Source organism: Vogesella mureinivorans (assembly GCF_007644035.1).
Lineage (GTDB): Bacteria > Pseudomonadota > Gammaproteobacteria > Burkholderiales > Chromobacteriaceae > Vogesella > Vogesella mureinivorans.
Genome location: NZ_VMTV02000471.1, coordinates 173,015 through 229,624, shown reverse-complemented (window position 1 = coordinate 229,624; position 56,610 = coordinate 173,015). Strand labels below are relative to the sequence as shown.

The window sequence follows — 56,610 nt, the reverse complement described above, 5'->3', positions numbered from 1 at the left end:
ACGAGCTGGAGGCCACGGTAAAAGAGGTGTTCGGCTACGCCCACACCATGCCCACCCACCAGGGCCGCGGTGCCGAGCAGATCCTGTTCCCCGAGCTGGTAAAGCGCTGTGGCAGCCAGCAGCCGGTGTTTTTGTCCAACTACCACTTTGACACCACCAAGGCGCACGTAGAGATTGCCGGCGCACGCGCCATCAACGTGCTGACGCCGCAGGCGCTGGACACCACCACCGCCTACGACTGGAAAGGCGACTTTGACCTGCCGCGCTTGGCCGCGCTGATCGAAGAGCACGGTGCGGCCAACGTAGCCGGCCTGATCATCACCGTGACCTGCAATAGCGCCGGTGGCCAGCCGGTCAGCATGGCCAGCATCCGCGAGTCGGCCGCGCTGGCGCGCCGCCATGGTATTCCGGTGATCATCGACGCGGCGCGTTTTGCCGAAAACGCCTGGTTCATCCAGCAGCGCGACCCGGACTACGCCAGCAAGTCGGTGCCGGCCATCGTGTACGAGATGTTCAGCCACGGCGATATGTTCACCATGTCGGCCAAAAAGGACGCGCTGGTGAATATCGGCGGCCTGTGCTGCTTCAAGCATGACGAAGACCTGTTCCGCAGCGTGCAGGTGCGCTGCGTGGCGATGGAAGGCTTTGTTACCTACGGCGGCCTGGCCGGGCGCGACATGGCGGCGCTGGCCGTGGGCCTGAAAGAGGGTATGGACGAGGGCTATCTGGCCTACCGTATCGGCCAGGTGGCTTACCTGGGCGACAGGTTGGCCGCAGGCGGTATCCCGATCCAGACGCCCACTGGCGGCCACGCTGTGTTTGTGGACGCCAAAAAGCTGCTGCCGCACATCCCGGCCGGGCAGTTCCCCGCGCACGCGCTGGCTTGCGAGCTGTACCTAGAAGGCGGCATTCGCGGCGTGGAAATCGGCTCGTTGCTGCTGGGGCGCAACCCGGCTACTGGCGAGCAGGAGCCGTCGCCGTTCGAGCTGCTGCGCCTGACCATCCCGCGCCGCGTGTACACCAACGACCATATGGACTACATCGCCGACTGCCTGATCGACATCCAGCAGCGCGCCAGCAGCATTGGTGGCCTGGGCTTTGACTACGAGCCGCCCATCCTGCGCCACTTCACCGCGCGGCTACACCCGCTGTAAGCTGTTTTATTGCCAGCCTTGCCCGCCCCGCTGCTCTGCAGCGGGGCGGGCAATTGATGACAAACCCTGTTTGCCACGCAAACAGGGTTTGTCTTGTTAACAGGAAGGCTGTGGACTCAAGTGCTGATGTGGTGCGGCCCGGCTTTGCCGGGTCCGGTAAAACCGTGGCCTGTACTTTGTCAGCAGCCTGTCCGCCCCGCTGCCATGCAGCGGGGTTTTTTGTGGCCTTGTATAGTGCAGGCAGGAGGAGCAGGCATGGCCATCAAGATCATCATGGTGCTGGGCGCCACGCTGCTGGCCGGCGCGGCCCGCGGCGAAACCAGCGTGACGATTTCCTACACTGGCGAGGCGCTGGTGTACGACGGCGAGCTGTCGGCTGCGGCCAACCAGCGCCTGTTTGCGCTGTACGACGCCGCCGCGGTCAAGCCGCATACGCTGGTGATCAGCAGCAGCGGTGGCGCGTTCAACCTGGGGCTGGCGCTGGGCGAGTGGGTGGCGCAGCACCGGCTGCGCGTGCATGTGCCGCGTTATTGCAACTCGGCCTGCGCCAACTACGTGTTTACCGCCGCCAGCCACCGCGAGCTGGGCTATCACGCGCTGCTGGCATTTCACGGCGGCATGGACGAGGCGCATCGCCAGCGCGCTGCCTATCTGGCGCGTTTTCCTGCCCAGCGCCAGGCCGAAGCGCGGCAGCGCTTTGCCGCCGAGGTAAAAGAAGCGCGCCAGCGCGAGCTGGCTTTTTTTGCCCGCATCGGCGTGGACCCGCAGATTACCAGCTACGGCTACCGGCACTTTCCCCGCATCATGCAGCGCTATAAGGCCTGGAGTTACGCACTGCCCATGCTGAGCCGCTTTGGCGTGGGGGCCATCACCATCAGCCAGGGCGAGCGCTGGCTGCCGCGCCCGGCCAACGACAGCCTGCTGATGATCGTGTCGCCGCAGCGCTACGGCTGCCTGCCCGCCGGGCGTGTCACCGACCTGCTGTACGACTGCGCGACCGACCAGCCTCTGCCGTTGTCTGTGTTGGGTGATTGATAGTTATTCTTATCTAGGGTAGGGTGGCGCTTTGCTCGCTGCCTTACCGTCATGAGCCCGCATCTGGACCACATTCCCGCCGACCTGGTATCCGCCGCCGACTACCAGCGCTACGCCCAGCGCATGATGTCGGCCAACGCCCGCGCCTATATCGACAGCGCCGCCGCCGACGAACTGAGCCATGCGGCCAACCTGCAAGCCTTTGCCCGCCATCGCCTGCACACCCGCGTACTGGCCGACGTACAGGGCGGCCACAGCCGCTGCCGCCTGTCGGGGCTGGATCTGGCCATGCCGATACTGCTGGCGCCGGTGGCGTACCAGAAGCTGGTGCACCCCGACGCCGAACGCAGCGCCGCCTACGCCGCCAGCGTGATGGGCAGCAGCATGCTGGTCAGCACCCTGGCCAGCACGCCGCTGGAAGACATTGCCGCCGCCGCGCAGGCACCGCTATGGTTTCAGCTGTACTGGCAGCACGACCGCGCCGTGGTGGCGCAGCTGGTACAGCGCGCCGAAGCCGCCGGTTACCGCGCGCTGGTGTTGACGGTGGATGCGCCACTGGCCGGCGTGCGCAACGCCGAACAGCGCGCAGGCTTTGCCCTGCCCGACGGCGTGGCCGCGGTGAACCTGGCTGCCATGGCACCTTATCAGCCTGTGTTGGCCGCAGGGCAGAGCGCGGTGTTCGACGGCATGATGGCCATCGCCCCGCGCTGGGCCGATATCGCCTGGCTGCGCAGCCAGACCCGCCTGCCCATTGTGCTGAAAGGCATCCTGTCGCCGCACGACGCCGAGCTGGCGCTACAGCACGGCGTGGATGGCCTGATCGTGTCCAACCATGGCGGCCGCGTGCTGGACACCCTACCGGCGGCGCTGGACGCGCTGCCCGCCATCGCTGCCGTGGTACAGGGCTGCGTGCCGCTGCTGCTGGACGGCGGCGTGCGCCGCGGCAGCGACGTATTCAAGGCGCTGGCGCTGGGGGCCAGCGCCGTGCTGATTGGCCGCCCGTTCATTCACGCGCTGGCGGTGGCCGGCGCGCTGGGCGTGGCCCACCTGCTACGTACGCTGCACGAAGAGCTGGAAGTGACCATGGCACTGACCGGCTGCCGCACGCTGGCCGACATCGGCCCGCACTGCCTGTGGCCCGCGCAGCCAGCCGCGTAGCGCGGGTGGCCAGTGGCCAAGGTTGGCCGCATGGATGACAGCAAGGGCAAGCCGCAGGCTTGCCCTTGTGCTTTTGGGCTGCTGGCAGGTTTGCATCACATCAACCACCAGCCTGCGGCCAACCTGCGGCCAGCCTGGCGGCCCTACGCTGCGCTGTCGAACCACAGCTGGCGGAAGTCCATCCAGCCGCACTGCGATAGCGCGATGCCGCGCAGCTGCGGGTCGAACTCCAGCCGCATGGTGCTGTGCTGCAGCGGGATCAGCGCGTGCTCGCGCACCAGCAGGCGGGCGGCGGCGGCGTAGTGCTGCCAGCGCGTGGCGCTGTCCGGCTCGGCCTGGCTGCGGCTTACCCACGTCTGCAGCGCGTGGCGGGTGGGCTCGGGTAGCCAGGGGTGGAAGCCGGATTCACCTGCCAGCCACTGGTGGCAGCTGTAGTCCAGGTCATCGTTTAGCACCTCGCCAGTCAGCATCAGGTCGGCGCTGTGGCGCCAGTGGTTGGCCGCAAACTCGGGGAAATCCAGCACCCGTTGCTCCACCTGACAGCCTGCGGCGGCCAGGCGGGCGCACACTTGCTCGGCCAGCCGAATGTGGGTGGCCAGTTTGTAGGTGACCAGCCGCAAGCGTGGCGGCAGCGCCGGGCGCGGTGTGGCGGTGGAGGCAGGCCAGTGCTGCCACTGCGCCAGCATGCCCAATGCACGTTGGCCGCCCAGCTCGGCCGGCCAATGCGCCGGGTGCAGCCAGGCGGCGAGGGCGGCGCGCTGGCTGATGTCCAGCGTAGCCGGGTTGGCGCATAGATAGCTGCAGCCGGGCTCGGCCTGCAGCGTGTACTGCCCCTGCGGCGGGGTATGGCCGTGGTAGCCCAGCCGCACGTCGAGCCGGGCGCGGGTGGCATCGTCGTTCACCACCCAGATGTCTACTTCGTCCAGCAGCGGTCGCGCCTGCCAGTAGCGCTCGAAGGCGCGCAGCGTGGCGCGGTGGGCGTTGTTGACACTGAGGCGGAACGGGCCGGTGCCGCTGGGCAGGCGGCCAAAGTCGGCTTGCGGCCAACGTTCGCGCGGCAGGATCACCGCGCAATGGTCGGCCAGCCGGTGCGGCAACAGCGCGTCGGCTTGCGACAGCGTGATGTGTACTTCATGCGGTGCCGGCAGCTGCACCGACTGCAGATGGGCGAACAGGCGCTGGAACGGGCCGGGCTCGTCGCGCAGGCGGTACAGCGTCTGGCGTACGTCTTCGCCTTCCAGTGGCCGGCCGTGGTGGAACAGTACGCCGGGGCGCAGCACGAAGCGCCATTGCTGCAGGCTGGCGTCGTGCTGCCAGTGGTGGGCCAGCGCTGGCGCGATACGGCCGCTGTCGCGCTGGTAGCAGGTCAGGCCGTCGAACAGCTGGCGTATCAGATGGCATTCGGTACGGCGGTTGATCTGCACCGGGTCCAGGCTGTGCAGCGGCCGGTAAAACGGGATGCGCAGCCGTTGCTCGCTGCCGGGCTGCACGCCCAGATAGGCTGGCAGCAGCTCGCCCAGGCGCTGGCGGCTGGCTGGGGTGAGCTGCTGCATGGCGCTTTCGATGTCGCCGCGCGCCAGGTGCTGCTGCAGCGCGTCGGCTTCCAGCGTGGCGGGGTGGGTGTGGAACTGCAGCTGCGACAGTTGGCCGCGTCCTCGCCCGGCCTGCCATTGCAGCCAACCGTGGCTGGCCAGCGTGGCCAGTACGGCGCGGGCGTGGCGCGGGCTGCAGCACAGCTGCTCGGCGACTTGCTCTAGCCGGGCGGGGCCGCTCTGGCCGTGACGAGCGTGGTACAGACGCTGGTAGTACTGACGGGCCTTTTGCATAAAAGCGGAACGCCTGTTGAATTTTTCTCCTGTTTAGCTTCCGCTTTTTGCGGGCATGCTGTCCAGCCATATCGAGTTGGAAAGGAACAGGACATGCAGCAAGCAGGGCAGGGCGGGGGGCTGTGGCAGCAGCCGGTGTTTTTGGGGCTATTTGCCAGCACGCTGTTTCTGGCGCTTGGTAGCCAGATTTATCAGCTGGCTTTGCCGCTGATCCTGTACGAGCTGACGCATTCGCTGAACGCCATGAGCCAGCTGCGGGCGGTGGAGTTTCTGCCCAACTTGCTGCTGGCCGTGTTCATTGGCGTGTGGGTAGACCGCGTGTGCCGCCGGCGCTGGGCGCAGCGCAGCCTGCTGGCGATGGCGCTGCTGCTGGGCGTGGCGGGCGGCTTGCTGGCGCAAGGCTGGCTGCCGGTATGGTGCTTTTACCCGCTGGCTTTCGTGATGATGCTGTGCAACTACATTACCGCCATCTGCCGCTTTGGCCTGGTAAAGCACAGCGTGCCGCAGGCCTTGCTGATGCCGGCTACCAGCTACCTGAATACGCTGTTCAACCTGTTTGCCGTGACCGGGCCGATGCTGTCCGGCCTGCTGATTGCCTTTGCCTCGCTGGCGTGGGGCATGTGGCTGCCGGCGCTGCTGTTTGTGCTGTCGTCGCTGGCCTTGCTGCGGGTACCGGCCATGCCACCGCTGGCTGCCGGTGAGCGCCATTTCCCTACCGAGTTGGCCGCAGGCTGGGCCGCGCTGCGCGCCAACCGCCCGCTGTGGCAGCTGGCGTGGGCGGTGGTGCTGGCCAACGGTGCCAGTGGTGTGGCCGAGGTGCTGCAGCTGTTCCGCCTGCGCGACAGCCTGGGGCTGAGCCCGGCACAGCTGGGTGTGCTGTACGGCGTGGCGGGCGTGGGCGGTATTGCTGCTGGCCTGAGCGTAACGTGGCTACGGCAGCGCTTGGGTTTGGGGCGGGTAGTGATGCTGGTCTTTGCGCTGGAAGGGCTGGGCATGGTGGCGCTGGCCACGCTGCAGCAGGTATGGCTGCTGGGGCTGGTGATGCTGGCCAGTAGCTTTGTGGTGGTGTGCGGTAATGTTTGCGTGTGGAGCTACCGTCAGGAAAGCACGCCGCTGGCGTTGATTGGCCGGGTGTCCGGTATCACCGGCTCGTTGTTCAAGCTGCTAATGCCGCTGGGGCTGTGGCTATCGGGTGCGCTGGCCGGCAGCTGGCCGCTGTCGCAGCTGATGTTGGCCGCAGCGGTGCTGTCTTTGCTGGCGGCGCTGTGTTGCCGGCTGGGGGCGGTGTACCGGGTGGCGTGAGGCTGGCATGCGGCTTGCGGCCAACCTGGTAGCCGTAGCAATGAAAAAGGCAGCCATATGGCTAATGCTAGTTAGTTAGTCGAATGTATTTGGCCATCAATTGGTAGGGCATGAGTGAAGCGCCCCATCCCGTTGGCGCGAGCCGGTCAAAATGGTTCGCCCCAGGGTTGTGCTGAGCGAATCTAAAGATTCGCACGCGCAAGACGCCGATTTGTTTGAGCCCCGAGCCGTTAGCGAGGGGCGAGTTCGGCGGCGCCTGGGGCGTGCCATTTTGAACGGGGTTTCGAGCAGCCCCGGGTTGCGGGGGAATGAAAAGGGGGCGGCAATCCGCCCCCTTTCCCGTTCTATTCCCTCGCGACGCTGCGCTTGCCTCGCTCGGTCACGGGCGGAACCGGCATGTAAACATCGTCCGCATCGCGGACACAATAGCACTCTTCAAACACAACAACCTTCTAGCCAAAAAAAACGCCAGTCAGCGTTAACTGACTGGCATTAAGCCATGCGGCTGCCTTTGGGCGACGCGTGGCGGGTTTACTGACCGACCATCACCAGCCGCAGGTCCAGCTTGTTGGCCAGGTTGGCTACCGGCTCGGCGGCTTGCATGCGCAGCTCGCCGTCGACAAACAGGCGGGCGTCTACCGCGTACTGGCGGCCGGTCTTGACCGCGGCGTAGTCGTAGCACAGCGAGAAGGCGATAGGCGTGCCGACTTTTTCCAGCGTCTGTTCGGCCAGCACGGCGGGGGCGCCGCTGGTGACGTCCAGCAGGCGCACGCGCAGCAGGGTTTTGTCACGCGGGTAGGCGATGCGCTCCAGATAGAAGGCACTGCCGTTGACATAGCCCATGCCGGGGCGGGTGGCGCAGGCTGCCAGGGTGCTGGCGGCCAGGCCCAGTAGCAGGTGGCGGCGGTCGAGGTGGCGCATTATTGTTCTACCGGTTCCAGTTTGGGGTTGCCCAGCTGCACCATGGCGCTTTCGCCCGGGCGCCATTCGCCCTGCAGGCGCCAGCTACCGGCTTTGTCTTCCAGGCGCAGGTACCAGTGTTTGGCATTACCCGGGGTGATGCGTGCCTGGTAGATGTTGTCTGCCTGGCGGGTAAGGGTGATGCGCTGGTCGTCTTGCTGGCGGGTCGGGTGCAGCATGGCCAGGGTGAGCTCGCCTTGCAGCGGGGTCTGGCTGGTGGTGACGATGCGTACCGATTGATGGTCATCGCTAAACATGGCTTGGGCGCTGATACCCAGGCTGATGGCGGCTTTGTCGCGTGTCAGCTCCAGGTTGATGTCTTTGCCACGTTTGTAGTAGTCGTCATTGACCATGTCGTCGGCGGTAACGACCGCAATGCGAAAGGTGATGATGCCGGCTACGACGGCCAGAAAAGGGCCGGCCATGAGTATCCATGGCCAGCGGTCTTTGTACCAGGGGCGCGGGGCCCCGGTTTGGTTTTGCATGCCTTATTCCCCGATAAAGCTGGATTTCTCTTCAACGCTGGCCTGGTTGGTCAGCGACTCGACGGTGAAATGAATCTCGTGGCTGCCTTTGGTGGCAATTTCCGGTGCAACCTGGGCGCGTACCGACACCAGCTCGTTGCTCATGCCTTCTACGCGGATTTCCGGGCGTTCGCTTACCAGCTTGATTCCTTCCAGACCTTCTACTTTGATGCGGAATGTCTGCACTTGTTCCGATACGTTCATGATGCGGATGCTGTAGGTGTTTTCCAGCAGGCCGTCATTGGTTTCGCGTACCAGGGATGCGCGATCCCGAATGATATCCACCTTGAACGGTTTGCGCATGGTGAGCGAGGCGATGGCGGCGATGAAAATGACCGACAGCACCAGCATGTACATGATGACGCGTGGCCGCTTCAGGCGGGAGGCAATGGCGCTTTCGGGGTATTTGCCTTCCAGTGCGGCTTCGGTGGTGTAGCGGATCAGGCCTTTGGGGCTGCCGATCTTCACCATGACTTCGTCGCAGGCGTCGATACAGGCGGCGCAGCCGATGCACTCGTATTGCAGGCCGTTACGGATGTCGATGCCGGTAGGGCAGACCTGTACGCAGATGCCACAGTTGATGCAGTCGCCCAGGTTGGCTTGTTCCTGGCCTTTTTTGCGGGCGCCGCGTGGCTCGCCGCGTTTTTCGTCGTAGGAGATGATCAGGGTGTCTTCATCGAACATGGCGCTCTGGAAGCGGGCATAGGGGCACATGTACATGCACACCTGTTCGCGCATATGGGCGGCCAGCAGGTAGGTAAAGCCGGCGTAGAAGAACATCCAGAAGGTTTCCCACGTGCCGTAGTTAAACGTAGGCATGGCCTGCAGCAGGTCGTGCATGGGGGTGAAATAGCCTACCAGCGTAAAGCCGGTCCACAGCGAGAACAGGATCATGATGCCGTGCGAGGTGCCTTTGATGCGCAGCTTGCGCAGGCTCCAGGGCTCTTTGTCCAGCTTGATGCGCTTGTTGCGGTCGCCTTCGATTTTCTCTTCGATCCACAGCATGATTTCGGTGTACACCGTTTGCGGACAGGAATACCCGCACCACAGGCGGCCGGCAATGGTGGTCCAGGTAAACAGGCCGAAGGCACTGCACATCAGCAGGGCGGCCAGGTAGACGAAGTCCTGCGGCATGATGGTAAGGCCGAACAGGTAGAACTTGCGGTTAACCAGGTCGAACAGCACGGCCTGGCGGCCATTCCACTGTAGCCAGGGCAGGCCGAAGTACACCAGCTGGGTAGCGATGACAAACAGGATGCGCCAGTTGGCAAACACGCCTTTTGCGCTGCGCGGGTAGATTTTCTTTTGCGCTGCATACAGCGAAACGGTTTCACCCTGGGGTTTTTCTACCTTGACCCCGATATCTTTCAGTTTGTCGCTCATCTGGCTTTCCTTGGAGAACGCTTCATAAAGCACCCAGCGTATTCTAGGGTCTTTATGAAGCATGCTTGATGCTAAAACAATTCACAAACAAATAAAATGTTAGCACAAAAGATACTGCCCGCTTGCGCGGGCAGTATTGAGCAGGGTCAATTACTGGGCTTTGGCGTTATTGGACAGGCCATAAACGTAAGCGGTCAGCAGGTGAACCTTGCCATCGCCCAGGAAGTCTTTCCAGGCTGGCATCTGGTTGTTGCGGCCGTTGGTAACGGTTTCGATGATGGTTTTTTCGGTACCACCATACAGCCATACATTGTCGGTCAGGTTCGGGGCACCCATTGCCTGGTTACCTTTACCATCCGGGCCGTGGCAGGCTGCACATACGGCGGTGAAGGTTTCCTTGCCGCGCGCTGCGCGGTCGGCATCGTGTTTCTTGCCGGACAGCGACATGGCGTAGTTGGCAACGTCTTTTACCTTGTCTTCACCGAAAGCTGCGCCAAAGGCAGGCATCTGGCCGATGCGGCCGGCAGCGATAGTGGTGTGGATGGTTTTTTCGTCGCCACCATACAGCCAGTCGTTGTCGGTCAGGTTCGGGAAGCCTTTGGCACCGCGTGCATCAGAGCCGTGGCACTGTACACAGTAGGTCTGGAACAGGCGTTTACCCATGGCTTGCGCTTCCGGGTCGGCAGCTACGGCCTTGATGTCCTGTTTCAGGTACTTGTCGTACAGCGGCTGGTACTTGGCTTCTGCAACGGCTTTCTCTTCCTTGTACTGGCCAACCGACGTCCAGCCGCGAATACCTTTCCAGGTACCCAGGCCCGGGTACAGTACCAGGTACACTGCAGCAAAGATCAGGGTCAGATAGAACATCAACATCCACCAGCGTGGCAGCGGGTTGTTGTATTCAGCCAGGTCATCGTCCCAGATATGGCCGGTGATCTGAACTTCTTCACCTTTCTTGACCGTGGTTTTCGATTGCGAGAACAGCAGGTAGGTCAAACCTACCAGACCCACAATCACCACTACAGCGATATATACGCCCCAGAAATCACTCACAAAATCACTCATTGCTTCGCTCCGTTGGAAGCGTTATCCGCAGCTGGCGTGTCGTCCTCGTCCATCACGAGGTTGGCCGCTTCGTCATAACGCTTCTTGGCTTTTTTACCGAAGGCACCCAATGCAATCACGATAAACACGGTGAAGCAGAATACCGTGAACAGGATGCGCCCCAGATTAGTCCAGTCCATAGCTTAACGCGCGTTCTTCAGTGCAAGGCCCAGGCCTTGCAGGTAGGCGACCAGCGCATCCATCTCGGACTTGCCTTCAACCTGGGCTTTCGCCTCTGCAATTTCCTTGGCGGTGTACGGCACACCTACCTTGGTCAGTGCAGTCATTTTGGCGGCTACGCCGTCAGCGTCGGCCAGGTTGCGTGCCAGCCATGGGAAGGCAGGCATGTTGGACTCCGGTACCACGTCACGCGGGTTGACCAGGTGAACACGGTGCCATTCGTCGGAATAACGGCCACCTACGCGAGCCAGATCCGGGCCGGTACGCTTGGAGCCCCACTGGAACGGGTGGTCGTAGACCGATTCGCCGGCTACGGAGTAGTGGCCATAGCGCTCGGTTTCCGCACGGAACGGACGAATCATCTGCGAGTGGCAGGTGTAGCAGCCTTCGCGGATGTAGATGTCACGGCCAGTCAGCTGCAGCGCGGTGTAAGGCTTTACACCGGCTACCGGCTGGGTGGTGGACTTCTGGAACATCAACGGTACGATTTCTATCAGGGCGGCCACGCTGATAACCAGCAGGGTCAGCACGATCAGATACGCTACGTTTTCTTCAATCAGTTTCTGGATCTTTTCCATGATGTTTCCTTGGCAACCTTAGTGAGCGTGCGCGGTAACTGCCGAGATCTTGGCATCTACCGGACGACCTGCTGCTACGGTACGGAAGGTGTTGTAAGCCATCAGCAACATACCGGACAAGAACAGGAAACCACCCAGGAAGCGGACAAACAGGTACGGGTAGGACGCTTTAACGGCTTCTACAAACGAGTAGGTCAGGGTGCCGTCGGCGTTCAGGGCACGCCACATCAGGCCTTGCATCACACCGGCAATCCACAGCGAGGCGATGTACAGCACCACGCCAACGGTAGCCAGCCAGAAGTGCGCTTCGATCAGTTTCACGCTGTGCATGCTGTCGCGGCCGAACAGGCGTGGCAGCAGGTAGTACATGGAACCGATAGAGATGAAGGCAACCCAGCCCAGGGCACCGGAGTGCACGTGGCCAACGGTCCAGTCGGTGTAGTGCGACAGGGCGTTAACGGTTTTGATGGACATCATCGGGCCTTCGAAGGTGGACATACCGTAGAAGGACAGGGATACCACCAGGAACTTCAGTACCGGGTCGGTACGCAGTTTGTGCCATGCGCCGGACAGGGTCATGATGCCGTTGATCATGCCGCCCCAGCTTGGTGCCAGCAGTACCAGCGAGAACGCCATACCCAGCGACTGGGTCCAGTCAGGCAGCGCGGTGTAGTGCAGGTGGTGAGGGCCGGCCCACATGTAGGTGAAGATCAGCGCCCAGAAGTGCACCACGGACAGACGGTAGGAGTACACCGGACGGCCAGCCTGCTTCGGTACGAAGTAGTACATCATGCCCAGGAAGGCAGCGGTCAGGAAGAAGCCTACGGCGTTGTGGCCGTACCACCACTGCACCATGGCGTCTACTGCGCCGGCGTAGATGGAGTAGGACTTGGTCAGCGATACCGGGATCGCCAGGCTGTTCACCACGTGCAGCAGGGCGACGGCCAGGATGAAGGCACCGTAGAACCAGTTGGCCACGTAGATGTGTTTAACCTTGCGGATCGCCAGGGTACCGAAGAACACGATGGCGTACACCACCCAGATCACGGTGATCAGGATGTCGATAGGCCATTCCAGCTCGGCGTATTCCTTACCGGCGGTAATGCCCAGCGGCAGGGTGATGGCGGCCAGCACGATAACCAGTTGCCAACCCCAGAAGGTAAACGCGGCCAGCTTGTCGGAAAACAGGCGAACGTTACAGGTACGCTGCACCACGTAGTAAGACGTGGCAAACAGCGCGCAGCCGCCGAATGCAAAGATCACGGCGTTGGTGTGCAGGGGGCGCAGACGGCCGTAGTGGAACCAGGGCCCAAAGTTGAGCTCCGGCCACACCAGCTGGGCCGCAATAATGACGCCAACCAGCATCCCGACAATGCCCCAAACCACGGTCATTATCGAGAACTGGCGCACCACCTTATAGTTATAAGTGGATTGCGTATCCATTTAGGGTTTTCTCCAAGGTTGCGAACTAGAACGTGTAAAACTGGTGACTTGAATTTTGTGTACCCGCCCCAAGCTGGGGAGGTGTATCAAGTTCTTGGGTGTTGATCAAAACCCCTGTAGCTGGTGCGCCCCGCTTTGCACCACTGCCTTGCCAGGCAAGAACAAGTGCTTTAATTCACCCGCGTATTCAACAGGCTATTCTAATCAATTCAGGCATCAGCCACCAGTCAAGAACGCGGGGCGATGTGCTGTTTCCCCTGCCTATGCTGGCTTTTTGGCCTTTTTAGCCTTTTGACAGACATGGATTATATTGTCATCGGTAGTACTGCTATTGATGAAGATCAAGCCGGAAGGTCAGGGGTGGTTTTGTACAGCCGGTGCTAGAATCCAGCATCTTTCTGCCACAGAACGGTTCTGCACCATGTCTTTCCCCGTTAGCTACCGCCTTGCCGTACTCGATCCGCACGCCCACCTTTTCGATGTGACCGTCACCATTGCCCAGCCTGCAGCTGCCGGCCAGGTACTGCGCCTGCCTGCCTGGATACCGGGCAGCTATATGGTGCGCGAATTTGCCCGCCATATCGTGCAGATCAGCGCCAGCAGCGGCAAAAAGGCGGTAGCACTGACCAAGCTGGACAAACACAGCTGGCAGGCCGCCCCGGTAAAAGGCGAGCTGACCGTGCGCTACCAGGTATACGCCTACGACCTGTCGGTGCGTGGGGCGTATCTGGACGCCAACCGTGGTTTCTATAACGGCACCAGCGTGTTCCTGTCGGCTGATGGCTTCGAGAATGACCCTTGCACTGTAGATATTGAAACGCCGGCCAATAAAGCCTTGGCCGACTGGCAAGTGGCCACCAGCCTGCCTGCGCTGGATGTGCACAAGAAAACCGGCTTTGGCCGCTACCGTGCGGCCAACTACGACGAGCTGATCGACCACCCGGTAGAGCTGGGCCGCTTCCAGCGCATCCGTTTCAAGGCCTGCGGCGTGCCGCACGAGTTTGTGGTGTCCGGTGTCTGCCAGGCCGACCTCAAACGTCTGGCTGCCGATACCAAACGCATTTGCGAGTGGCAGATCCGTTTCTTTGGCGAGCCTGCCCCGTTCGACCGCTACGTATTCATGCTGTTTGTCGGCGCCGATATCTACGGCGGGCTGGAGCACCGCGCCTCCACCGCGCTGGTGGCCAACCGTGACGACCTGCCGGCCCCCGGCCTGGCCGAGGGCGAGATCGGCGACGGCTACCTGCGCCTGTTGGGCCTGATCAGCCACGAGTACTTCCACAGCTGGAACGTGAAGCGCATGAAGCCGGCGGTATTCGCCCCCTACGACCTGAATCGCGAAGGCCACACCACCTTGCTGTGGGCGTTCGAGGGCATTACCTCCTACTACGACGACCTGGCGCTGGTACGCAGCGGCCTGATCGACGAAAAACGCTACCTGGGCCTGCTGGCCAAAACCATTACCGGCGTGATGCGCGGCAACGGCCGCACCAAGCAGACCCTGGCCGATTCCAGCTTTGATGCCTGGACCAAGTACTACCGCCAGGACGAAAACAGCCCCAATAGCATCGTGAGCTACTACACCAAGGGCTCGCTGGCTGCGCTGGCGCTCGATTTACACATCCGCCGCGAAACCGCCGGCGCCAAGAGCCTGGACACCGTGATGCTGGCGCTGTGGCAAAAATGGCTGGCCGACGGCCAGGGCCTGGCCGAGGGCGAGTGGGAACAGGTGGCCGAGCAGGCTACCGGCCTGCAGCTGGGCCAGTTCTTCGACCATGCTATCCGCAGCACGCAAGATCTGCCGCTGGCTGAACTGCTGGCCACGCAAGGTGTCAGTCTGCAGATGGTGCCAGCCGATAGCCCGGCCGATAGCGGCAGCGTGGTAGACAGCATCCAGCCAGCCGCTGTGCGGCCAACCTTTGGCGTCAAGGCGGCGCCGGACAGCCAGGGCGTGCGCCTGCTGCAGGTGCTGGACGGTGGCGCGGCGCAGGCTGCCGGCTTGTCGGGTGGTGATGTCATCGTGGCGGTAAACGGGCTGAAAGCCAGCGATCTTGATAAAGCCATCGCTCGCCACAAGGTAGGCGATACCGTCAAAGTACACGCCTTCCGCCGCGACGAGCTGGCTACTTACAAAGTCACACTGCGCGCCACGCAAGCCGATACCTGCCGCCTGAGCCTGGCACCCGGTGCTGCCGCGTGGATCAAACCATAACCAGGGACGCTTTGCGTTGATAAAAACAAGCGGGCGGCAGCGCCGACCCGCCTTGCAAGCCTATTTAGGATGCCCGTTCATGAGCCAACAACAGCCACAGATCAAATACCGCCAGGACTACCTGCCGCCCGCCTACCTGGTGGACAAGGTCGACCTGACGTTCGATATCCTGGAAGACACACAAACCCGTGTACGCGCCCGCATGGTGATTCACCGCAACCCCGAGTCCACTGCGGCCAACGTATTGCAGCTGGACGGCAGCGCCACCTTGCTGTCGGTAGTGCTGGATGGCGACCAGCTGCAGCCTGGTGCCTACCATCAGCACGCCGAAGGCCTGGCGATTCCCGGTGTGCCGGACAGCTTTATTCTGGATATCGAAACCGAAATCGACCCGGTTGCCAACACCAGCCTCAACGGCCTGTATGGCTCCAGCGGCAACCTGTACACCCAGTGCGAGCCGGAAGGCTTCCGCAAGATTACCTACTACCCGGACCGGCCAGACGTGATGGCCAAGTTCAGCACCACCATCATTGCCGACAAACAGAAGTACCCGGTTCTGCTGTCCAACGGCAACAAGGTGGGCGAAGGCCAGGCCGACAAAAAGCGCCACTGGGTAAAGTGGGTGGACCCGTACCGTAAACCGGCCTACCTGTTTGCCCTGGTGGCCGGCAAGCTGGTGGCACTGAAAGACAGCTACACCACGGCCAGCGGCCGCAAGGTGGCACTGGAAATCTGGACCGTGCCGGCCGACCAGGACAAGGTGGACTTTGCCATGGGCGCGGTAAAGCGCTCCATGCAGTGGGACGAAACCCGCTTTGGTCTGGAATACGATCTGGACATCTACATGATCGTGGCTGTGGGCGACTTCAATATGGGCGCCATGGAAAACAAGGGCCTCAACATCTTTAATACCTCGGCCGTGCTGGCGCGCCAGGACACCGCCACCGACGCCGACTTCGAGCGCGTGGAAGCCATCATCGGCCACGAGTACTTCCATAACTGGACCGGCAACCGCGTCACCTGCCGCGACTGGTTCCAGCTCAGTCTGAAAGAAGGCCTCACCGTGTTCCGCGACCAGGAATTCAGCGCCGACCTGCACAGCCGCCCGGTGAAACGCATCGAAGACGTGAAAAAACTGCGCCAGCTGCAGTTCCCGGAAGACGCCGGCCCCACTGCGCACGCCATCCGCCCCGATAGCTATATCGAGATGAACAACTTCTACACCATGACGGTGTACGAAAAGGGCTCCGAAGTGGTGCGCATGTACCACACCCTGCTGGGTGAGGAAGGCTTCCAGAAGGGCATGAAGCTGTACTTCCAGCGCCACGATGGCCAGGCCGTCACCTGCGACGATTTCCGCGCCGCCATGGCCGACGCCAACGGTGCCGACTTCACCCAGTTTGCCCTGTGGTACAGCCAGGCGGGTACCCCGCAGCTGCACGTGCGCGGCGAGTACGACGCGGTTGCCAAAAGCTACACCCTGCACGTGAAGCAAAGCTGCCCCGACACCCCGGGCCAAAGCGGCAAGCAGCCGTACCACATTCCGCTGGCCGTGGGCCTGCTGGGCCGCGATGGCCAGGACCTGCCGCTGCAGCTGGCCGGCGAGGCCGAAGCTGGCGCCGGCACCCGCGTGCTGGATGTCCGCGCGGCCGAGCAAAGCTTTACCTTTGTGAACGTGCCCGAGCTGCCGGTGCCGTCGCTACTGCGTGGTTTCTCTGCACCGGTGCGCCTGCAGTTCGACTGGCGTGACGACGAGCTGTCATTCCTGATGGCCAACGACCGCGATGCCTTTGCCCGCTGGGAAGCCGGCCAGGCCTACGCCGAGCGCCTGCTCAAAGCCCTGCTGGCCGACCACGCCGCCGGCCGTGCGCTGCAGCTGCCGGCTGGCTTTGTGGCGGCACTGCGTGCGGTGCTGAAGGACCACGCCGCCGACCCGGCTTTCAAGGCACTGATGCTGAGCCTGCCCTCCGAAGCCGACATCCTGGAAATGGTCGATGCGGCCAACCCTGCACATATCCACGCCGTGCGCGAGTTTGTGCTCAATGGCCTGGCGCAGGCGCTGCGCGGCGAATGGCACGAAGCCTACGACCTGAACCAGACCCAGCGCTACCAGCCTGCTGATGGTGGCCGCCGCAGCCTGAAAAATCTGGCGCTGGCCATGCTGACCCGCCTGCACGATGCCTGGCCGCTGGAAGCTGCCGAGAAGCAGTGCCTGGAAGCAGACAATATGACCGACCAGATGGGCGCCATGCTGGCCCTGCGCGACCGCGACGTGGCCCAGCGTGAAAACTGCTACCTGTCGTTTGCCAGCCGCTGGCAGGGCGATGCGCTGGTGATGGACAAGTTCTTCAGCCTGGTGGCCAGCAGCCAGCTGCCCGGCGTGCTGGAGCACGTGAAAGCCGCCATGCAGCACCCGGCGTTTACCCTGAAAAACCCGAACAAGGCGCGGGCGCTGCTGGGCAGCTTTGGCCGCAATATGCAGCACTTCCACGCGGCAGACGGCTCCGGCTACGCTTTCCTGGCCGACCAGGTGCTGGCGCTGGACGCCATCAACCCGCAGGTGGCCAGCCGCATTGTGTCGCTGTTTAACCGTCGCCAGAAGCTGGAGTCACAACGCCAGGCGCTGATGACCCGCGAGCTGCAGCGCATTCTGGCCAAAGACGGCTTATCCAAGGACGTATACGAAATCGTATCGAAGAACCTGTCGGCATAAGCGGGTATACTGCTGTTTTGCCCCAAGCTGGTGCCCGCACCGGCTTGGCGTGGCTGGCCTAGTGCCGGTTTAACGGGCAACTGGCCGGGTAATGCCGCGCCACCCGTCATGCCTTGCGGCACGCGCCGCCTCGCTGTTTACACAACAAACCCTGTTTGCGTTGCCAGCAGGGTTTGTCATCCATCCCGAGCCGGTGCCTGCACCGGCTTATTTTGTGGCCATTGTTCTATGCCTGTTTCTGCTTCCCCGCTGGCCAGTGTGTTGATGCTGCTGGGCCTGTGGTTTGCCTGGGGTACCAACTGGGTGGTGACCAAGCTGGGCCTGTCCTACGCCACCGCCTTTCAGCTGGGCCTGCTGCGCACCCTGTTTGCCATTGCCACCCTGGGTCTGGTGATGCGGCTGACCGGTCGTGGCTTTCAGCCTACCCCCATGCGGCCAACCTTCTGGCTAGGCCTCACGCAGACCGCCGGTTTTGTGGTGTTTACCAACCTGGCGCTGGTGGCGGGTGGGGCGGGCAAGGTGTCGGTGCTGTGTTACACCATGCCGTTCTGGACACTGCTGCTGGCGCGCATTTTCCTGCACGAAAAGCTGGCGCTCAGCCAGTGGCTGGGCGTGGCGCTGGCCTTTGCCGGCTTGCTGGCCATTCTGGAGCCGTGGGACCTGGGCGGTAGCTGGCAGTCTGACCTGCTGGCCATTACCGGTGGCCTGGTGTGGGCCAGCTCGGCCATTATCGCCAAGCGCCTGCGGGCGCAGCACCAGGTAGATACGCTGTCGCTCACGTTCTGGCAGATGGTGTGGGGCACGGTGCCGCTGCTGCTACTGCTGCCTTTCTTCCCCACGCGCGAGCTGGTGTGGGGCTGGCCGCTATTGGGCGTGTTGCTGTTTTCCGGCGTACTGGCCGGTGGCCTGGGCTGGCTGGTGTGGATGGTGTTGCTGTCGCGCCTGAGTGCCGGCATGGCCAGTATCAGCATTCTGGCCATTCCGGCCGTGGCGGTGGGCATGGCGTGGCTGCTGCTGGGCGAGCAGCCATCGCTGGCCGAAGCCAGCGGCATGCTGATGATTGCGGCGGCCCTGATACTGATTTCGCTGCGGGCGCTGCGCCGCCGTTAAGGTTGGCCGCAGCGCGGCCTAGCTCCCCATGGCCTGTGCGAGTGGCAGGCGCTGGCTGTGCTTGATCGGCTCCAGCGCCACGGTGGATTTCACGCTGCGTACCAGCGGCAGCGTCATCAGCTTGTTCATCACGAAACGCGATAGCGAGGGCAGATCGGCCACCACGATGCGTAGCCAGTAGTCTGCCTCGCCGGCTACCGCGTAGCACTCCAGGATTTCCGGCAGGTTGGCGATGGCGGCAGCAAACTCGCGTATCGACGCCTCGCCGTGGCGCTCCAGGCTGACGCTGGCAAAGGCGGTGACCGACAGGTTCAGCAGGTCGGGGCGCAGGCTGATATGGTAGCCCTGAATCACGCCGGCTTCTTCCAGCCGCTGGATGCGGCGGCCGATTTGCGAGGCCGACAGCGCTACCTCTTGCGCCAGCTTCTGGTGGGTGGCGCGCGCGTCGCGCTGCAGGGCCTCCAGAATCTGGAAATCAAAGCGATCAAACTCCAGTTTGCGCATCTTGTGCATTTCCGCTGATTTGGTGCGGTAAGTATGCGAAAAAAGTGCCTGGCAAGCAAATGATGCGGCCAACGCGCACGCCGCAGCTTCTACACTTGTGCTATTGGCACCTGCCACCCACACAAGAGAAAAATGATGGAGATGAACACCTTTACCGTACCGGATATCACCGTGCGCAAGAACGCCGGCCTGAGCCACGGTGCCGACTTTACGCTGCCGCAGCCGCTAGACCGCTACAGCGACGAAGACCACCGCACCTGGGCCACGCTGTACCAGCGCCAGTGCGCCCTGCTGCCGGGCCGCGTGTGTGACGAATTTCTGCAGGGCCTTGCGCTGCTCACCATCGATGCCGACCGTGTGCCGGACTTTAACCGCCTCAACGAAAAGCTGGCGGCCGCCACCGGCTGGCAGCTGGTGGCAGTGCCGGGGCTGATTCCCGACGATGTGTTCTTCGAGCACCTGGCCAACCGCCGCTTCCCGGTGACCTGGTGGCTGCGCGAGCCGCACCAGCTGGACTACCTGCAAGAGCCGGACGTGTTCCACGACCTGTTCGGCCACGTGCCACTGCTGGCCAACCCGGTGTTTGCCGACTACCTGCAGGCCTACGGCCGTGGGGGCATGAAGGCCAAGGGCCTGGGCTACCTGCCGCTGCTGGCGCGCCTGTACTGGTACACGGTGGAGTTTGGCCTGATCAACACGCCGCAGGGCATGCGTATCTACGGTGCCGGCATCGTGTCCAGCAAGTCCGAATCGGTCTACAGCCTGGACAGCGCCAGCCCCAACCGTGTGGGCTTCGACCTGCAGCGCATCATGCGTACCCGCTACCGCATCGATACTTTCCAGAAAACCTATTTTGTCATCGACAGCTTCCAGCAGCTGTTCGACGCCACCGCGCCGGACTTCACCCCGATCTACCCGCAGGTAGAAGCTGCACCATTGCTGGGTGCCGGCGATATCGATGCCGCTGACAAGGTGTACACGGTGGGCAACCGCGAAGGCTGGCTGGACACCGAAGACGTCTAAACCGCTGCCGCGCGGCACCGCAAAAAACAACCCCCTGTTGCCTGGCAGCAGGGGGTTTTGTCTGGTACGGCAGCCTGTTAGTGGCTGGGGCTATCGGGCGGTGCACCAGCTTGCTGCAGCCAGTACAGCATCTGGTGGCGCGCGCTGATGAAGTCCAGCTGTTGCAGCGCATCGCCCAGACGCTGGTTGGCCGCCGCATCGTGCGCGGCCAGCTGGCTGGCAATCTCGTTGTAAACGCGTTTGGCGCGGATATTGCGCTCGCGCAGTAGCTGGTCCAGTGTTTGCAGCGCCGCCAGCGGCAGGCTGCCGGCGGCTGGCGGGGTGGCCGCCTGGGCGGGCGGGTCGCCGGGTAGCAGGGCCAGGCTGGTGTTGGTTTCCTCCATGGCGCGCAGCAGCGCAGGCATCAGAATGCTGGCGCCTTCGCTATCACCATTGGCCAGGGCCACTTCTACCGAGGCGGCGGCCTTTTGTAGCTGGGCAATGTGCAGCGTAGCGGCCACGCCCTTCAGCGAATGGGCCAGGCGCATGGCTTCTTGCGGCTGCTGTGCATCCAGCGCCGCCTGGATCTGCTGCGCGGCCTGCGCGTAGTCTTGCCGCATGCGTAGCAGCAGCTTGTACAGCAGGCTGGTCTTGCCGCCCAGCTGCTGTTGCGCCGCTTGCAGGTCGAAGCCTGGCAGCTCGGGCAGGTGTGGCGGGCTTTCCGTCATGGGCATGGCGTGGCCTTTTGCGCTGGCTCTGGGCTGTACCCAGCGTAGCAGGGTAGCCACCAGCACTTCCGGGTTGATGGGCTTGCTCAGGTGGTCATTCATGCCGGCATCCAGCGAGCGCTGCCGCTCGCTTTCCATGGCGTGTGCGGTCATGGCAATAATGGGCAGCTGGCTGGCACTGTATTGCTGGCGGATATGCCGGGTAGCTAGCAGGCCATCTATCTGCGGCATCTGGATATCCATCAGAATGGCATCAAAGCGCTTGTTCGGGTGCAAAGCGGCCGCAATGGCCTGTTTGCCATCGCTAACGGTTTCTACCCGGGCACCGAGCGAGCGCAGCAGGTGGCATTCAAACTCCTGCAACAGCTCGTTATCTTCTGCCAGTAATAGGTATAGCCCAGCCAGTGCCTGGCCGTGTGCCAGGCTGGGGTTGTGCTGCGGGTGGTCAGGGTTGGCCGGCGGCTCGCCTGGCTGCAGGCGCACGCTGAAACGGAAAGTCGAGCCCTCGCCGGGTACGCTGTTGACGCGGATATCGCCGTGCATCAGCTGTACCAGCTGGCGGCAGATCACCAGGCCCAGGCCGGAGCCACCAAAGCGCCGTGTGGTAGAGGTGTCTGCCTGGCTGAACGACTGAAACAGCTTGTCTACCTGCTTTGGCGTCATGCCTATGCCGGTGTCGCTGACCGCGCAGTGCAGCGTGTAGTCCTGCCCCGGGCCTGGCTCACCATGGATGGCAATGCGTACCTGGCCGTGCTCGGTGAATTTCAGGGCGTTGTTGCTGAGGTTCAGCAGCACCTGGCCTAGCCGTAGCGGGTCGCCGCGCAGCCAGGGCGGAATCGTGCTGCTGACATCCAGTGTGAGCATCAGGTTTTTCTGCGCGGCCTGCATCTGGATGATGTCTTGCAGGTTACGGATAACATCTGCCAGAGAAAAACTGACGTTTTCCAGTACCAGCTTGCCGGCTTCTATCTTGGAAAAGTCCAGAATGTCGTTGATGACACCCAGCAGGGTTTTGGCGGCGGCATCCACTTTTTGCAGGTTTTCACGCTGCTCGGGCAGCAGCTGGCTGTCCAGTGTCAGGTGGGTATAGCCCAGTACGGCGGTAAGCGGTGTGCGGATTTCGTGGCTCATATTGGCCAGAAAATCGCTTTTGGCCCGCGTGGCGGCTTCGGAAGCCTCTTTGGCAATGTGCAGGGCGTCGGTTTTTTCGTTCAGCTGCAGCATCACATCACGAAAGGCATCCAGCGATTGCGCCATGCTGCCCAGCTCGTCAGGGTGCGTATCGTCTAGCGCTTGGCCGGGCTCGCCCTGCTGCATCTGCTGCATGGCGCGCGCCAGCTGGCGCAGCCGGCTGCCCAGGATGCGTTCCACATAGTAGTACGCCATCACCACGATCAGCAGCAGGCTCAGCAGCACCAGCAGCCACAGCATGGCGCTGCCTTGTGTCAGCTGCTGCTGCAGTGCGGCCAGCTGGCCGGCGTCGGGCTGGCTGGCCAATAGCTGTGCCACGTGCTGGTAGCCCCACATGGCCACGCCAGCGGTTAGCAGCACCGGCAGCACTAACGCCAGAATGGCGAGCTGCAGCTGCCTGGTAATGCTGTGTGCGGGTGGGCTGTGGTTGGGGCTTGGGGCGGGCAAGACAGCTCCTGTATGCAGAGGGTGGGCGCTATGTAGCCGTAACGCTATAGCTTATCGACATAACTGGCAAGGCGCCCTTGATCTGGCGCATGCCTGCGGTGCTTCGCGTTATGGCGCGCCGATACCCGCCAGCGTGCACACGATATCGGCAAACAGCGGGCGCTGTGCCGGCTGGGGTGACAGGCACGCCGCCTGCAGCGCCGCCAGCGCCGTCAGGGTTGGCCGCGCGGCATCTTCTGCGTGGCAGTGCGCCAGCAGCTCCTGCAGCAGATAGCCAAAAGCCCGCACGTCGATCTGCTGTAGTGCCGCAGCATTCGCCTGGCCGGGGTCGTAGAACGAGGCCGCGCCAAAATCGCTTAGCAGCGTTTCGCCATCGGGCCGGTACAGCACATTATGGCCGTACAGGTCGCCATGCAGCATCCCCCGCTGGTGCAGCTGCTGCATCACGCCCGCCACGGTGCTGGCGATACGCAGCGCTACCGGCAAGGCAAAGCGGCGCTCGGGCGGGTACACATCGCGCGTGCAGCTGGCCAGGCTGGGCGGCTGCGCCAGGTTGCCAAAACCATCTGGCATCTGCGCCATCACCAGGCCCTGGCGGGCTTGCGGGTGGCCGCTAAGCTGCCCCAGTAGCGCAATCAGCCCCGCATGCTGGCCGGCGTGCAGCGCCGCTGCCATTTCGCATTGCGGCAGGCCATCGCTGGTGATGCCGCCTTTGAATAGCTTGAGCGCCACGCTGCCGGCCGCGGCCTTGCCGTGCTCGTCCAGTACGCTGGCCTGGTAAATATGGCCGGATGCCCCTTCGCCTAACAGCGGGCCCACTTGCAAGCTGGCCCACGGGATAGCCGGCAGGCTGGCACCCTGGGCAGCTTGCTGCTCCAGTGTCTGGCAAAACGGGTTGCCCGCGTAGGCCAGCCAGGCCAGCTGCGGCAGGGTGGCCAGCCAGCCGGGCAAGGCCGTGAGCTGGTTGGCCGCAATACGCAGCAGCGCCAGCTGCCGGCACTGCGCCAGGCTGGCGGGCAGGCTGCGCAGGCGGTTGCCTGCCAGCATCAGTTTTTCCAGCTGTGTGCACTGGCCCAGCGCGTCTGGCAGCACCTCGATACGGTTGTCGGTCAGCACCAGCCAGCGCAGCTGCGGCGGCAGCGCCGCCGCGGGCACATGGCTGATGCGGCAGGCTTTGAAGCCGATCATGGTCAGCGATGGGCAGCGCCCCAGCACCGCGGGCAGCGTGGTAAACGGGTTATCCGAGCAGAAGATCACCCGCAGCTTGTGCAGCCGTGGCAAATCGTCTGGCAGGGTACTGAGCTGGTTACCGGATAAATCCAGAATCTCCAGGCTATTGGCCAGGCTATAGATCTCGGGCGGGAAGGTTTCCAGCCCGGCGTGCAGGCTCAGGCGGGTAATGCCGGCCAGCGCGCCGCTGCGTAGCTGCTCTAGTGTATGCATGGGTTAATGTGTATCAGGGCAAGACAAAGCCCGCCATCGGGCGGGCTGGGTGAGTTGGGTTGGGGCTGCGGCCAACGTCAAGGTTGGCCGCAAGGGCTTATTCCCACTCGATGGTTAAAGAGTGATGAATTTCTTTTAAAAACATTGCCTTACAATTTTTGTTTGTAGGCATGCCATTAAAAGTACCATTCTACCGTTGTGGCACCAGAAAGGTAGTGTGCTCTTTCAACTGCTATGCCACTACACACGAACAGGCAAGGATACCTTCGGCTGGATGGGAACCAGCGTTTTTGCATAAGATCGCAAAATTTCGTTGTATAGGTCTGCATGTTTGGGTGCTTCGACTGAGATGATTAGAGCGTAGCGAATTTTTTCTGCACCTGTCGTCGGGCCCCCACCTTCCCGCGCATTGTAATGGATGTCGAAAACTGGGTTGTCGAGACTGCTGCCCCGCATTGACTTGTTTCCATGTAAAACGGTTTCCCATTTTCCCAAATCAGAACGGCGTTCCTCTTCTGTTGCGTACTTCTTCATATCAAAGAAGCCTTTGGTATCAGCATTGGCCTTGCCATCTTTGATCTTCTTGTCGCTAGGGCGAAAAACCACTTCCAAACCAGCTCGCGTGTAGGCAACTGCATCCTGCGGGTCAGTTGACGATGCGTAGCAGAAAGTTGCTTTTAGTCGGATGTTTCCTTGCAAGCCGCCTGCCGGTAGTGGAAGCGTGGCACGCAAGTATTTGCCAGGCTTTAGCTCCCCTTGGTAGACAACCCTTGCTACACCGGGCGGGCAAGTGATGATCTCCATTAAGTCTTCTGGAATTTTGCCCCAGCCTACTTCTAGCTTGTCATGTGTGCCTGGGTTTGCACTGTGGACTAGCAATGCTTTAATGGCTAACGGTGACAAATCAGAGCCAAGTACTGCTCGGACCCCGACAGCGTTACGAAGTAAATAGGGCGCTGCAAAGCTAGTTCCAAGTTGGGGTGCTAATGTTGGCTTCGCACCTTCGGCCAGGACGTGGAAGTACTTGGGGCTATTGGCATCCCCACCAAAAGCCATCAGATCAGGTTTCACAACCCCAGGGCTGCGACCTGGGCCAATAGCACTATAAGATGCGCGAGCCCATGTTGTATCGACGTTGTCTGTGGCGCCTACAGATAACGCATTAACGCAATCAGCAGGAACTTGTACACGAGCATTACCAACGGATCTATCCATTTCACCGTTGTTGCCTACGGCGACAGTCATTAGGGTATCGCCATCACTTAGTAAGTCGTCGATAACTGATGTCCATGCATGCACATCCTCGTCATCAATTGGCAGGTTAGGTCCTAAGCTTAAGTTGATAAATTGATACTGTCGCGATAGTAGAACTTCCTCGATTAGCCCCAGTGTACGGTACAGCTCTAGTGGGTCTTCCTGGTTGGTCTCACGATCCAGAACACGCAGATGGTCTACGAATGAGTAGGGGCGTGCCGCTGTGCTATTCGGTGCAATAGGGCCAAATAGGAATGCAGAGGTTACGCCTAGGCCATGCTCTAAGCCTCCAGGGTCATCTGCTGCGTTTTCATCCAGCAGCCGGTAGTTGTTCAACCATGGTCCGATGCAGTGATGTTGGGGAATACCTCCATCAAGAATGGCTACCTTAGGCTCTGACGATAGCGGTTGCTCTGTCGGAAGATTGCATGCCACGGTTACACTTGCTGCCCGTTGAATTGGACGCATACCCCGCAGTTTTGGCATTGGACGAATCACACGTACAAAAGAAAACTCGGCTAAGCGCGCGATATTCTGGCTTTCCCCTTGGGCAGGGAGAAACCATAAGTTGCCAGCTCTAAATGCTAGGTCTGTATGAATAGCGACACCAACTTCCGCTGCATACTTAGCAAATGAACGTTGCACAAACTGGTCCATATCACTTGGCAGCAGATGGAGCCCGACTTCGAAAAATCCCCCCATGGGGCTTTCCAGTGAAATAATGCGATCTCTCGCCTCGAATGCAGAAAAGCATTCGATATGTGATAAATCTTTTGCTTCGTTTGAGCCATCTTCCAGGTGTTCTGCCCACTCTGTTAGCTGGCGAAATGCTTCGCGTCGACCTACAACAAAGAGTTCCGTTGTACTAGATTCGCGTGGCGTTCCTTTCTTCGACCAAGCTTCTGGAGTCAGCTTTACTGCTCTGCTACCTATTGATTCAAGTCCTACACTACGCAGCATCGCTGTTGGAAAAAAGGATCGGGCAATGTAGCTCGGGTTTAGCGTCAGTCTAGCAACCCCTAGTTCACCTGGGCAGGCCATGTCGGGTAGGCTGTCAAGAATCGCAGAGGTTTCGTTGAATTGTGGAGTCAGCCGAGTGCAGGCCTGCTGGAGAGTGTAAACCTCCGCCTTGTCCATTCCACGTTTGGGGCCTTTAATCTCGTAGGTGAGTAGCTCGCCTCGTCCGATTAGAAAGTTCGTTTGACTCATGCTTCACGCCTCCGTTTCTGGGAAACAGCCGACTTCCCATCGGTTGTGTACTTGCGAATGGTGTCTCGGCTTACTCCAGTAATCTCCGAGATGCTGTGTTGAGATAGCCGCGTTTGTTTTGCGAGTAGTACCGCCATATCAATGCGGCCTTGACGTTCTAGTGATAGGGCGCGTGCTTTTATAAATTCTTCAATCAGGTTTTCGTCAGAAGCTGTTCCTAATGCCAATGCACGTCTGAACCGCTGTATCTCACGCTCAATGTCGCTGAATGAATGCCCTTGAAACGCGAATACCAGAATCTCCATCCAACGTCCAAATAGTGCGAAATCGGGTCCCAAGAACCTTTTAATAGCTTCTTTGATTGAGGTTGGTTCAGGAAGCTTAAAATCAACGACTAAGTCAAAGCGCCTCCAAAGTGCGGGGTCGATCAACTCAGGGTGGTTGGTTGCAGCTAAAAGTAAACCAGTAGCTGGCCATTCATCAACTTCCTGCAATATCACAGTAACTAAGCGTTTGAGTTCACCAACATCTGCATCATCACTGCGGCGTTTAGCAATCGCGTCTATTTCGTCTAGCAGTAAGACGCATGGGCTGCGTTTGGCAAAATCGAGAGCTGTACGCAAGTTACTACCGCTGCGCCCCAGTAAGCTGCTCATCACTGCAGTTAGATCAAGTACATACAGTGGCACGCCTAGTTGAGCTGCAAGCCAACGTGCAGTTAGGGTTTTGCCAACACCAGGTTGGCCGACAAAGATGGCTGAACGTGTTGGGGTGAGGCCCAATGAAGCAAGGCGAGATGCCTGCTTTCGTTCAAGAATTAGCTGTCCAAGTGACTCTTCAAGGTCCGCAGATAGAAGCGGAGCTTCGCGATCAGAAGGGTCTTTGAAAACTTTTAGTAGTGACAGTCGTGACTCATCGTCCACGGGGAGTACTTCGTTTTGCTGCGATGGTGCAATTGCCTTGCGTAGTGGCGCGCCAGCTCTCTGCGGCTTTGAGCGCAAGTACAGATCAACTTGCTCGGCGAGTTCCGGCTCTGTTCCTCGGTACTTACGAACAAGTCTTGCGGCGAAAAGGCGTACGTCTTCCGTTTGCTCTGCCAGTGCGAGCCGAACAATTTGGACTAAGTCAGCCTTCAAACCTGTGATTTCGCCCATGATTACCTCAACCAATTGATTTAATTACGTTTTTTATAGTCATGTTTTGGACTAGTTTTATTATCGCATGATTTAAAAGCACAAGGAAGGCACTTTGATGAAGATGCTAGGTGCGGCACTGGACCGCATGAAGAAGGCATGCTTACATCGCACGTGGACCTAATGCTCGACCGCCATGCGCAAGAGTCGCATCCTGGCGAGAGAAGCATCAGTACACCCCATAGCTCTGTATCCGGTGCCTCGCTATCGAGTTCCATCGTGCATGCAAAAAGGTTACAAATTTGCGAGGTTATGCGTATTGAATGATTTCGTATGCGGTGTGGGTTGGCTTCTTGGACTAGCCAACATCACGTCTTGATAAGAGCTGCATATTCCTATTACACTGACAGTGGGTACGTCCCATAACTCGGCAATCAGAGCCGCGCTATCGTGTACCACCCCATGCAAAAGCCCACGAAACCGTGGGCTTTTTGCTTTGGTCGCTCGGCAGTAGGCATATCAAGCGGAGAGGGGGTCAAGGGCCGCGCAGCAGTACGCTTGGTTGTTCCTGGTACTGATGGTGCAGGCGCGGGCGTAGCGAACCCTTGACGCACTCGTAGCGGAAATAGGCTAACGTCGGGGAGTAGGGAGGTTTACCCCCTGCTCCCCGAGGTCCACGCGGCCGTGGCGGGGTTTGGGGCTGCGCCCCAAGGTCTTAGCTGTTCTGCTCAGCCTGCTGCTGATGCCAGGCTCTAAGTCTTGCACCGTATTCCTTGCGAATACGGTCGATAGCGATGCTGTCTTGTACTTTCAGGTCTCTGCGTTCATCAGAAAGTCTGGCTTGCTCTTGTTGCAAGCGGGTAATCGTATCTGCATCTGGTGCCGGCTTGGCTCTCTCCCGTGCCAGCAGTTTGCTCTGTATCGCAATCAGGTAGGAGATGTAATCACGGGCACACTCGAATGCCACGCCTTGTTCCGCTGTCCAGCTAGCAGAAATTTCGCCGGCGAAATTTTTTGTGTCCTCACTCATGATCACATCCGTTGTCTTGATAGAGACTTAAGCCTACGTCATGATGTGTGATGTGTCGACAGTGAATAGTAAGACTCATTCTCAAAAATTTCGCCGGCGAAATTTTCTGACAAGGTGGAGGGCATCAGATGGGATGCTGTACCTTGTCAGAGGTGTCGCAGGTCTTGATGTCTACAAGTACTTGGCTCTGTTGTTGGCTAGCTCTCTTAGCTCAACAAAAATGGCAGGTATATCCAGCTCTGAGTATCTTTTCTGAGGTTTGGACCAGGTCTGTCCAGGTGCTGGCTCGACTTCAACTTCGATATAATCCAGCCCCAGTTTTTTTGCTGCGTTCCCAACATTTGTGGGATGTAGTTCAATTCCACTTATTTCTTTAAAGCGTTCAGCTATTTCTGCAGCACTCAGGCAGGTTTCATTCATTCCGATGTATCGCATTATATATCCCTCGGATGGCATCATGAAGTCATGATGTTTTGATAAAAAGTGGGAGGGTATAATTTCGCAGGAAGCGATAGGATGTGTCAAGAGTCGATATTGGAATTGAAACTTATGACTTCATGCTTGGTGCAGGTTTTGAAGGGATTTAACAAAATCAGGGTGTTGTCTCTTGCCCGCAGCGCATTTGCGCGAGGACAAGAGACAACACCCTGATTTGTATTTAGCCATGATTCTTCGGTCGCCAGAAGACTTCGTTAGGAGTCTGGTGCACAGTCCTTGGGTCTGTGCTTTCTATAACCAGGTCAGTCTTTGAATATCGAGAATCATTCATTTCGGCTCGTGACTCATCGCCAAAGAAGTCAACATTAGCCTTTTCTGCAGTTCTTTTCTTGAGAATTTCTTTCAGCTCTTTGTATTTTTCTGTGGATGAAATCTCATATCCAAAATTCACCAAGCCGCTTCCGTGATAGCCGGTGAACACCTGGACTCTCCTGTAAGCGTTACTCCGTAGCTCATCATCTGTTAGATCAATGCCCCCTGCTACGGACAGCTCATCGGCTAGTTCTAGTGAGAGTTTGAAGTATTCATTTGCCCAATGCTGCTCACGATACAGCCGCTCTGGAAAGGTTAGGGCATTGATTGGCGCAATGTGCCCATTCGTTGCGTCAGTGATGCCTGTGCAAATCCAAAATGCATAATGCGGATGAAGTTTCGCTATCGCCTCAATGATTTCAGACGTCGGTCGCTGAAGTCTACTTGCCACTTTTCTCCAGCGCTGAGCATTGATCCCTGTCTTTTCTTCAAGACTTGACCAGTAGCCACGGGGTTTTCGCCCCTCATCAAGGATCAATATGACCCTATCTTCGATTGTGCTTGACACGATCGCTCCTATGTGAATAACATTTTGTTGTCGTCATGGCACGACCACAGGTTATCAAAGTTTACTTGTCAACACAACAAGGAATTCATATGACATCCCCCACAACTGAACAATCCAAGAACCACATTCGCCAGAACCAAGCCCTCCTAGCAGGCCGTGTCAACTCCGTACGCAAAGCAGACGACACCGTCTACACGGAAGTCACTCTGCCGGCTCCTGACCAGTACAGCCAGCCTGCTGCTGTTGAAATTCGTAGCCGCAAGCGTCTTGGTCAGGTCGGTGAAACCATCGAAGTGCAGGTCATCTGCGGTGGCTACCGTGGCAAATCGTTCGTTTATACCGACAAGGATACCGGCGAACGCTTCACTCGTCGTCCCGTGGTCAACAGTTACGTTGCCATTGAGGACTGATCATGCTGACTCCGCTGTCGCTCGAATACCGCCGCGCTTGCCTGAAGCAAGACCGCGAGCGGGTCAGTCACTGGCTTCGCCGCATCCCTGCTGCGCTTGCAAAGGGTATTCGACGTCAGCACAACAAGATTCTCTTTTCAAACGGGTTCAAGTACGACGGGGATGCCCGTCGTGCTGCAAACCTGCATGTTCAAGACTGCCGTGACCACTTTAGTGATATTGCTGGTCGCTTGAACCTGAATGCTACCGACAAAGATCTTTGTGAAGAAGCTAAGGAGACTGCCGACTATGTGCAGCTTTTCCAGCGGATACACAAGGGAAAAAGCTTCGGTGAATTGCTGGAACTCCTACGCAGTTACCTGGTTGAACGCGATGTGTACTTACACGGGAGTGATGATATTCCTGATGGTAGTACGCGCCTGCCCAAGCTTGGTGTGAAGGGCGTAACGGCTGAGTCGATCTTTGCTCGGCTCATTGATGAAACCTTTTGGCGCAAGGTTTTCCGTAAGGGAATCACGCGTAAGGTTGAGACCGAAGCTATTCGTTCTGGTCTCGTTAACCAGAAGGCTGGACTCTATGTGTCGGATGAGACCCTGGCTCGCTTCAGGGGACAGCGCTGCCGTAATCGTGCGCTCCTGGAGGGCTTATTGGCTTTTAACGAGTTGGGGCAGCAGTACACCCTGGCCGAACTAGCCGACCTGTCGGTATCTAACCCTGATATTCGTCGAGCAGAGTTGATGACCCGTATTGCGGGTTTTGAGACTATCGCCCGTACTCTTGGCCATGCAGGCCTATTTCTCACTATTACCTGTCCTTCTCGTTTTCATGCCTTCCGAAAGCTTGGCAAGCGCAAGGTTGTAGCTAACGAAAAATACTGTGGTGCCACTCCCCGTCAGGCGCAGCAGTACCTTTCTGGTGTTTTTGCCCGTATTCGTGCCGAACTGCACCGCCGTGGAATTGCTCCCTACGGTTTTCGGGTTGCTGAGCCACATCACGATGGTACGCCACACTGGCACCTTCTACTGTTTGTTTCGGATGCTCAATCGGCCGAGATGGTTGACGTTTTTGCCGACTATGCCACTCGTGAAGATAAGGCTGAGCTGGGCAATGACATTACCCCGCGATTCAAGTGCAAGGAGATTGATTGGTCGCGTGGTACAGCTGCCGGATACATCATCAAGTATGTCTGCAAAAACATCGATGGATTCAAAAGTAACGGGGAGCCCATTGGTAAAAATTTTGATGATGTTGAAACTCCTATCGGGGCAGAGCGTGTTTTGGCCTGGGCATGGTGCTGGGGGCACCGCCAGTTTCAGCAGATCGGAGTTGCACCCGCAACGTACTGGCGTGAATGCCGCCGCCTTTTTTCCATCCCTGGGATTGTCATAGATAGCGACATCATCATGCGAGCGGCAATGGCTGCTGATGCGGGAGACTGGGCTGAATTTGTCCGAATTCTTGGCGGTACTGGGCTGAGACTTGCCGATTTGCCTTTCAGACTTAGTCGTGAAACTAGCCTTGTGAATCGCTATGGCGAAGAAAAGGGCATTCGCATTCTCGGCTTGGTGGATATTGGTGATGGTCTATTTGTACGGACTCGTATCTATGAGTGGAGCGTTGAATTTGCGCCCAAAAGCGAGCGTAGCGAGCCTTGGACTCGTGTCAATAACTGTACCGCTCACGCGGCTGGCGGAATCGCCAGCCATTCGACAGCTAGAACATTAGTAATTTCAAGCTCAGTCCTAGCCTTGGAGCCAGAGACCGACCCCAGCACCGATTTAGAGATGTCTCGCCAGCCAGAGCTAGGACTCGGTGAATACCACCAGGCTCAATGGCGTGTCTCGAACCCAGTTTTTCAGAGCGGTTAGCCATGTCACTTGGCCAAACAGTCAGCGTGGTCATTTGCACGCAGGGCAAGCCCAATCGCGCCCCTTGCCCAGCTGGTGAAACCAGCAAGGTAGTGCAGGCGTATGTAATCGACCCATCACAACAGAACAATTTTGAGGCGGCAACAGCTCCCTTCGATTACGGCTACGCGTCAGCAATTTGGGCGCTCGCTTTTTCGACAGTGGTTGGGCTGTATTTCGTTTCGCATGGAATCGGATTGGTACTCGGCATGATTCGCCGAGGCTGATGCGTCAACGCGCCGGCGTTTTCCGGCATTCAACTCAAGGACTGTACTTATGCGTAAGCAATTCTTCACCAAGGCCAAGCTGGCCATCGTGGTAGCTGCGGCTGCCGTTTTCGCTCCCGTTGCCCAGGCTGCCGGTGGCGGTAGCACTGCACCGGACCTGTCGTCCCTGACCAACGCGGTGGATTTCAGCACCACCATCACTGCAGTGCTGTCCATCGCAGGCCTGCTGGCCAGTGTCTACATCGCCATCAAAGGTGCCAAGACCGTTCTTGGCATGATTCGCGGCCGCTAAGTCGCGCATCAGGAAAGGGGGCTTTGCCCCCCTTTCTTCAATTGCAGGGGGTATTCATGGCATTTGTTCTTGAGCATGCAAAGCTGGCCGCCATAGCCATCGTGATTCTCTACCTTCTGGCCATGCCCTTTATTTATTCACGTATCGAGCTGACGCTACAAGACGACTTTGAAGACTTCCCTCAATGGAAGGCAACGCTGGCGTACTGGATGGTCTTTGCCTGGGAACTCACCGCCTTCTTTTTCGGGGTAGTGGCTTGTTTGTATTGTGCAATACAAAGCGCTTTGCCTACCGACAAGCCAAGAGGCTGGAAATGACCATTACCCAGCTGTGGTACCTGATTATTTTTGCTTGGGGCATCGCTTGCGGGTGGGCGGTCGTCAAGGGTATTTCAGACCAGTAGGAACGAATCATGAAACGCTGGAAACAAGGCATTCTACTGGCTTGCCTCATCTCGGTATTTGCACACCAGGTTTCGGCAAATGCCGTTCTTGCGCCGGTAGAAAACTACGTAGTCAATCGTGCCGTTGGTGGCATCATCGCCAACCGCATAGCAGCCGCGCAAGGCGTGGCCGCAAATGATGCGGTATGGCTGGCCAAGGCTGCGAATGATCCTGTCTACAAAGCCACGATGGCAGGTATCAGCAGCCAGATGACAGCGGTGAACGTCGCGTCAACGGTGGCAGGTGGTGCTCTGGCACTGGCAGGTGCGCCGCTTTGGCTGACCATCGCCGCAGGCCTGGGCATTACCGCTTTAGGGGCTTACTACTTTTCGTCTGATGGCCTGCAGAAAGTCACCATCAGCCAAGTGTCGTCATCGGTTTCCATTCAGACCCAAAGCACGCCGGTAAAGCCGGCTTACACTGCGCCAGCAGTGCCACCTGCACCGGAACCAAGTTACGGTCAGCTGGCGTTGACGGCTGGGCTGATTGTTTACAAAGGCCTCTGTGACTACGGTGGCGATTGTCTGTCTTTCCCCGCGGCTCCTGCAGGCTACCGCGCAAACGCTCCTTTTCTCAGTGAAGGTGGCGACTACATCACCATTGCCTATTCCCTTGCCGAAATCACCCGCCTGGAATCTGCCTACTCGGCACAACTCAGCAGGCTAGGGGTGTGGAATTGGGCTGATGGCAGCAAAGTAAGCAAGAGCTTCAGCTCTGCGTATTACCTCCCTGCTACAGGTGGTGGCTATGACCTGTACGGTTCCTATGTCGTCACACGTAAGCCTCCCGACACAGCAGACGCCAGCGGCAATACCCAAACCCAGCCAAGCGTTACGACCTATGAATCTAGGAAGTTGACGGAGTGGGTGGTAGGCAACACAGCCCCTATCCCCAAAGCGTTCAGCAATCTTACCGACGCTTACCCCGCCATAACCGATGCGCAGAAAGCGGTGCCGATGCCCGATGCCCAATTGGCACGCCTCGCGGATGAAGCCTGGAAGCGTGCTGCTGCGGCGCCTGGCTATGAAGGCTTGCCCTATAGCGCAGCCGAGCCAGTAACGTCATCTGATGTGACTGAATGGAAAGCGGCCAACCCTAACGCCATGCCTACGCTTGGCGACTTGCTGCGGCCTGCGGCCAACCCTACGAGAGATACAGCAGGCGTACCTATCTCGCACTCTATCCAGCCTGGCAGCAGTACCGGCACGAATCCGGGCACTAATCCAGGTTCCAGCACTTCGACTCGTCCCGACTTGGGCGAGGACCCGAATGTGCCAGACCCGACGTTAGAAGAGGTGCCTGGTGCTGATGCCATCTTGCAGCCACTGCTGTCCCTGTTTCCTGAGTTACGCAGCTTTGAAACGCCAGGGCATGCCGCCCAGTGCCCAAAGCCGGCATTCGACCTGTTCGGTAAGACCATCGTGATGGATGCGCAATGTGTGATTGCCGAGCAGTACCGCGAAGAGTTGGCCGCAACCATGCTGGTTGTCTGGCTGGTGGTCGGGTTGCTCATTCTGTTATCTGCGTGAGGTAAGTCATGCCTGCAGCACTATTCGGCATTCTGATGTCGGCACTCCGGACGATGCTTGGCTTTGTCCTGCGCTCGGCCATCGTCAAGTTCGTTACCTTCTTTGCCTTGTTTTTCGTGGTGAAGGAGTTCGTTGCGGTACTGATTTCCAGTGATCTATACCCAGGTGCCACGCAGGCTTCGGCACTCTCCAGTGCGTTTTCTGGCCTGCCGCCTTCGGTGTGGTACTTCCTGGACTTGTTCAGCATCTCCACCGGCATTTCAACGGTGCTTTCCGCATACGCCACCCGTTTCATCATCCGCCGAATTCCGGTCATAGGTTAAGCACATGGCAATCAATGCATACGTAGGCCTGCAGGGTTCCGGCAAGTCTTTTGAAGTGGTGTCGTCAGTGATTCTGGATGAACTAGAGCAGGGACGGCGGGTGGTGACCAATGTGGCCGGTATCAGTGAGGACAGGATTCATGAATACCTGGTGAGCAAGCGCAAGGCCGATGCAGATACGCTTGGCCAGATCGTGCATGTAACAAATGATCGCATCATGCAGCCACAGTTTTTCCCTGATGAAGAAAGGCCGGAGCTTGAGTCTGTAGTGCAGGGCGGTGATCTGGTAGCGATTGATGAGGCTTGGCGATTTTGGGGCGTAGACAACGGCAAATTGAGCCATGAGCACATGCAGTTCTTCAGAATGCACCGCCACTACGTTAATCCAAAAAATGGCACAACTTGCGATGTAGTGCTGATGACACAGGACATTACAGGGCTGCATCGATCAGTGAGAAATGTCATCGAGTTCACTTTCCGCATGTGCAAGCTCAAGTCCCTTGGGTTGAGTAAGCGCTATCGGGTGGAGATTTATGAAGGCTGGAAGCTGAGCAGCAAGACTCGCATTGATGACCGCCAGAAGAAGTACAACGCCGATATCTTCCCGCTGTACCAGAGCTATACCGGCGGGATGGGGATGGAAAAGGCCATCGACAAGCGGCAGAACGTTCTGGCCAATCCTACCTTGTGGGCTTATGTGGCTGCCCTTGTTGTCTCTACGTCCACTGCTGGCTTGGGGGCATGGCGTTTTTTTCACCCCAAAGAAGCGGTAGAACAGCCCGAAGTAAGTAAGCAAAACAAGTCAGGTTCGACTCGGGCCACCGCTGCTGCCGCCCCAGTTGTCCCCCCAGACATTGAGCTTACCTTCTCGGAAGCATGGCGCGTGGTGGGCCGGTTTGAAACAGAGGAAGCCCGCTGGGTAATCGTGGCAGACGAAAGCGGTCGCTTGCGCATGGAGTCGCCATCCATGTTCAACGGGGAGGGGGCGGCAATGGTCGGCCACGTCGATGGGGAAGCAGTTGCGTACTGGTCAGGCTCATCAGCACGTCAGGTAGTGGGGGCCAGCAAATGACTTTACGCACTCATCGCAATATCAGTCCCGCCAGATCAATGGCCATCCTGGTGATGTGCATCAGCCAGGCATTTGCTGCAGCACCTGTATTGCCAAATGGTGCCATTACCGATTTGGTCATACCGCAAGGGGCCAAGACAACCCGCTTCGATTTCCGCCAGGTTAGCGTTGCCCAGGTTATCGGCCTGATTTACGCCGATGCGCTCAAGCAGCCATACGTGATTGACCCTGCTGTGCTGAAAGATGAGCGGCTTGTGTCGTTCCGCTTCGATTCGTCCAAGGGCAATCTGCGCCAGTTCCTGGGCAATTTTCTGGACGTATTGGGTTTCGCCATTGAAAGCCGTGGCGGGGTGGATTTCGTCACGTCCAAGCCGGCTCAGGACAAGCCTGTAGCAGGTCAGGAAGTGTTTATTTACCACCCACAGCATCGTGCCATGTCGTACCTGGTCGATTTACTGACACCGCTATTCAGCAGTGGTGGCTTTACCGTGTCCCGCACTGTGCATGCCCCAAAAGGGGCCAAGATCGAGGTGGGCAATACCAACGCGTCGCCAACCTCTGCATCTGCACTGATTGACCAGGACGGCGACACCATGATTTTTCAGGGCACAGCCGATGAGATTGCCAAGCTGAAAACGCTGCTACCGCAAGTGGATACAGCCAGCGGAGAGGTTGCAGTTAAAGCGGTGGTGTACGAAGTGAGTACCGGCATGAACGAAGGCACAGCCTTCTCTCTGGCGCTGAACCTGCTGGGCGGCAAGCTAGGGGTGAACATTGGTACAGAGGCCGCACAGGGCAATGCGGTGACGTTCAAGGCGGCCAACTTCGAAATGGCGCTGTCGGCCTTGGCGGGTGACTCCCGTTTCAAGGTGATGTCTACGCCGCGGCTGCGAGTCAAGTCAGGCGCGGCTGCCAGGCTAACGGTTGGTCAGGACGTACCCACGCTTGGCAACGTCAGCTTTCCCCAGGGCGGGGGTGCTGCCGTGCAATCAGTGGAATATCGCTCGTCCGGCGTCATTCTCAGTTTGTCCCCTGTTGTACGGGGAGCATCCGTAGAGATGACGGTCGATCAGCAGATCAGCGACTTCGGCCGCACCGAAACCGGCGTCAACAACTCTCCGACGCTAACCAAAAGGGCACTGGCAACGACCGTATCTGCTGCCGATGGGGAACTGATCGTGCTGGGTGGCCTGACTACCGACAAGGACAGCCAAGGCACCTCGGGGCTGTCCTTCCTGCCAAAGTTCATGCGTACCAACAGTCAGTCCAGCAACAGAACAGAAGTCCTGCTGCTGCTACAAGCGACCAAAATCTGAGATGGCACCAATGCAACGCAAGATGAAAACCAAAGTCCTGATTAACCGTAAAACGCTGCTGGCCATGATTCCGCTGTCGGAGCGCACCATCTACAACCTGGAGCAGCGCGGAGATTTTCCGCGCCGCATTGCGCTTACCACTAGAAATGTTGCTTGGGATTTAGCAGAAGTCGAAGCTTGGATTGAGGCGCGTAAGGCATCGAGCAAACAGTCCATTCCTTCTGACTTCATTTTATGGCTCGCGACGGGTGAACAGCCCCCATTGATTAATGTTTAAATTAAATGAGCCTTATGTTTTATTTAAATGCGAAGATATATGATTTGACTCTTCGATTGTATAGTACGTGTTTAGCAACAACCTTCTGCGAAGCGTTCAATCCAAAGTTGTCCATCAAGTAGAGGGTCGCAGATAGAGTCGATGTTTTTATTTGCTAATGGGGATTTGGGGTTGCCTAATATGAAAAATTCACTTGAATCTCCAAGAATTGATTTTGGTAGGTCGAGTTCATGAAAATCAATGGTGTGAGATAGTGGGTTGATTTTGCTCAAATTATTTAACCCAGCTTCAGAGAGCCAGCGAATAGGCTTGATTGGGCTGCCTTTTAGTTCATCTCTAATTGATTTTCCAAAGGCAATGGCGTTGGCATGTATCGATGTGGGGTCGATTCCAGTTTTTTTAATTGCTTGTATTACGGTTTCATTAACATCTTTTTTGGTCAATTCTGGATTGTGTGGAAGGCATCTCGTCATAATATAAAATGCGGTTCCTAAGTCTCTTAATCGTAGTCCATCACGTATCCGATCACTAAAGTCGTTTTCGTCCGGTAACATGACTAGATCCATGAGATTTTCATTCGCTGCCAGCGAATCGAACGCTGCATCTGTTAGGTTGAGGCATACACGCGTCAATACCGAAGATACTGCGAACGCAATCGCTATGTCTGAAGTGCCGAGCATATTAGCTGCAAGATGAGCGCAAACTGAGTACTCAGTTAGATTGGGATTATAGATGTAGTCTACCGCTTCCTGAGATATCTTCTTTCTCTCAACAATATAGCTGTCATTGTCCAATCCAAAGCTGAAAGCCATGCGTGACATTATTTCCTGAGCCATTGCAGATGCTTCAAGAATAGATACGCTTGAAAGTGGAGATCTAACCATAAGTCCACCTTCTGCATTATGAAACCGCTGAAATAAGATGGTACGGTCTGTGATCTTTCCGTCTTTATCAAAAATTTGGCCGGCAGTGATTGTCGCCATCCAAGGCCGACTGGATACAGGACTGTGCTTGTGTGTGTAGTAGTCAGGTAGTGCTATGCTTCGTAGGAAGTCGTAAAATATTTTTGCTTGCCAGAATTGAGATTCATCTCTTTGGTAATTGTCGTTGCTCAAGTACGCTGCGTTCATCAAGGACAGCAATTTCATCCCCCAGACGGTTGAGGTGCTATCGATGAAGTGGGTATATTCGTGAAAGGCAAGCGGCATTACTTTTGCTATGGATTCATATTCTTGCACTGAAAGCTGTGTTTTTGATATTAATTTTTCACGCAGCTGAACGATAGCATCTATGTCTCGACTTTCAAGGCTCTCGAATGAGACCGTGGCTGTAGGAAAGTGATAGCTGCCAGCGATATCAGATTTTCTAAAAACGTTAAATTTATTGGCGTTTCTCTTAAATTCTTGGAAGTTCATTCATTGCCTCAATTTTAGATTTTGTCTATTTTGACGATATAAAGCATGATTGCTGGATAGGTAATGCTAATTACACGTTGAATTACTTCAGTATCCATCCTTCGATCATATCTGCCCAGTCCTGCAGCATGGACGTGCGTTGCTCTCGATACTCAGCTTTGTTGTACACAGCCCTGACACCTCGCTGTTCATGTGCCAAGCACTTTTCAATCCAGTCAGTGTTATAGCCAGCTTCATGTAGCAGCGTGCTGGCTGTCCTCCTCAGGTCATGCGGGCCAAACTTGGCTAGTGGCTTACCTTCCTTCTGTGCCAGCTTGTAGGTCAGCGTCAGTACCTGGTTAAGCGTCGCACTGCTCATCGGCTTGTCAATATCATAACGTGATGGCAATACATATGCTGAACCGCCAGCAAAGGTTTTGAGTGCAATCAGAATATCCACCGCTTGCCTGGGTAAAAACACCAGGTGCGGGCTGCGGCGCTTCATCCGCTCCTTGGGAATTGTCCATAGTGCTTCGCTGAAGTTGATTTCGCTCCAGGTAGCGTTGGTCAGTTCGCTCTTGCGCACCATTGTCAGCAACAGCAGCTTGCAGGCTGCACGAATGGATGGCGTGGTACCGATGCGCTCCAGGTACTGGTACATCAGCGCGATTTCGTCCGGAGTCAGTGCGCGGTCGCGTGGTTCAAATTTGGCGATGCTGGCAGGTCTTACCAGCTCGGCAGGGTTTTCTACCTTCTGGCCACGCTCGATTGCCCAGCGGTACACCTGCATCACGACCTCGCGGGCGTGTACCGCCGTTGCCGGTGCGCCACGTTGCACGATGGCATCGGTCAGCATGCGCAGGTCTTCATGGCTGATCTCGGCCAGCTTCTGGTTGCCGAATTTGGACTTCAACTCTCGCTCGAAAATGGAACGGCGCATGTCGCGGGTGGAGTCGGCCATCTGGTAGCCGCGTAGCCACTTTTCTGCCCAGGCACCGAAGGTTTCCGCCCCCTTCACCCGTGCTTTGTCCCTCGCTTTTTCCTTGGCTGGTGATTTGCCTGCCGCAATCATCTTTTTGGCCTCTCCAAGCCGCTCTCTCGCTTCTGCCAGCGTGATGCCACCCAGACCATAGCGGCCGAAGGTCATCGTCTCCTGGCGGCCGTTCAGCGAGTAGTTGTAGCGGAAGGAAATGCCACCTGCAGGCGTGACGGCTACGTAGAGGCCATCACGGTCAGCGACCTTGTACATTTTGGCCTGTGGCTTGAGGTTTCGCAGTTTGGTATCAGTGAGCATGGAAGGGTCCAGGTTAGGGTTGCCGATACCATGATGAAAACGGGGCCGGAAATCGGCCTGCAAGGCCCGTGGCACAAGGATTCTGCAGAAGTTTGTACCATGCGCGGGAGCTTTGCCCTGGCATGGTATCAACGAAGTTCATGGCATCACGAACCCAGCATACCAACTTCGATGCCACGAAAAGTAAGTGCTTGGCATTGCCAGCTGTTGCCAGTCATTGCCAGACGCAGACATGAAAAAACCCGCACGAATGCGGGTTTCAGGGGTATTTGGTGCTAGTCCTTGCCAGCTGTTGCCAGACGCGGAATCACTCCCACTCGATGGTTGCCGGCGGTTTGCCCGATACATCGTAAACCACGCGGTTCAGGCCGCGTACTTCGTTGATGATGCGGTTGGACACGCGGCCCAGCAGGCTGTACGGCAGCTCGGCCCAGTGTGCGGTCATGAAGTCGCTGGTAACTACGGCACGCAGGGCGCACACATAGTCGTAGGTGCGGCCGTCGCCCATCACGCCTACCGATTTTACCGGCAGGAACACGGCAAATGCCTGGCTGGTGAGCTCGTACCAGTTTTTGCCGGTTTTTTCGTCGATGGTGTTACGCAGCTCTTCGATGAAGATGGCGTCGGCACGGCGCAGCAGGTCGGCGTATGCCATTTTCACTTCGCCCAGAATGCGCACGCCCAGGCCCGGGCCCGGGAAGGGGTGGCGGTACACCATGTCGTGCGGCAGGCCCAGGGCGACGCCCAGCTGGCGTACTTCGTCCTTGAACAGGTCGCGCAGCGGCTCCAGCAGCTTCAGGTTCATGTCGTCCGGCAGGCCGCCCACGTTGTGGTGGCTCTTGATGGCGTGGGCTTTGCCGGTTTTGGCGCCTGCGGATTCGATTACGTCCGGGTAGATGGTGCCTTGGGCCAGCCATTTCGCGTTGGTGAGCTTGCCGGATTCACGCTGGAAGACTTCGACGAATTCACCGCCGATGATTTTGCGTTTTTTCTCCGGGTCGGCTTCGCCGGCCAGCTTGCTCATGAACTGTTCGGTGGCATCGACGTGGATCACTTTCACGCCCAGGTTCTGCGCGAACATTTCCATCACCATCTTGCCTTCGTTCAGGCGCAGCAGGCCGTGGTCGACAAAGACGCAGGTGAGCTGGTCGCCGATGGCGCGGTGGATCAGGGCCGCTGCAACGGACGAGTCTACGCCGCCGGACAGGCCGAGGATGACTTCTTCGTCGCCGACCTGGTCGCGGATTTTCTGTACCGCTTCTTCGATGTAGTTCGGCATGGTCCAGCTAGGCTTGGCGCCAGCTACATGCAGTACGAAGCGGTGCAGCATTTCGGTGCCGCGTTTGGTGTGGGTGACTTCGGGGTGGAACTGTACGGCGTAGAAACCGCGTGCTTCGTCGGCCATGGCGGCGATCGGGCAGGACGGGGTTTCGGCAATCACGTTAAAGCCGGCTGGCAGCGCGGTGACTTTGTCGCCGTGGCTCATCCAGACGTCCAGGAAACCGTTGCCGGCGTCGTCTACGTGGTCTTGCAGGCCTTCCAGCAGCTTGGAGTGGTGGCGGGCCTGGATCTGGGCGTAGCCGAATTCGCGCGTGTCGCCGGCTTCTACTTTGCCGCCCAGGGTCTGGGCCATGAACTGCATGCCGTAGCAGATGCCCAGTACCGGTACGCCCAGCTCAAATACGGCCGGGTCGGCCTGGTAGTCGGACTCGTACACCGAGTTGGGGCCACCGGACAGAATGATGGCTTTCGGGGCGAAGGCACGGATCTCGTCTATGGGCATGTCGAACGGGTGCAGCTCGCAGTAAACATGCGCTTCACGTACACGGCGCGCGATCAGCTGGGTGACCTGGGAGCCGAAATCGAGGATGAGGATTTTGTCCATGACTGTCCTTGAAGGTAAAAAACTGGCAGGTAGCCAGTAATGCTTGGAATACGTTTACTTTAGTCGTTACCGGCTACGCGGCGCTGGCGTCTTTCCGGGATGCGGTCGCTGCGGGCGATGAGCATCAGCAAGCCCAGCAGGATCATGCCCAGCGACAGCATGTGGCTCAGGCGCAGTTTGTCTTCGTCAAACAGGTAAACCGCTACGCCGGCGTACATCAGCATGGGGGCGGTAACGACAGTGGATTTGGTCAGGCCATCTACCACCAGCAGCACGATGCCGCTGGCGGCCAGCAGCAGGGCCAGCAGGGTGGTGGTGTCGGGCAGCAGGGCGCTGCTTTTCAGGAACCACAGCAGGCCCAGTACGATGAGGATAAGCGGCTGGAAGGCGCTGGATTTCATGGTTAGCCTTTGTTGCGGATCAGGCGTTGTTTTTCGCGCTGCCATTCGCGTTCTTTTTCGGTTTCGCGCTTGTCGTGCTGCTTCTTGCCTTTGGCCAGGCCGACGTCGGCCTTGATATTGCCTTTGCTGAAGTGCAGGTTCAGCGCCACCATGGTGTAGCCGGCGCGTTCTACCTTGCCGATCAGGCGGCTGATCTGCTCGTGCTTGAGCAGCAGTTTGCGGTCGCGCACCGGGTCGGGCTTGATGTGGGTAGAGGCGGATTGCAGCGGGGTGATGTGGCAGCCAAACAGGTAGAAAGCGCCGTTACGGTAAATGACGTAGCTTTCTTTCAGCTGTACGCGCCCGGCGCGAATCGCTTTGACCTCCCAGCCTTCCAGTACCAGACCGGCTTCGAGTTGTTCCTCGATAAAGTAGTCGTGGAAGGCCTTGCGGTTGTCGATAATGCTCATGGCTGCCAGATAAAGAGGTTTGCAGGGAATCGCGCATTCTAGCAGATTCGGTGCTTTCGCCAAAGTGCCGAAAATTCAGGGGCTTGTCCCGGCGGCTTGCCCGCAGGGGTGGGCATTGTGTAACCTTCCACCTTTCTTTTGCCGGTTAAACCATGCAAGTCGTCGAAAAAAACGTGCTGGTGGCGCACACGCCAGAGCAGATGTTCCGTCTGGTAGACGAAGTCAGCCAGTACCCGCGCTTTTTACCGTGGTGCGCCAGGGGCGAGGAGCACTCGCGCGAGGGCGATACGCTGGTGGCCAGCCTGCATATCGATTACCTGCGGGTGAAGCAGCATTTCACCACGCGCAATGTGAACCAGCCGCCGTCTACCATCCTGATGCAGCTGGTGGATGGCCCGTTCAAGTTTCTGGAGGGGCGCTGGCACTTTCACCCCTTGGGCGAGGTGGGCTGCAAGGTGGAGTTTCGCCTGAGTTACGAGTTTTCCAGCAAGCTGCTGGAAACCATTATCGGCCCGGTATTCGGCCATATCTCCGGCACGCTGGTGGATGCGTTCATCAAGGAAGCCGACCGGGTGTACGGCGATGACTGAGCGCATTGCGGTAGAGGTGGCCTACGCGCTGCCGGCGCGGCAGAAGATCGTGCGCCTGACGCTGGCTGCCGGTAGCACGGCGCTGCAGGCGGTGCAGGCATCGGGTTTGGCCGCCGAGTTTGCCGATATCGATATGGCCAACCTCAAGCTGGGTATTTTCAGCAAGGCGGTGAAGCCGGATGCGCTGCTGCGCGAAGGCGACAGGGTAGAGATCTACCGCCCGCTGCAGGCCGACCCGAAAGCGGTGCGCCGCCAGCGTGCGGAAGCCGGCCTGGCCATGAAAAAGGGTGGCGACTAGCCTGCTCGCCGCGTGCGGGGCCAAAGGTTGGCCGCAGGTAAAGCAAAACGGCGCCGCGGCGCCGTTTTGCATGGGTAGGGCGGGCTTAGTTTTCCGCCGATAGCGTGCGGTTTTTACCCGCCAGCTTGGCTTGGTACATGGCGCGGTCGGCGCGCTCGATCACGTCGCAATCCTGCTCGCCGCGGTGCCACAATGCCACGCCGGCGCTAAAAGTCACCACCAGCTTGTCCTGATTGGCCAGGAAGAAGTTCTTGGTCAGCTCGCGCTGCAGGCGCTGTACCAGCTCGACGGCTTCGTTGACCGGGGTGTCCGGCAGGATCACCACGAACTCCTCGCCGCCAAAGCGCCCCACGATGTCCGAGGTGCGCAGGCTGTGGTGCATCATGTCCACCAGATACTTCAGCACATCGTCACCGGTCAGGTGGCCGTAGCGGTCGTTTAGCTGCTTGAAGTTGTCCACGTCGATCAGCGCTACCGACAAAGGTTGGCCGCTGCGTTCGGCGCGGTGGATTTCGCGGTCGAAGTGCTCTTCCAGGCCACGGCGGTTGAACGCGCCGGTGAGCTGGTCTTCTTTCACCTTGGCGCTGGCGGCTTCCAGCGCTTTTTCCAGCTCGCCGATGCGGCTTTGTGCCGACTGGACATCCTGTTTGGCAGCCAGCAGCTCGCTGTGCGATTGCTTGAGGTTGTCTTGCATGCTGGCGGTGTCGGACAGCAGGTCTTGCAGGATGCCGGTGAGCTCGCTGGCGTTTTGCGAGTGCTTGATGCGGTCGCTATGGGTGCTGATGCGCTGGTGGAAATCACCGGTGTGGTCGGTCATCAGCGACAGCTTGTCCAGGAAGGTATCCAGCAGGGCGCGCAGCGAGCTGGTGGCTTCGTCCAGCGAATGGCGCAGGTTGCCCTGTTTGTGGATGACTTCTTTCAGGCTGGATTCCAGCTGGTAAATGTGCTGGATGGAAATATTGGGCTGCGACAGGATTTGCTGCAGGCTGGCGATCTGGCCTACCAGGTAGCTGTCGGAGCGGTTCAGCTCGGCCACGTTCTGCAGCATCAGCTGCATCAGGCCGGACAGGCCGGATACCAGGCGCTTGTCGTCTTGCGAGATCAGCTCCAGGCGGATCAGGAAGGCGCGCAAACGCGGGAAGAAGCTGCTGATTTCATCGTCGGCATTAATGTGTTGCAGTGCCTGCTGTACTTCGTCGAACAGCGGCATCATGTCCGGGTAGTGCACCAAGCGTGGTTCGATGCCGAACTTCAGCGCGTATTGCAGCACTTCCATCCAGGCGCGCCACTGGTTGCTGCTGACAACAATATTGCCGCTAGCTGCTGGCGTGGTGGGCGCGGCAGGGCTATCGGCTTCGTCGTCCAGGCCTGCTACTTCGATGCCGATGCTGTTATTGCTGCCAGGCTGTAGCCAGGTTTTGGTGAGATTGACGAGCTTTTCATTGAGCTCGTCTGGCGCATTGCCAAAGGTGGCAATAACGCGTTCCAGCGCGGACTGCTTATAGCGCTGGCCCATTTCGGGCGTGCGGGTTTCCCAGGCGCGGATCAGGTCCAGTACCAGCTGGCCCCAGCTCTGGGTCACTTCACGGCTGCGCTGGTGCAGTGTGGATAAATCCATGACGAGCTGCGGGATAAGCTCCCACTTTTCGTCTTCGATGGCTTTACGCAGTTTGGTGAGGGCGATCTTGTAGCTGGAGTCGCCGGATGGCAGGTTCTCGAAGGCGCGCAGTATCAGCTCGGCCAGCTTGTTCTTGCGGGTATCCTGCGGTACTTGGGCGATTTCGCAGTAGACGCGCTCGAAGTTGTCCGGGGTGGGCAACAGCTTGCGCATGGTGAGCTGTTTGAGGGTTTCCCGTGCGGTATCGATGGGATTGTGTGTCGTCATAGACCAGACCCTGTAGCCTTTATAGCCTGCCATTTATATCGTTATCGGTAGTGGCCTTAGGCGCGTCAATATACGCTATTGCTGCGCGGGTGGTGCATTGGCCGTATCAAGAAGCTGGAAAAATACCTCACCTTTGCGGATCATGCCAAGCTCATTGCGTGCACGCTCCTCAATTGCGGCGGTTCCTTGCTTCAGATCACGTACTTCTGCATCCAGAGCAGCGTTGCGGCGCACCAGTACCAGGTTGGCCGCACGCTGTTCTTCTACCTGTTTATCAAGCTGCCAGACCCTGAGCCAGCTGCCCTTGCCCAGCCATAAGGGCCACTGCAAGGCAGAGAGCAAGATGATCAGCATCAGGGTCAGGCGGCGCATGATTATTTCTTCAGGTGGTAAAAGGCGTTGCTACCCGGGTAGTAGGCGGCATCACCCAGCTCTTCTTCGATACGCAGCAGCTGGTTGTACTTGGCCATGCGGTCGGAGCGCGACAGCGAGCCGGTCTTGATCTGCATGCAGTTGGTGGCCACGGCCAGGTCGGCGATGGTGCTGTCTTCGGTTTCGCCGGAGCGGTGGCTCATCACGCTGGTATAGCGGGAACGCTTGGCCAGATCAACCGCTTTCAGTGTTTCGGACAGGGTACCGATCTGGTTTACTTTTACCAGCAGCGAGTTGGCCAGGCCGCCTTCGATGCCTTTGGCCAGAATGGACGGGTTGGTCACGAACAGGTCGTCACCTACCAGCTGGATGCGGTCGCCCAGGCGGTCGGTCAGTACTTTCCAGCCTGCCCAGTCGTGCTCGCTCATGCCATCTTCGATGGAGATGATCGGGTAGTTGTTGGCCAGGGTTTCCAGGTAGTCGGCAAACTGCTCGGAGCTCAGTGCCAGGCCTTCGGCGGTCAGGCGGTACTTGCCGTCTTTGTAGAATTCGCTGGAGGCGCAGTCCAGGGCCAGCATCACGTCCTGGCCGGCTACGTAGCCTGCGGCGTCGATGGCTTCCAGAATCAGCTTGATGGCTTCTTCGTGGCTGGTCAGGTTAGGGGCAAAGCCGCCTTCGTCGCCCACGGTGGTGGCGTAGCCTTTGCTATCGCACAGCTTTTTCAGCGCGTGGAAGATTTCGGCGCCACAGCGCAGGGCTTCGCGGAAGGTGGGGGCGCCTACCGGCACAACCATGAATTCCTGGATATCCAGGGTGTTGTTGGCGTGCGCGCCACCGTTGATCACGTTCATCATCGGTACCGGCAGGGCCATCGGGCCGGCGCCACCCAGGTAGCGGTACAGCGGCAGGCCGGCGTCTTCGGCGGCAGCGCGGGCTACGGCCATGGACACGGCCAGCATGGCGTTGGCGCCCAGGCGTGCTTTGGTTTCGGTGCCGTCCAGCTCGATCAGGGTCTTGTCGATGAAGGCTTGGTCAGAGGCGTCCAGGCCGATGATGGCTTCGCAGATTTCGGTATTGATGTTCTCTACCGCTTTGAGCACGCCTTTGCCCAGGTAGCGGCCTTTGTCGCCGTCACGCAGTTCCAGCGCTTCTTTCTCGCCGGTGGAGGCGCCGGACGGTACGGCAGCACGGCCCATCACGCCGGATTCCAGCAATACATCAGCTTCAACAGTGGGGTTACCGCGCGAGTCCAGGATTTCGCGGGCAATCACGTCGATGATCGCACTCATGAGTGTTTCCTTCAGGGTGTCAAGGTTAGTCAAACCGGATACGGTGCGGCCAACCTTGGGGCAGGTTGGCCGTGGAGTCAACCTGTTACAGCGATTGTTCTGCGAAGGGCTGGCCCTTTACCAGGGCATCAATCGCTTGCAGCGTGGCCAGCAGTTCTTTCATGCGGCCCAGTGGCCAGGCATTGGGGCCGTCGGACTTGGCGCAGGCCGGGTCCGGGTGGGTTTCCATGAACAGGCCGGCAACACCCGTGGCAATGGCAGCACGCGCCAGCACCGGGACAAATTCGCGCTGGCCGCCGGAGCTGGTGCCCTGGCCGCCTGGCAGCTGTACCGAGTGGGTGGCATCAAACACCACCGGGCAGCCGGTTTCGCGCATGATGGCCAGGCTACGCATATCGGATACCAGATTGTTGTAGCCGAACGACGCGCCACGCTCGCACGCCATGAAGTTGTCGGCGTTCAGGCCGGCTTCCAGCGCGGCTTCACGCGCTTTGTCGATCACGTGTTTCATGTCGCCAGGCGCCATGAACTGGCCTTTTTTGATGTTCACCGGCTTGCCGCAGACGGCGACGGCGCGGATGAAGTCGGTCTGGCGCGCCAGAAAAGCCGGCGTTTGCAGCACGTCCACCACGGCGGCCACGTGCGGTACCTGTTCTTCGGTGTGTACGTCGGTCAGGATGGGCACGCCGATCTGGCTACGCACATTGTCCAGAATGCGCAGGCCTTCTTCCATGCCAAAGCCGCGAAAGGACTTGCCGGACGAGCGGTTGGCCTTGTCAAAGCTGGATTTGTAGATGAAGTTGATGCCCAGCGCGCTGGTGATTTCCTTCAGCTGGCCAGCCGTATCCAGGGCCAGCTGTTCGCTTTCGATTACGCAGGGGCCAGCAATCAGGAACAGTGGCTGGTCCAGGCCTGCTTCAAAACCGGCTAGTTTCATGGTGTGTCCTTTCAAGGCAAGGTTGGCCGCAAGTCCTGCAGGGGTCTGCATGAGCTGCGGCCAACCGTTAACAGGCGGAATAAGGCAAAACGCTTATCAAGCCTTGGCTTTGTCCTGCTGATGTGCCAGCGCTGCCTTCACATAGGCAATGAACAGCGGGTGGCCATCACGCGGGGTGGAAGTGAATTCCGGGTGGAACTGGCAGGCAAAGAACCAGCGGTGGTTAGCCAGCTCGATGGTTTCAACCAGTTTCTCGTGACCGGCGGAAACACCGCTGATGGTCAGGCCGGCTTCCGACAGGCGCTGTACGTAGTGGTTGTTCACTTCGTAGCGGTGACGGTGACGCTCGGTGATTTCGGTGTTGCCGTACACGCGTGCCGCCAGCGAACCTGCGGTCAGGTCGCACTGCTGGCTACCCAGGCGCATGGTGCCGCCCATATTGGAGTTTTCGTCGCGTTTTTCGATCTTGCCGTCGTGGTTGACCCACTCGTCGATCAGCGCCACCACCGGGTAGTCGGTTTCCAGGTCGAACTCGGTAGAGTTGGCGCCCTGCATGCCGGCTACGTCACGGGCGTATTCGATCAGCGCGATCTGCATGCCCAGACAGATACCCAGGTAAGGGATATTGTTCTCGCGGGCAAACTTTACCGCCTTGATCTTGCCTTCCACGCCGCGCTTGCCAAAGCCGCCCGGTACCAGGATGGCGTCCATGTCTTTCAGCGATTCTGCGCCATCGCGCTCGATCTCTTCGGAATCAACATAGATGATGTTGACGTTGGTGCGCGTGTGCACGCCAGCGTGTTTCAGTGCCTCGGACAGCGATTTGTACGATTCGGTCAGGTCAACGTACTTGCCCACCATGGCGATATTCACGGTGTGGTCCGGGTTTTCGATCGCGTCGATGATGCCGTTCCACACGCTCAGGTCAGCCGCTGGCAGGTCCAGTTGCAGCTGTTCGGCGATGATGGTGTCGATGCCCTGGCCGTGCAGCATGGCTGGCACTTTGTAGATGGAGTCTGCGTCGTAGCAGCCGATCACGGCGTTTTCTTCTACGTTGCAGAACAGGGCGATCTTGCGCTTTTCGTCTTCCGGCAGCTCGCGGTCCATACGGCACAGCAGGATGTCCGGCTGAATGCCGATCTCGCGCATTTCTTTTACCGAGTGCTGGGTCGGCTTGGTCTTGATCTCGCCAGCGGTGGCAATGTAGGGCACGTAGGACAGGTGCACGAACAGGGTGTTCTTGCGGCCCAGGTTGGAGCGCATCTGGCGGATGGCTTCCAGGAACGGCAGCGATTCGATATCGCCAACGGTGCCGCCGATTTCCACGATGGCGACGTCAACATCACCTGCGCCTTCACGCACTTTCAGCTTGATCTCGTCGGTGATGTGCGGAATAACCTGCACGGTGCCACCCAGGTAGTCGCCACGGCGCTCCTTGGTGATCACGGACTCGTAAATCTGGCCAGTGGTGAAGTTATTGCTTTTCTTCATCTTGGCGTGGATGAAGCGCTCGTAATGGCCAAGGTCGAGGTCGGTCTCGGCGCCGTCTTCGGTGACGAAAACCTCACCGTGCTGGAAGGGGCTCATGGTGCCCGGATCAACGTTGATGTACGGATCCAGCTTCAGCATGGTGACTTTGAGCCCGCGGGACTCAAGAATGGCGGCGATGGACGCGGCGGCGATGCCCTTGCCTAAGGAGGACACCACGCCACCGGTAACGAAGATGTACTTGGTCATGGGATTACGGCTCTATGAGAATCCGGGATTTTAACCGAAAGCCACCTTTTTTTGAATGGGGCAAGGTGCCTTCATCGCAATCTATTCAACTGTCGTGCCTGTTTCCCATGCGTGGTGCATGTGTGATGGGGCAGGCAGGCTTGGCGGCAGTATAGAACGTGTGCTCGGTGGCGCCAGCACAGGTGGCCGGGCGGTGCGCGTGCCATGTCATGGCGGCGCTGGTTGCGCGGGCTGCAGGGGTAAGTCTTTGCTTGTCTTGTCTTTTTGCCGGCTATGCAGCCGCCTGTGTGGCGTACTTTGCTTGCAGTTTTTTGCTGCGCTACCAGCCGCAATGCGGTATCATCCGCCTCACTTTGGGTTGGGGTTCTGGCAACAGCTTACCGCTGCAGCATGTAATTGCCGTGGCGGGTGCTTGTATCGGGGCCTCTTAATATGGTATAAGTCTTTCTTTTACCGGCTTTTGGGAGTGATTAACCATGGCGCGTGTTTGCAAAGTCACCGGCAAGCGTCCGATGACCGGGAACAATGTGTCCCACGCCAATAACAAAACTAAGCGTCGTTTTCTGCCGAACCTGCAGTATCGCAAGTTCTGGGTAGAGAGCGAAAACCGTTGGGTACGTCTGCGTATCTCCAACGCTGCTCTGCGTACTATTGACAAGGTAGGCATTGATGCAGTTCTGGCCGACCTGCGTGCTCGCGGCGAACTGTAATTTAACTCGACCGAAGCTTAAGGATTAGCCATGCGCGACAAGATCAAACTGGAATCGACTGCAGGTACTGGTCATTTCTACACCACCACCAAGAACAAGCGCACCATGCCGGAAAAAATGGAGATCAAAAAGTTTGATCCCGTTGCCCGCAAGCATGTTCTGTACAAAGAAACCAAACTGAAATAATTTGGCTTCTTTACGGTGGTGCTCCTTCGGGAGCGCACCTGTTGATAACAAACCCCCGGCCTAGGCTGGGGGTTTGTTTTTTTGTGCGTTACCATCGCGGTAGTTCGTACAATGATGCCAGTTCAATCAAGGGGTAGATCATGCGCTACGGTGTGTTTGGTATGGTGTTGCTTGCCTGCGGGCAATTGAGTGGCTGCGCGGCCGTGTCCGTGGCCAGTGCCGCCGTGTCGGTAGCTTCTACCGCCGTGTCTGTCGGCGCGACGGTGGTAGGCGCGGCGGTGGATGTCACCGCCGCCGGTGTGAAAGCTGCGGCCAATGCCGCCAGTAGCGCGCCGACCCCGCCGGCTTGCCCGGCTGGCGCGGTATGCACGCCTGCTCCCTGATAGCGGGCTAGTCGAAACTGCCGGCCAACACCTGTACCAGCTTGGTGGGTGACAGGTGCCGGCGAATGGCAGCATTCACCTGCGCCAGCGTTTGTGTGTCTAGCTGGTCCAGCAGGCGCTGGTAGGCGATGAAGTCCAGTTTCTGGCGTGGCAGCCGGCTGAGCATGGCCAGCTGCCAGCTTTCTTCGCTCCAGTCTTTGGCGGCTTCCTGCCGTAGCCCGATCTTGGCACGCTGCAACTCCTCTGCGGTGATGCCATTTTCCCAGAAACGCTGCATTTCTTCGCTGATAGCACTGGCCAGTTTGCTGCGTTGCTGCGGTGGAAAGCTGGCTTGCAGGTACAGGGCGCTGTTGCGGTCGTCGGTCCAGTCCGGTACCAGTGCGCTGCTGGCGCTGTAAGAAAGCCCTTCCTGATTGCGCAGCCGTTGCCATAGCCGTGCATTGCCGTCTTCGCCCAGGATGTAACTGGCAATGGCGATGGCCGGCATATCCTCATCCTGTACATTCAGCTGCAGCTTGATGCCGGCGCGGTAGTCGGCGCTGGCTTTGCCGGGGATAGCCAGGACCCGGGTGCTGGCCACACTGGCTTGATACGGTGTGCTGATCCGGTGGTAGGGCTGCTGGCCGCGCGGGCGGCCCATCAGTTGCAGTACCGGCGTCAGCGAGTCGGGGTCGACATCGCCGGTAATGCTGAGGCTGGCGTCGGAAAACGCCAGCATCTTGCGGTTGATGCTGACCAAGTCGTCTACTGACATCTCGCGTACGGCTTGCAGCTTTTCGGTGTGGTTTGGCGTGTGGCGGATGTCGCCGGCAGGGTACGGGTCCAGCAGGGCTTCCAGCACATTGTCGGCTTGATCCCCGGTATGGCTCTCTTCCGCTTGCAGGTCGGCGATCCAGCTATCCTGCACGTATTTGAAGCGGTACGACGGCAGATCCTGGAAGTTCAGCATGCGATGCACGATGTCCAGCGTATCGGCCAGCGTGTCGCGGCGGGCGCTGATATCAAACTGCACGGCGGCATTGCCGCGCGATTTGGCATGGATGGTGGCTTTCAGCTTGTTGAGGCGGGTGCTGATTTCGCCGCTGCGCATGCCTTCCGCGCCGCCACGTAGCATGTCCGCCAGTAGCTCGGCCTGCATGGTGCGCCCCTGCAGGCTTTCTGCCGAGCCGAATGGCACGATCAGGCGTGCGCGCACTGCGCCCAGGCGGGTACTGCGGGGCAGCATGTGTACGCGCATGCCGTTTTCCAGCGTGCGGTTTTGTACCCGTGACATAAGGTTGGCCGCATTCGCTTCAAATGCTTCCCCGCTGACACGCAGGGGGCGATTGTCGAGCTGATCGAGGTTAGGCTTGCCGTCCTGTTCCGGTATCGGGATAGCGGTGTTGTCTTTTACCGGCTGGTAGTAACCGAGGGTGCGGTTGTTCTCGTTCAGATAGGCCTTGGCTACGCGGCGCAGATCGTCTGCAGTGACCTTTTCCAGCTGGTCGCGGAAGGCAAAGTACATGCGCCAGTCGCCCAGTGCCTGGAAGTCGGCCAGTGTCTGGCCGAAGGCGCTGATGCGGATTTCGTTGCGTTCCATCTCGTTCAGCAGGCTTTGTTTGGCCAGGCGGATGTCCTCTTCCTTCAGGCGGGCTGCGGCTTGCTGTTCCAGCTGTTCCAGCAGCACGTTGCGTGCCTTTTCCACGTTGTGCTTCTGCGAGAGTTCGACAAAGAACAGCAGGTAGTCCGGCTCGCGGCTTTCGCCGCGCCACTGGCCCACGTACTCGGCCAGCTCACGGTCGAGCAGGTTGTCGCCCAGCAGGCTGTCTGGGCCGCGGGTCAGCATGTTTGCCAGCACGGCCAACGGTGCGGCGTCCGGGTGGCTGGCAGCCGGAATGTGATACAGCACCGCCAGCAGCGGGTTGCCACCTTTGCGGCGCAGAGTGACTTCGCGTGGGCCTTCCTGGGCGGGCTCTCTTGTATGCGTGTCGGCAAGTTGCCGGGCCGGGCGGGGAATGGGGCCGAAGCTGCGCTGGATGGCCTGCAGCACCGCGGCTTCATCGAAGCGGCCTGCCACGATCAAGGTAGCGTTGTCGGGCTGGTAGTAGCGGTCGTAAAACTGTCGCATGGCGGGCGGGACAATCTGTTCCACATCACTGCGGGCGCCGATGGTGCTGCGGCCATAGCCGTGCCAGTCGTAGGCCACGGCCAGCATCTTTTGCTGCAGCATGCGTGCCGGCTTATTCTCGCCACGCTCCATTTCATTGCGTACCACTTTCATTTCTATCGCCAGGGCGTCGCTGGTGATGGTGGCGTGGCGCATGCGGTCGGCTTCCATCTGCAGCACCCAGTTCAGGGTGTCAGCATTGGAGGCAAAAGTCTGGAAGTACTGGGTGACATCCGGATTGGTGGTGGCGTTGCCGCTGATGCCGCGATGCGTCATTTCCAGCTCGCGCTTTTCGGCGGGCAGGGTGGTGGTGCCGCGGAACAGCATGTGTTCCAGGATATGCGCCAGCCCGCTCTCGCCATAGTTTTCGTGGCGGCTGCCGACGTGGTAGCTGAGATTGACCAGCGTCTTGTCGGCACTGGCATCGTTTAGCAGCAAGATGCGGAGGCCGTTATCGAGACGAAACTCGCGCACACCCTCGCTTTCCCGTTGCAGGGCCGGGGCGTTGGCTGCGGTTGTGACAGCGGGTGGTGTGGCTGGTGCGGCCAGGGCGGGATGGCTGCCGGCCAGCATGGCCAGTAGCACGGCGATGTGGATGGGGGAGCGGAGCATGGCAAATGATGGCGTGGGAAAGCGTATCAGTATCCATGCCCACTTGAAAAATGACAATGGCGCTGTTTTATTGCCCTCGCATGAACAGGGCATCCAGGTCGCGCATGCCCAGCCGGCTCCAGGTGGGGCGGCCGTGGTTGCACTGGCCGGAGCGTTCGGTGGCTTCCATGTCGCGCAGCAGGGCGTTCATCTCCGGCAGGGTGAGCTGACGGTTGGCGCGGACTGCGCCGTGGCAGGCCATGGTGGCCAGCAGCTCGTTGCGGCGCTCGGTCATGACCTGGGTGAGGCCGTGCTCGCGCACGTCTTTCAGCACGGCGCGGGCCAGCTCTACCGCATTGCCTTCTTTCAGCCACACCGGCATACCGCGCACGGCGATCTGCGTGGGCGAGAGCACGGCTAGCTCCACACCCAGGCGCTGCATGTCTTCGGCGTGTTCTTCTACCGTGGCTACCTCGAAACGGTCGGCGGCAAACGACACCGGCAGCAGCAGCGGCTGCATGGGGATGGCGTCGGCCTCCAGCGCGGTTTTCAGGCGTTCGTACACGATGCGCTCGTGCGCGGCGTGCATGTCCACCACGATCAGCCCGTCCTCGCATTGGCTCAGGATGTATACGCCGTGCAGCTGTGCCAGGGCAAAGCCCAGCGGCGGAATGCCGTCGCTGGCGGCGGGCAGTGCCACGGGCGGGTTGGCCGCATTCAGGGCAGGCACGAACGAGGCGGCTGGCTGCCGCTCTTCGTCGCGCAGGCCGGCAAACTGTTTGTCGTACACGCCGATGGCTTCGCGCGCCACGTGCAGCGGGATGCTCTGCTGCTCGTAGCGGTAGGTTTGCGGTAGCGGCGTGCGGCCAACGTTGGCCGCAGGGCGTGGTGGCAGCAGGCTGGCTTGCTGGCCTATGGGTGCGATACCTGCCGGGGCGGCGGCGGTGGCGCCAGGCTCGCCTGCAGGCTGATCGTGCAGCTGTACCGCAGGGCTGGCGCCAGCGGTGGTGCTGGCCAGGGCACGGTGCACGCTGTGGAACAAGAACTGGTGGATGGCCTGGCTCTCGCGAAAGCGCACCTCGATCTTGGTGGGGTGCACGTTCACGTCTACCCCGGCCGGGTCCAGCGTGAAAAACAGCGCGTAGGCCGGGTGGCGCTCGTGGTGCAGTACGTCACGGTAGGCTTGGCGCAGCGCGTGCTGGGCGGTTTTGTCGCGCACGAAACGGCCGTTGACAAAGAAATACTGTGCGTCACGGCTAGCTTTAGAATAGGTAGGGCTGGCCACAAAGCCGGTGAGCCCCAGGCCGGCGGCCTGCGTATCCAGCGGTAACGCCGCCTCGACAAAGTCTTTGCCCAGCAGCGCGCCGACGCGTTCGGCTACCGTTTGCTGCGGCAGGCGCCACACCACCTTGCCGTTATGGCGCAGGGTGAACTCCACCTGCGGGTGCGCCAGGGCGATGCGTTCGAAGGTGGCGGCGCAGTGGGCGTATTCGGTGTTATCGCTTTTCAGGAATTTGCGCCGCGCCGGGGTGTTGAAGTACAGGTCCACCACCTCCACGCTGGTACCGGCCGGGTGTGCAGCGGGCTCTACCGGGTGCAGGGTGCCATCGATGGCAATAATCTGATGTGCGTGTTCGGCGTCGTGCGGGCGGCTGGTGAGCGTCAGGCGCGACACCGAGGCCACGCTGGCCAGCCCCTCACCGCGAAAACCCAGTGTGGAGACGCTTTCCAGGTCGTCCAGGCTGCTGATCTTGCTGGTGGCGTGGCGGTCTAGCGCCAGCGGCAGGTCTTCGGCAGCCATGCCGCTACCGTTGTCGGTAACGCGAATCAGCTTGATGCCGCCCTGGGCCAGGTCCACGGTGATTTTGCTGGCGCCGGCATCCAGGCTGTTTTCCAGCATTTCTTTCAGTGCCGATGCCGGGCGCTCTACTACCTCGCCGGCGGCGATCTGGTTAACCAGGTGGTCGGGCAGTTTCTGGATGCGTTTCATGCGCTGAAGCTCTAGGTTGGCAACAAAAAGAAAATCAAAAACATTTTTGGCCACGAAAGACACGGAAAGTACGTCTGCGGCTACAAAAACCACGAAACAACACGAAAGGTGTATCGGGTGTAGCCGGCTGGTGGTGCCAGTCCGCTGCTTGCCAGGCCCGTAGTGTGTTTCCGTGCTTTTCGTATGTTTCTGTGGCTAAAGGATTTGGTGGTTTTCGTGGCAAAAATCAGGCTTTGCCTGCCGCCCGGCGGTGGCGTATCACTTCGATGATGCCTGGCAGTATGGAGACGATGATGATGCCGAAGATCAGGTATTCCAGGTTTTTGCGTACAAACG

The 56,610-nt window shown here is 59.0% G+C and carries 51 protein-coding genes (2 of these 51 only partly in view); 22 read left to right on the top strand and 29 right to left on the bottom strand.

The features are described from left to right. From FLQ44_RS13425 to FLQ44_RS13415, 3 genes are all read left to right on the top strand, one after another. Positions 1-1,154: the 3' portion of a tryptophanase gene (locus FLQ44_RS13425; RefSeq protein WP_147694793.1), read on the top strand. The gene continues 235 nt to the left of window position 1, outside the view; the window shows 1,154 of its 1,389 coding nt (coding positions 236-1,389); the start codon falls outside the window, past its left edge; the stop codon is at positions 1,152-1,154. A 255-nt stretch (positions 1,155-1,409) separates the two neighbouring features. Next, positions 1,410-2,189 carry a hypothetical protein gene (locus FLQ44_RS13420; RefSeq protein WP_147694792.1) on the top strand — a complete coding sequence of 260 codons (780 nt, stop codon included), beginning with the start codon at positions 1,410-1,412 and terminating at the stop codon, positions 2,187-2,189. Between the two features lie 51 nt (positions 2,190-2,240). Next, positions 2,241-3,347 carry an alpha-hydroxy acid oxidase gene (locus FLQ44_RS13415; RefSeq protein ID WP_147694791.1) on the top strand — a complete coding sequence of 369 codons (1,107 nt, stop codon included), beginning with the start codon at positions 2,241-2,243 and terminating at the stop codon, positions 3,345-3,347. 143 nt (positions 3,348-3,490) lie between these two features. Here FLQ44_RS13415 and FLQ44_RS13410 read toward each other — a convergent pair whose 3' ends face one another. Continuing rightward, complete coding sequence (locus FLQ44_RS13410) at positions 3,491-5,173, bottom strand: ABC transporter substrate-binding protein (RefSeq protein ID WP_147694790.1); 1,683 nt, start codon at positions 5,171-5,173, stop codon at positions 3,491-3,493. Positions 5,174-5,266: 93 nt separating this feature from the next. Here FLQ44_RS13410 and FLQ44_RS13405 point away from each other — a divergent pair, with 93 nt between their 5' ends. Next, a complete protein-coding gene (locus tag FLQ44_RS13405) occupies positions 5,267-6,475 on the top strand; it encodes an MFS transporter (protein WP_147694789.1) in 1,209 nt (402 codons plus the stop codon). Between the two features lie 531 nt (positions 6,476-7,006). Here the strand turns inward: FLQ44_RS13405 and FLQ44_RS13400 are convergent. The 7 genes from FLQ44_RS13400 to ccoN form a co-directional block, all read right to left on the bottom strand. Continuing rightward, positions 7,007-7,396, bottom strand: coding sequence for a YbaY family lipoprotein (locus FLQ44_RS13400; RefSeq protein ID WP_170252975.1), 390 nt, complete (start codon positions 7,394-7,396; stop codon positions 7,007-7,009). Beyond that, complete coding sequence (locus tag FLQ44_RS13395) at positions 7,396-7,920, bottom strand: FixH family protein (RefSeq protein ID WP_147694787.1); 525 nt, start codon at positions 7,918-7,920, stop codon at positions 7,396-7,398. Before FLQ44_RS13395 ends, FLQ44_RS13400 begins: the two co-directional genes overlap by 1 nt. Before the next feature lie 3 nt (positions 7,921-7,923). Beyond that, entirely contained in the window at positions 7,924-9,342 is a 1,419-nt protein-coding gene (gene ccoG, locus FLQ44_RS13390; RefSeq protein ID WP_147694786.1) for a cytochrome c oxidase accessory protein CcoG, read from the bottom strand. A gap of 150 nt (positions 9,343-9,492) precedes the next feature. Next, positions 9,493-10,407 carry a cytochrome-c oxidase, cbb3-type subunit III gene (ccoP, locus tag FLQ44_RS13385; RefSeq protein WP_147694785.1) on the bottom strand — a complete coding sequence of 305 codons (915 nt, stop codon included), beginning with the start codon at positions 10,405-10,407 and terminating at the stop codon, positions 9,493-9,495. Further along, positions 10,404-10,586, bottom strand: coding sequence for a cbb3-type cytochrome oxidase subunit 3 (locus FLQ44_RS13380; RefSeq protein ID WP_147684368.1), 183 nt, complete (start codon positions 10,584-10,586; stop codon positions 10,404-10,406). Before FLQ44_RS13380 ends, ccoP begins: the two co-directional genes overlap by 4 nt. A 3-nt stretch (positions 10,587-10,589) precedes the next feature. Beyond that, entirely contained in the window at positions 10,590-11,204 is a 615-nt protein-coding gene (gene ccoO, locus FLQ44_RS13375; protein WP_147694784.1) for a cytochrome-c oxidase, cbb3-type subunit II, read from the bottom strand. Positions 11,205-11,222: 18 nt separating this feature from the next. Next, complete coding sequence (gene ccoN / locus FLQ44_RS13370) at positions 11,223-12,647, bottom strand: cytochrome-c oxidase, cbb3-type subunit I (RefSeq protein WP_147694783.1); 1,425 nt, start codon at positions 12,645-12,647, stop codon at positions 11,223-11,225. A 421-nt stretch (positions 12,648-13,068) separates the two neighbouring features. On the opposite strand from ccoN, the gene FLQ44_RS13365 reads away from it, so the two are divergent. The 3 genes from FLQ44_RS13365 (at position 13,069) to FLQ44_RS13355 (ending at position 18,682) form a co-directional block, all read left to right on the top strand. Beyond that, a complete protein-coding gene (locus FLQ44_RS13365) occupies positions 13,069-14,859 on the top strand; it encodes a M61 family metallopeptidase (RefSeq protein ID WP_147694782.1) in 1,791 nt (596 codons plus the stop codon). 79 nt (positions 14,860-14,938) lie between these two features. Beyond that, positions 14,939-17,572, top strand: a complete 2,634-nt coding sequence (gene pepN, locus FLQ44_RS13360) for an aminopeptidase N (RefSeq protein ID WP_147694781.1) — start codon at positions 14,939-14,941, stop codon at positions 17,570-17,572. A 228-nt stretch (positions 17,573-17,800) separates the two neighbouring features. Continuing rightward, positions 17,801-18,682 (top strand): DMT family transporter, encoded by an 882-nt coding sequence (locus tag FLQ44_RS13355; protein ID WP_147694780.1) that lies wholly within the window; start codon positions 17,801-17,803, stop codon positions 18,680-18,682. 18 nt (positions 18,683-18,700) lie between these two features. Here FLQ44_RS13355 and FLQ44_RS13350 read toward each other — a convergent pair whose 3' ends face one another. Continuing rightward, positions 18,701-19,195 (bottom strand): Lrp/AsnC family transcriptional regulator, encoded by a 495-nt coding sequence (locus tag FLQ44_RS13350; protein ID WP_147694779.1) that lies wholly within the window; start codon positions 19,193-19,195, stop codon positions 18,701-18,703. A 123-nt stretch (positions 19,196-19,318) separates the two neighbouring features. Here FLQ44_RS13350 and phhA point away from each other — a divergent pair, with 123 nt between their 5' ends. Continuing rightward, a complete protein-coding gene (phhA, locus tag FLQ44_RS13345) occupies positions 19,319-20,209 on the top strand; it encodes a phenylalanine 4-monooxygenase (RefSeq protein ID WP_147694778.1) in 891 nt (296 codons plus the stop codon). A 77-nt stretch (positions 20,210-20,286) separates the two neighbouring features. On the opposite strand, the gene FLQ44_RS13340 is transcribed toward phhA, so the two are convergent. From FLQ44_RS13340 to FLQ44_RS13310, 7 genes are all read right to left on the bottom strand, one after another. Beyond that, the gene (locus tag FLQ44_RS13340) at positions 20,287-22,554 is read right to left on the bottom strand and encodes an ATP-binding protein (RefSeq protein ID WP_147694777.1); all 2,268 of its coding nucleotides are present in this window, start codon (positions 22,552-22,554) and stop codon (positions 20,287-20,289) included. A 108-nt stretch (positions 22,555-22,662) separates the two neighbouring features. Then, positions 22,663-23,997 (bottom strand): leucine-rich repeat-containing protein kinase family protein, encoded by a 1,335-nt coding sequence (locus FLQ44_RS13335; protein WP_147694776.1) that lies wholly within the window; start codon positions 23,995-23,997, stop codon positions 22,663-22,665. Positions 23,998-24,237: 240 nt separating this feature from the next. Further along, positions 24,238-26,460 carry a S8 family peptidase gene (locus tag FLQ44_RS13330; RefSeq protein WP_147694775.1) on the bottom strand — a complete coding sequence of 741 codons (2,223 nt, stop codon included), beginning with the start codon at positions 26,458-26,460 and terminating at the stop codon, positions 24,238-24,240. Beyond that, positions 26,457-27,614 (bottom strand): AAA family ATPase, encoded by a 1,158-nt coding sequence (locus tag FLQ44_RS13325; protein WP_147694774.1) that lies wholly within the window; start codon positions 27,612-27,614, stop codon positions 26,457-26,459. The genes FLQ44_RS13330 and FLQ44_RS13325 overlap by 4 nt, the downstream gene beginning before the upstream one ends. Before the next feature lie 694 nt (positions 27,615-28,308). Further along, positions 28,309-28,623 carry a hypothetical protein gene (locus FLQ44_RS13320; protein ID WP_147694773.1) on the bottom strand — a complete coding sequence of 105 codons (315 nt, stop codon included), beginning with the start codon at positions 28,621-28,623 and terminating at the stop codon, positions 28,309-28,311. A gap of 171 nt (positions 28,624-28,794) precedes the next feature. Further along, positions 28,795-29,058 (bottom strand): hypothetical protein, encoded by a 264-nt coding sequence (locus FLQ44_RS13315; RefSeq protein WP_147694772.1) that lies wholly within the window; start codon positions 29,056-29,058, stop codon positions 28,795-28,797. Positions 29,059-29,281: 223 nt separating this feature from the next. Then, on the bottom strand, positions 29,282-29,941 hold the full coding sequence (locus FLQ44_RS13310; RefSeq protein WP_147694771.1) for a hypothetical protein: 660 nt from the start codon (positions 29,939-29,941) through the stop codon (positions 29,282-29,284). Positions 29,942-30,030: 89 nt separating this feature from the next. Between FLQ44_RS13310 and FLQ44_RS13305 the strand changes: the two genes are divergently transcribed. The 9 genes from FLQ44_RS13305 to FLQ44_RS13260 all read left to right on the top strand — a co-directional run bounded on the left by FLQ44_RS13305 (position 30,031) and on the right by FLQ44_RS13260 (position 37,737). Then, entirely contained in the window at positions 30,031-30,351 is a 321-nt protein-coding gene (locus FLQ44_RS13305) for a hypothetical protein (protein ID WP_147694770.1), read from the top strand. A gap of 2 nt (positions 30,352-30,353) precedes the next feature. Then, positions 30,354-32,219, top strand: a complete 1,866-nt coding sequence (locus tag FLQ44_RS13300; protein ID WP_147694769.1) for a replication endonuclease — start codon at positions 30,354-30,356, stop codon at positions 32,217-32,219. Between the two features lie 315 nt (positions 32,220-32,534). Beyond that, complete coding sequence (locus tag FLQ44_RS13290; protein ID WP_147694767.1) at positions 32,535-32,777, top strand: hypothetical protein; 243 nt, start codon at positions 32,535-32,537, stop codon at positions 32,775-32,777. A gap of 56 nt (positions 32,778-32,833) precedes the next feature. Then, positions 32,834-33,094: a hypothetical protein gene (locus FLQ44_RS13285; RefSeq protein WP_147694766.1), complete on the top strand. Its 261-nt coding sequence runs from the start codon at positions 32,834-32,836 to the stop codon at positions 33,092-33,094. Positions 33,095-33,189: 95 nt separating this feature from the next. Further along, on the top strand, positions 33,190-34,749 hold the full coding sequence (locus tag FLQ44_RS13280) for a hypothetical protein (protein ID WP_147694765.1): 1,560 nt from the start codon (positions 33,190-33,192) through the stop codon (positions 34,747-34,749). 8 nt (positions 34,750-34,757) lie between these two features. Continuing rightward, complete coding sequence (locus tag FLQ44_RS13275; RefSeq protein ID WP_147684334.1) at positions 34,758-35,072, top strand: DUF2523 family protein; 315 nt, start codon at positions 34,758-34,760, stop codon at positions 35,070-35,072. A gap of 4 nt (positions 35,073-35,076) precedes the next feature. Continuing rightward, positions 35,077-36,144: a zonular occludens toxin domain-containing protein gene (locus FLQ44_RS13270; protein ID WP_147694764.1), complete on the top strand. Its 1,068-nt coding sequence runs from the start codon at positions 35,077-35,079 to the stop codon at positions 36,142-36,144. A gap of 38 nt (positions 36,145-36,182) precedes the next feature. Further along, complete coding sequence (locus FLQ44_RS13265) at positions 36,183-37,460, top strand: type II secretion system protein GspD (protein ID WP_240801275.1); 1,278 nt, start codon at positions 36,183-36,185, stop codon at positions 37,458-37,460. Between the two features lie 22 nt (positions 37,461-37,482). Next, positions 37,483-37,737, top strand: a complete 255-nt coding sequence (locus tag FLQ44_RS13260) for a helix-turn-helix transcriptional regulator (RefSeq protein WP_439144928.1) — start codon at positions 37,483-37,485, stop codon at positions 37,735-37,737. A 71-nt stretch (positions 37,738-37,808) separates the two neighbouring features. On the opposite strand, the gene FLQ44_RS13255 is transcribed toward FLQ44_RS13260, so the two are convergent. From FLQ44_RS13255 to smpB, 5 genes are all read right to left on the bottom strand, one after another. Beyond that, a complete protein-coding gene (locus tag FLQ44_RS13255) occupies positions 37,809-39,152 on the bottom strand; it encodes a hypothetical protein (protein ID WP_147694761.1) in 1,344 nt (447 codons plus the stop codon). Between the two features lie 82 nt (positions 39,153-39,234). Further along, on the bottom strand, positions 39,235-40,425 hold the full coding sequence (locus tag FLQ44_RS13250; RefSeq protein ID WP_147694760.1) for a tyrosine-type recombinase/integrase: 1,191 nt from the start codon (positions 40,423-40,425) through the stop codon (positions 39,235-39,237). A gap of 307 nt (positions 40,426-40,732) precedes the next feature. Next, positions 40,733-42,310, bottom strand: a complete 1,578-nt coding sequence (gene guaA / locus FLQ44_RS13245) for a glutamine-hydrolyzing GMP synthase (protein WP_147694759.1) — start codon at positions 42,308-42,310, stop codon at positions 40,733-40,735. A 59-nt stretch (positions 42,311-42,369) separates the two neighbouring features. Next, complete coding sequence (locus FLQ44_RS13240) at positions 42,370-42,711, bottom strand: hypothetical protein (protein ID WP_147694758.1); 342 nt, start codon at positions 42,709-42,711, stop codon at positions 42,370-42,372. 2 nt (positions 42,712-42,713) lie between these two features. Then, on the bottom strand, positions 42,714-43,160 hold the full coding sequence (gene smpB / locus FLQ44_RS13235) for an SsrA-binding protein SmpB (protein WP_147694757.1): 447 nt from the start codon (positions 43,158-43,160) through the stop codon (positions 42,714-42,716). A gap of 152 nt (positions 43,161-43,312) precedes the next feature. On the opposite strand from smpB, the gene FLQ44_RS13230 reads away from it, so the two are divergent. Both FLQ44_RS13230 and FLQ44_RS13225 read left to right on the top strand, forming a co-directional pair. Beyond that, on the top strand, positions 43,313-43,750 hold the full coding sequence (locus FLQ44_RS13230) for a type II toxin-antitoxin system RatA family toxin (protein WP_017506986.1): 438 nt from the start codon (positions 43,313-43,315) through the stop codon (positions 43,748-43,750). After that, positions 43,743-44,048, top strand: a complete 306-nt coding sequence (locus tag FLQ44_RS13225; protein WP_147694756.1) for an RnfH family protein — start codon at positions 43,743-43,745, stop codon at positions 44,046-44,048. Before FLQ44_RS13230 ends, FLQ44_RS13225 begins: the two co-directional genes overlap by 8 nt. An 85-nt stretch (positions 44,049-44,133) precedes the next feature. Here FLQ44_RS13225 and FLQ44_RS13220 read toward each other — a convergent pair whose 3' ends face one another. The 5 genes from FLQ44_RS13220 to pyrG all read right to left on the bottom strand — a co-directional run bounded on the left by FLQ44_RS13220 (position 44,134) and on the right by pyrG (position 50,268). Then, positions 44,134-45,933: a GGDEF domain-containing protein gene (locus FLQ44_RS13220; RefSeq protein WP_147694755.1), complete on the bottom strand. Its 1,800-nt coding sequence runs from the start codon at positions 45,931-45,933 to the stop codon at positions 44,134-44,136. Between the two features lie 75 nt (positions 45,934-46,008). Continuing rightward, a complete protein-coding gene (gene ftsB, locus FLQ44_RS13215; RefSeq protein WP_017506989.1) occupies positions 46,009-46,305 on the bottom strand; it encodes a cell division protein FtsB in 297 nt (98 codons plus the stop codon). 2 nt (positions 46,306-46,307) lie between these two features. Further along, positions 46,308-47,594: a phosphopyruvate hydratase gene (eno, locus tag FLQ44_RS13210; RefSeq protein WP_147694754.1), complete on the bottom strand. Its 1,287-nt coding sequence runs from the start codon at positions 47,592-47,594 to the stop codon at positions 46,308-46,310. Positions 47,595-47,679: 85 nt separating this feature from the next. Further along, entirely contained in the window at positions 47,680-48,531 is an 852-nt protein-coding gene (gene kdsA, locus FLQ44_RS13205; protein ID WP_017506991.1) for a 3-deoxy-8-phosphooctulonate synthase, read from the bottom strand. A gap of 96 nt (positions 48,532-48,627) precedes the next feature. After that, positions 48,628-50,268, bottom strand: coding sequence for a CTP synthase (gene pyrG / locus FLQ44_RS13200; RefSeq protein ID WP_147684310.1), 1,641 nt, complete (start codon positions 50,266-50,268; stop codon positions 48,628-48,630). Between the two features lie 476 nt (positions 50,269-50,744). On the opposite strand from pyrG, the gene rpmB reads away from it, so the two are divergent. From rpmB to FLQ44_RS13185, 3 genes are all read left to right on the top strand, one after another. After that, positions 50,745-50,978, top strand: a complete 234-nt coding sequence (gene rpmB / locus FLQ44_RS13195) for a 50S ribosomal protein L28 (protein ID WP_026107616.1) — start codon at positions 50,745-50,747, stop codon at positions 50,976-50,978. Positions 50,979-51,008: 30 nt separating this feature from the next. Beyond that, a complete protein-coding gene (rpmG, locus tag FLQ44_RS13190) occupies positions 51,009-51,164 on the top strand; it encodes a 50S ribosomal protein L33 (protein WP_017506994.1) in 156 nt (51 codons plus the stop codon). A 140-nt stretch (positions 51,165-51,304) separates the two neighbouring features. Beyond that, entirely contained in the window at positions 51,305-51,547 is a 243-nt protein-coding gene (locus FLQ44_RS13185) for a hypothetical protein (protein WP_147694753.1), read from the top strand. A 7-nt stretch (positions 51,548-51,554) separates the two neighbouring features. On the opposite strand, the gene FLQ44_RS13180 is transcribed toward FLQ44_RS13185, so the two are convergent. The 3 genes from FLQ44_RS13180 to FLQ44_RS13170 form a co-directional block, all read right to left on the bottom strand. Then, positions 51,555-54,305 (bottom strand): M16 family metallopeptidase, encoded by a 2,751-nt coding sequence (locus tag FLQ44_RS13180; RefSeq protein ID WP_170252974.1) that lies wholly within the window; start codon positions 54,303-54,305, stop codon positions 51,555-51,557. 67 nt (positions 54,306-54,372) lie between these two features. Then, positions 54,373-56,274, bottom strand: a complete 1,902-nt coding sequence (gene mutL, locus FLQ44_RS13175; RefSeq protein WP_147694751.1) for a DNA mismatch repair endonuclease MutL — start codon at positions 56,272-56,274, stop codon at positions 54,373-54,375. 226 nt (positions 56,275-56,500) lie between these two features. After that, positions 56,501-56,610: the 3' portion of a DedA family protein gene (locus tag FLQ44_RS13170; RefSeq protein WP_206208875.1), read on the bottom strand. The gene runs 529 nt beyond the window's last position; the window shows 110 of its 639 coding nt (coding positions 530-639); its start codon lies beyond the right edge, outside the window; the stop codon is at positions 56,501-56,503.

Coding starts and splice junctions, on each gene's coding strand:
- FLQ44_RS13420 (WP_147694792.1), top strand. CDS start 1,410: ATGGCCATCAAGATCATCATGGTGCTGGGCGCCACGCTGCTGGCCGGC.
- FLQ44_RS13415 (WP_147694791.1), top strand. CDS start 2,241: ATGAGCCCGCATCTGGACCACATTCCCGCCGACCTGGTATCCGCCGCC.
- FLQ44_RS13410 (WP_147694790.1), bottom strand. CDS start 5,173: ATGCAAAAGGCCCGTCAGTACTACCAGCGTCTGTACCACGCTCGTCAC.
- FLQ44_RS13405 (WP_147694789.1), top strand. CDS start 5,267: ATGCAGCAAGCAGGGCAGGGCGGGGGGCTGTGGCAGCAGCCGGTGTTT.
- FLQ44_RS13400 (WP_170252975.1), bottom strand. CDS start 7,396: ATGCGCCACCTCGACCGCCGCCACCTGCTACTGGGCCTGGCCGCCAGC.
- FLQ44_RS13395 (WP_147694787.1), bottom strand. CDS start 7,920: ATGCAAAACCAAACCGGGGCCCCGCGCCCCTGGTACAAAGACCGCTGG.
- ccoG (WP_147694786.1), bottom strand. CDS start 9,342: ATGAGCGACAAACTGAAAGATATCGGGGTCAAGGTAGAAAAACCCCAG.
- ccoP (WP_147694785.1), bottom strand. CDS start 10,407: ATGAGTGATTTTGTGAGTGATTTCTGGGGCGTATATATCGCTGTAGTG.
- FLQ44_RS13380 (WP_147684368.1), bottom strand. CDS start 10,586: ATGGACTGGACTAATCTGGGGCGCATCCTGTTCACGGTATTCTGCTTC.
- ccoO (WP_147694784.1), bottom strand. CDS start 11,204: ATGGAAAAGATCCAGAAACTGATTGAAGAAAACGTAGCGTATCTGATC.
- ccoN (WP_147694783.1), bottom strand. CDS start 12,647: ATGGATACGCAATCCACTTATAACTATAAGGTGGTGCGCCAGTTCTCG.
- FLQ44_RS13365 (WP_147694782.1), top strand. CDS start 13,069: ATGTCTTTCCCCGTTAGCTACCGCCTTGCCGTACTCGATCCGCACGCC.
- pepN (WP_147694781.1), top strand. CDS start 14,939: ATGAGCCAACAACAGCCACAGATCAAATACCGCCAGGACTACCTGCCG.
- FLQ44_RS13355 (WP_147694780.1), top strand. CDS start 17,801: ATGCCTGTTTCTGCTTCCCCGCTGGCCAGTGTGTTGATGCTGCTGGGC.
- FLQ44_RS13350 (WP_147694779.1), bottom strand. CDS start 19,195: ATGCACAAGATGCGCAAACTGGAGTTTGATCGCTTTGATTTCCAGATT.
- phhA (WP_147694778.1), top strand. CDS start 19,319: ATGATGGAGATGAACACCTTTACCGTACCGGATATCACCGTGCGCAAG.
- FLQ44_RS13335 (WP_147694776.1), bottom strand. CDS start 23,997: ATGCATACACTAGAGCAGCTACGCAGCGGCGCGCTGGCCGGCATTACC.
- FLQ44_RS13330 (WP_147694775.1), bottom strand. CDS start 26,460: ATGAGTCAAACGAACTTTCTAATCGGACGAGGCGAGCTACTCACCTAC.
- FLQ44_RS13325 (WP_147694774.1), bottom strand. CDS start 27,614: ATGGGCGAAATCACAGGTTTGAAGGCTGACTTAGTCCAAATTGTTCGG.
- FLQ44_RS13320 (WP_147694773.1), bottom strand. CDS start 28,623: ATGAGTGAGGACACAAAAAATTTCGCCGGCGAAATTTCTGCTAGCTGG.
- FLQ44_RS13315 (WP_147694772.1), bottom strand. CDS start 29,058: ATGCGATACATCGGAATGAATGAAACCTGCCTGAGTGCTGCAGAAATA.
- FLQ44_RS13305 (WP_147694770.1), top strand. CDS start 30,031: ATGACATCCCCCACAACTGAACAATCCAAGAACCACATTCGCCAGAAC.
- FLQ44_RS13300 (WP_147694769.1), top strand. CDS start 30,354: ATGCTGACTCCGCTGTCGCTCGAATACCGCCGCGCTTGCCTGAAGCAA.
- FLQ44_RS13290 (WP_147694767.1), top strand. CDS start 32,535: ATGCGTAAGCAATTCTTCACCAAGGCCAAGCTGGCCATCGTGGTAGCT.
- FLQ44_RS13285 (WP_147694766.1), top strand. CDS start 32,834: ATGGCATTTGTTCTTGAGCATGCAAAGCTGGCCGCCATAGCCATCGTG.
- FLQ44_RS13280 (WP_147694765.1), top strand. CDS start 33,190: ATGAAACGCTGGAAACAAGGCATTCTACTGGCTTGCCTCATCTCGGTA.
- FLQ44_RS13275 (WP_147684334.1), top strand. CDS start 34,758: ATGCCTGCAGCACTATTCGGCATTCTGATGTCGGCACTCCGGACGATG.
- FLQ44_RS13270 (WP_147694764.1), top strand. CDS start 35,077: ATGGCAATCAATGCATACGTAGGCCTGCAGGGTTCCGGCAAGTCTTTT.
- FLQ44_RS13265 (WP_240801275.1), top strand. CDS start 36,183: ATGGCCATCCTGGTGATGTGCATCAGCCAGGCATTTGCTGCAGCACCT.
- FLQ44_RS13260 (WP_439144928.1), top strand. CDS start 37,483: ATGAAAACCAAAGTCCTGATTAACCGTAAAACGCTGCTGGCCATGATT.
- FLQ44_RS13255 (WP_147694761.1), bottom strand. CDS start 39,152: ATGAACTTCCAAGAATTTAAGAGAAACGCCAATAAATTTAACGTTTTT.
- FLQ44_RS13250 (WP_147694760.1), bottom strand. CDS start 40,425: ATGCTCACTGATACCAAACTGCGAAACCTCAAGCCACAGGCCAAAATG.
- guaA (WP_147694759.1), bottom strand. CDS start 42,310: ATGGACAAAATCCTCATCCTCGATTTCGGCTCCCAGGTCACCCAGCTG.
- FLQ44_RS13240 (WP_147694758.1), bottom strand. CDS start 42,711: ATGAAATCCAGCGCCTTCCAGCCGCTTATCCTCATCGTACTGGGCCTG.
- smpB (WP_147694757.1), bottom strand. CDS start 43,160: ATGAGCATTATCGACAACCGCAAGGCCTTCCACGACTACTTTATCGAG.
- FLQ44_RS13230 (WP_017506986.1), top strand. CDS start 43,313: ATGCAAGTCGTCGAAAAAAACGTGCTGGTGGCGCACACGCCAGAGCAG.
- FLQ44_RS13225 (WP_147694756.1), top strand. CDS start 43,743: ATGACTGAGCGCATTGCGGTAGAGGTGGCCTACGCGCTGCCGGCGCGG.
- FLQ44_RS13220 (WP_147694755.1), bottom strand. CDS start 45,933: ATGACGACACACAATCCCATCGATACCGCACGGGAAACCCTCAAACAG.
- ftsB (WP_017506989.1), bottom strand. CDS start 46,305: ATGCGCCGCCTGACCCTGATGCTGATCATCTTGCTCTCTGCCTTGCAG.
- eno (WP_147694754.1), bottom strand. CDS start 47,594: ATGAGTGCGATCATCGACGTGATTGCCCGCGAAATCCTGGACTCGCGC.
- kdsA (WP_017506991.1), bottom strand. CDS start 48,531: ATGAAACTAGCCGGTTTTGAAGCAGGCCTGGACCAGCCACTGTTCCTG.
- pyrG (WP_147684310.1), bottom strand. CDS start 50,268: ATGACCAAGTACATCTTCGTTACCGGTGGCGTGGTGTCCTCCTTAGGC.
- rpmB (WP_026107616.1), top strand. CDS start 50,745: ATGGCGCGTGTTTGCAAAGTCACCGGCAAGCGTCCGATGACCGGGAAC.
- rpmG (WP_017506994.1), top strand. CDS start 51,009: ATGCGCGACAAGATCAAACTGGAATCGACTGCAGGTACTGGTCATTTC.
- FLQ44_RS13185 (WP_147694753.1), top strand. CDS start 51,305: ATGCGCTACGGTGTGTTTGGTATGGTGTTGCTTGCCTGCGGGCAATTG.
- FLQ44_RS13180 (WP_170252974.1), bottom strand. CDS start 54,305: ATGCTCCGCTCCCCCATCCACATCGCCGTGCTACTGGCCATGCTGGCC.
- mutL (WP_147694751.1), bottom strand. CDS start 56,274: ATGAAACGCATCCAGAAACTGCCCGACCACCTGGTTAACCAGATCGCC.